This window comes from Brucella haematophila, assembly GCF_005938105.1.
GTDB lineage: Bacteria > Pseudomonadota > Alphaproteobacteria > Rhizobiales > Rhizobiaceae > Brucella > Brucella haematophila.
In genome coordinates this window covers 114893-170691 of the sequence record NZ_VCPE01000014.1, presented here as the reverse complement: position 1 = coordinate 170691, position 55799 = coordinate 114893, and the positions used below count along the sequence as shown (strand labels likewise).

Below are 55799 nucleotides of genomic sequence, written 5' to 3'. Positions count from 1 at the left end.
AGAGGAATGGTGGCGGGAGCAGGACCCTATCCGCCTGAGCGGAACAGGCGGAAGCCGATCTGGACGTCGGTTGCGTCTCGATCCAACAGGGTCTGATCGGTGCTCTAAGTCCTTTTTACAGAGAGCATAATTTTACCGATCTCCGTGTTTTACTCTGGTTCAATTGCGCTTTAGCCCGCATGTCGCGTGGTTTCAAAACAGCGACAGTTGCTTGCCACCTTTCTGGACGGGTTCGAACAGATCGGTGCGCAGGTGTTTGCGCTGCGTATTGAAACCGAGCTTGCGGGCGGCGATCTCGAACCGGCGGCCGATCTGCCAGGCATAAGGGCCGGTGCCGCGCATCCGCTTGCTCCATTCCGCATCGTAATCCTTGCCGTCACGCATGGAGCGCACCAGCGACATCACATGCCGGTAGCGGTCAGGATAATTGCGCAGCAGCCAGTCCTTGAACAAGGGCGCTACTTCCAGCGGCAGGCGCAGCAGTACATAGCCAGCCTCGCGCGCGCCTTGCGCATAAGCCGCATCGAGAATGCGTTCGATCTCGTGGTCGTTGATACCCGGAATAACCGGACCCATCATCACAGAAGCCGGAATGCCTGCATCGGTCAGATTGCGGATAGCCTGAAGGCGCAGGCTTGGCGTCGAAGCGCGCGGCTCCATCGTGCGCGCCAGATGCGCGTCCAGCGTCGTCACTGAAAGCGCGACTTTGGCGAGGCCCTTTTCAGCCATGCGGCTCAATATGTCGATATCGCGAACCACAAGGGCTGACTTGGTCACGATGCCGACTGGGTGATTGGCCGCTTCCAGCACTTCGAGAATTTCGCGCATGATGCGCCATTTCTTCTCAATCGGTTGGTAGGGATCAGTGTTCGTGCCAATGGCGATGGTTTTCGGCTGATAGCCAGCCTTGGCCAGTTCGCGCTCAAGAAGGCGCGGTGCATCCGGCTTGGCGAACAGGCGAGATTCAAAATCGAGACCGGCAGACAGGCCCATATAGCTGTGGGTCGGGCGGGCAAAACAATAGATGCAGCCATGCTCGCAACCGCGATAGGGATTGATCGAGCGGTCGAAGCTGATGTCGGGTGAATCGTTGCGGGTAATGATCGTGCGCGGCTTTTCCACCTGAACATCAGTGTTGAAAGCAGGCAATTCCTCCAGCGTTGTCCAGCCGTCGTCGAAATCCTGACGCGTGGTCGGCTCGAAGCGGCCTGTCGGATTGATGCCCGCACCACGCCCGCGCCGCCGGCTGTGATCGATGCGCATTCCCGTTTCGCCGACCAGCGCATTGGCGTGCTCCGCACGGCCATTGCCAAATGCGGCTATATCGGCCTGCTTGATGATATCTGCGTGCTGGATTGCTGCCATCTTCATCTCCCTGCGGAGCTTCAAAGCATATCCACCCAAGCGTCTGACGGCTTGCATGCGGCGGTGCTTCTGGTAATTGTCCGACTCTGTCTGATGAATCTATTCCTATCCGAAGAATAAGAACAAAGCAAGAACATACTGCGTTCCGCTTTCCGTTCACGCCATGTTGATATATGAAGCGCGCATGTTGTCCGTGATCATTGAAACACTGAATTCCGAAAAGCCTCTGGCTTACACATTGTCGGCGCTCGTGCCTGCCGTGGTGGAGGGGCTGGTGCGGCGTGTTCTGGTGATCGATGAAGGATCTTCGGACGAAACCGCGCTGGTTGCGATTGGCGCGGGATGCTCGTTCAGCGATGGCACCGATATGGAAGCGGCGCTCAGCGAAATCCGTACGCCATGGGTTCTGGTTCTCGCTCCGGGCGCCATACCGCAGGAAGGCTGGGAAGAAGTTGCCCGTCGCCATATCGAAGGCGAAGGCGGCCCAGCACGGTTTACGCCTGCCGGAGAGGGCGGGTTGAGTGGACTGAGGACGGCATTGTTCGGCGGTGGGGCGAAGCTTGATGCAGGGCTTCTGGTTCGGCTGGAGACGATCAAGCCGCTGCTTCTCGACGGCATGGCTTTTGCGCAGTTGCCGCGCCAGTTGAAGCTGGCGCGCCTCAGGCATGGCATCTATCCGCCGGAACGGGATTGAAGCCTGAAATGAAAAAGGCGAAGCCGAAGCTTCGCCTTTTCGTAAGATAGCAGCTTTCGCCGATATTCTGATTAGTTCTGGTAGCTCGAAGGCGAAGCATCGCCAAAGCGATGTGCAGAGCCGTCCTGATACGTCGAACCCGTGTTGATTGTGGCGGTTGCGGTGCGATCAACGGTCTGCGAAGCAACCGGCGTGCGGTCGTTTGCATAGAGATCAGCAGGCTCGCCCACATGCGGGTTTTCAGCGAAAGCAGCACCGGCGCTAAGAGCAACGGCAACGGCAGCAAGAGCAAACTTCTTCATTTTCAAATTCCTTTAAAGATCGCCCTTCGGATGGCGCCCGAACTAATCGGGAGCAGGTGAGGGCACCCGGGTGGCTAAGGCACCATCCTTCGGGGAGATAACTGTTGGGAGCCGGGTTTGTGATTGAAGCCCGGCGCGGGCGTCAGCAGCGTTTCTGCGCGACGCCCGTTATGCGATCAGGCTGGATTAGTTCTGGTAGCTCGAAGGCGAAGCATCGCCGAAACGGTTTGCAGAACCGTCCTGATAAGTCGAACCCGTGTTGATCGTGGCGGTTGCGGTGCGATCAACGGTCTGCGAAGCAACCGGCGTGCGGTCGTTTGCATAGAGATCAGCAGGCTCGCCCACATGTGGGTTTTCAGCAAAAGCAGCGCCAGCAGAAAGAGCAAGGGCAGCAGCAGCAAGAACGAGCTTGTTCATTTTGGTATTCCTTTTGAATTGCCGCGCGAACGACACCCAGTCGATGGGGCCTGTTCGGGGCGTCCCTGGTGGCCAGGTTGCCATCCATAGGGGGAGGGGGAAATTGACAGAAGGCCGGGATTGCTTGGGAGGGTTCCGGCCATATGGGCGTCAGCGGCATTACTGCGCGACGCCCGTTATGCGGTCAGGCTAACTTAGTTCTCAAAGCTCGAAGGCGAAGCATCGCCAAAGCGGTTTGCAGAACCATCCTGAGAAACCATGCCCTTATGGGCAGTGCTGATCGCAGCGGTTGCGGTGCGGTCAACGGTCTGTGCAGCAACCGGGGTGCGGTCGTTTGCATAGAGGTTTTCAGGTTCGCCAACATATGGGTTTTCAGCGAAAGCAGCGCCGGCACTTAGAGCGAGGGCAGCAGCAGCAAGAACAATCTTTTTCATTTTCCTATCTCCTTGGAAACTGGAGCGGCGTTTCTTTTCGTCGTTCCGATGCGTTTGAAATGGGTGACAGTGAGGAAAAGTTCCAGTCACGAAAATGTTTTATTAATCACACATTCGTGCTCGTTAATATTTGGAAGCAATCGGAGATAGGAAAAATAAAGAATTAAAATCAGTATGTTGATTGATATACCAGCATTCACATGTCCGTTATACGACGTTTTTTGTTCATAAATCGCGAACAGAGTGTACGTGTTTATTGTCCAATCAGAGTGAACAGTAGCTAGCTTCTGAATAGGGTGTTATCGACTATTGAGGGGGAATGGATTTCTGCAAGCGGTTCGCATGAGTCCCGCTGCCCAGAATCACAGTGAATCACAACAGACGTGATAAGGTTGTCAGGTTCTACGAAGCGGTTGTGCTGGTCGCGATGACAAACCAGTCCGGCTTTTCGGCGCGCATGCGGGCAGCGGCTGTCTGCAAGGCGGCATCGTCGGCGAAGATCGCAAAGCAGGTCGCGCCGGAGCCAGACATCTGTGCATAAAGCGCATCGCTGGCACGGAGCAAAGCAAGCTTGTCGCCGATCTGCGGGGCGAGACCAAGTGCTGGTGACAGAAGATCGTTGCGGGTGGTGCCAAGATAATGGCAGAGCGCGGCAAGTTCGCTTTGGTCGGGTGGCAACAAGGCGGGATTGTCCCGCTTGTCGAGCGCGCGGAACACGTCGGGCGTGGCAAGGGCCGTACCGTCATTGACGAGCAGCAGCGGCAGGGCAGGAAGGCCGCTGACGGGGGCGAGGTCTTCACCGATGCCGCGCGCGGTCAGCGGCGTGCCATGCGCCGCACCATGCAGGCACATGGGCAAATCAGCGCCAAGCGCCAGACCGAGTGCTGCCAGCGTGTCGAAGTCGCAATTCAGCCCCCACAGCGTATCGAGGGCAAGCAAGGTCGCCGCCGCATCGCTGGAGCCGCCGCCAATACCCGACGCAATGGGCAGGTTTTTTTCAAGGTGAATGGCAACGGGCGGCAGATTGCCTCCGGCATGCACTCGCAATGCATCGCGCGCCTTGAGCACCAGATTGCCGCCATCCAGCGGGACAGAAGCTGCGAAAGGTCCACTGACCGTGAACTGGTCTTCCGGGGCGTCAGCAACCGTAATCGTGTCGCCAAAGCCTGCAAAGGCCACCAGCATGTCGAGCAGGTGATAGCCGTCATCGCGCCGCCCGGTGACGTGCAGTGCGAGATTGATTTTCGCCGGGGCAAGACGGGTAACAGACCGGCTGGCAACAGGCCGGGCGCGCAACAAAGTGTCGGTCATCGAGGTTAAGCGGATCAGTCTTTCTTGACGTAATATTCGCCGGTCTTCGGGTCCTGTACCAGCGTGCCGTTTGCACGGTTCTGCGCTTCCTTTTCAGCCTGTCTGACGCGCTGCGAAACACGTGCGGCCTCGCGCTTGAACGAGCGGTAGCCATACCACGCGGCGATGATGATCAGCAGCAGAAAAATGAGCTGTGGCATGGCCAAGTCCCTTCGGCTCGCGCATTGGCCCGCGAGGTTTGCCCCGGCATATGCGCATGATGTGTTTGGGAGGGCGTGCCCTGATTGCGCCCTGTCATTTCTGACATCTTATCACGGGAAAGCCTGATAATTCAAAGGCCATAGCGGCCCCAAAGCGCTTTTTCTTCGGCAACAGAAAGTAAGCCGTCTCCAAGATGGGCGGCAATTTCCGCCGGTTCGATGCCGAATAGCGCAGATGAAAGCGCCATGCCGACGCCTGGAACCTTGCGGCCAAGCAGGCCGCGCTGCGGCTGGATCAGCTTCAGTTCTATCTTGTCGCCATAGGTCTTGCGCAGGAAACTGCGCATGTCGCCCAGACCGTCGATGAGGCCGAGCTGCAATGCCTTGGTGCCGGTCCAGAACAGGCCGGTGAAAAGATCGGATTCTTCGGCAAGCTTGCCGCCGCGCCGCTCTTTGACCATGTCGATGAAGGTTTCATGGATTTCGAGTTGCAGCGATTTCAGCCGCTCGATGTCGGCCTTCTTTTCCGGCTGGAACGGATCAAGCGTGACCTTGTTGCTGCCAGCCGTATAGACGCGCCGCTCAACGCCGATTTTCTTCAGCAATTCCGGAAAGCCGAACGAAGCCGACACCACGCCAATGGAGCCGACGATCGACGATGGATCGGCGATGATTTCGTCGCCTGCAAGCGCAATCATATAGCCGCCGGATGCAGCCACATCCTCAACGAAGATGAAAACCTTCTTCTGGTGCTCGGATGCGAGGTCGCGGATACGGCGATAGATGAGACGCGACTGCACCGGCGAGCCGCCGGGTGAGTTGAGCGAAATCGCCACCGCAGGCGCATGTTTGTTGCTGAAAGCCTTTTCCAGAACGGCGGCGGTCGATGCCAGCGACAGGGATGGGCGCAGCGCGGACCCGCCGGTCATGATGGCGCCATGCAGGCGCACAACGGGAATTTCGATTGCGGCATTGCGAAAGCGGCGCGGAACAAGGCGCGTCAATAAACCGGGCAAGGTAAACTCCGAACTGGATCAACTATTGGAAGCTAGAGCGCGTTTCGATCTGATTGGATCAGATCGGCGCTCTAGTTCTTTGTTTTAACGCGCATCTTTCCGAAAACCGTTTCACACTTTTCGGGATGCGCCCTAATGTAGGAAGCAATCTGGGAAACACAAAGAAAACTGTCCAAAAATTTACATCTTCGGACAGTTTGAAATTGAGTTTGATCAGCTTTTCGCGGGTCTGGCCACAATCCGCAACAGCCCGTAGCCGAATATGGCGGAGAGGGCGGAACCGGCCAGAACGCCGATTTTCGTTTCGGTCTGCATGAGATCGGACGGGAAGGACAAAAGCCCGATGAAAATGCTCATGGTGAAACCGATGCCGCACAGAATGGCGACGCCGTAAAGCTGTGCCCAGCTCGCGCCCATCGGCTTTTGTGCAAGGCCGCTCTTGATGGCGAGCCATGCCGCGCCGAACACGCCAAGCTGCTTGCCGACAAAAAGACCGAGCAAAATGCCGAGCGTCAGCGTGTCGCCGAACACGGAACCATCAAGGCCGCTAAAGGAAATGCCCGCATTGGCGAAGCCGAAAATCGGCACGACGATGAAGGCAACCGGCTTTGCCAGCGCATGTTCGAGAATATGCAGGGGCGAACTCATGTCGTCCGGCTTGCCGGGCGCGGCCTTCAGCGGGATCATCAGCGCGGTCACGACACCGGCCACAGTGGCATGAACGCCGGAATTGAGCACGAAGAACCAGAGAATCGCGCCGCCGATCAGATAGGGCAGAAGCTTCATCACGCCCATGCGGTTCATCGCGAACAAGGCAATGGCGGTTACAATAGCCCCGCCCAGATAGGGCATGGAGATTTCCGCCGTGTAGAAGATGGCGATGATGACGACGGCGGCAAGATCATCGAGAATGGCAAGCGTCGCCAGAAACACCTTGAGGCTTGACGGCACGCGCGAGCCGAGCAGCGACAGGACGCCGAGCGCAAAGGCAATATCGGTTGCGGAAGGCACCGCCCAGCCGCGCAGCTTGTCAGGATCGTTGAAATTGAGCGCCGCGAATATGAGCGCAGGCAGGATCACGCCGCCTGCCGCAGCAATGCCCGGCAGCATCCGGTTTGGCCAGCTTGCAAGCTGACCGTCGATGAATTCGCGTTTGATTTCCAGCCCGACGAGCAGGAAAAACACCGCCATCAGACCATCATTGATCCAGTGCTCAATGCTCAGCGGGCCGATATAAACACGAAGAGCGTCGAAATAGGTTTGAGAGAGAGGTGAATTGGCTACGATGAGCGCAAGCGCTGCCGCTGCCATCAGCACAAGGCCTCCGGCAACCTCGCTATCCAGAAAGCGTCGCATGATTGATACGGGGCGAGCGGAATTTGGACTGTGGTTCATCGGTCTCCTTAAAGAAACGTTCAGGTGATTTGTGGCGCATCCACTTCGTAGAGCACAAGGTTACGGTCCGCGATGCCGAGGGTCGGCCATGTCGAACGCCAGGCGGCAATGTGCCCGGAGGCAAAATGTTTGTCCAGCGAAGCCCGATCCAACCACAACTCTTTTACATGAATAAGGCCCGGCTCGAGAATGTCGGCGGCATAGGAATATTCGATACAGCCCGGCTCGGCTCGGCTTGCCTCGATCATGCGCTGCATGGCAGGGCGCGCTTCACTCAAATTCGCAGCAGGCAGCCGAACGGTTCCGACGATAAGCAGCACGGGTTATTCTCCGGTGATCAAAAAAGCGCGGTCTGGCCATTATTGATGGCATCGGCGCGGGGCGTAAAACCGTTTCCGCTGTCGCCATGCAGGATAAGCGGCGGCATGAAAGACAGGCCGGCGCGGCTGCCACGGGTTCCTGTGACGACGATACGGATTGCCGCCGCATCGCCGCGCGGATGCACCGGCACGATGTGCAAACCACCAAAACGTCTGGCAAGCGATTCCAGAATTGGCGCGATGGAGCCGGGCCGCGCGATGATGGCAATGCCGCCGCCCGGCCTGACGATGGCCGCCGCCGTGCGCACCCATTGCTCGAACATGCCGTCCGGCATCACATGCGCTTCCGCCTTGAGTGGATCGGGTGTGCGCCGGTCTGCCGCTTCGTTGAAGGGCGGGTTCATGATGACGAAATCGAAGCTGTTATCGGCAAGGCCTGCCGCGATGCGGGCTTTTCCGGCCAGCGCCACGTCGGCTTCCACAATCGATACGCGGTCGGTGAGCGCCTTGTTGAGCGGATGAGCGATGGTTTTTCTGGCAAAGCCGACCATCAGGCCGGAACGCTCGACAAGGGTGATCCGGCTTGCCGGGCACCGGGCCGCAACCGCAAGACCGGCGGCACCCGCACCACTGCCGAGATCGGCAAGCCGCCCGGCAAAACCACCGGGCACAGCGCTTGCAAGGATCATCGCATCGACGCCGGAGCGATGACCTTTCATTGCCGGTTGCACGAGATGAAACGCGCCGCGATGAAAGACATCGAGCGTTTCTTCAATCTCGTTTTCGGCAGTCAGGCTCATTTATCGCGCAGTTCGTGTTCAATCTCGGCATCGATCAGGATTTGCCGTGCTTCGTCCAGCTGATCTTCGCTGACCAGAAGGCGGCGCGGCAGAACGCCCAGCGATCCCTCGATAATGCTCATATTGGTGTCGGCGATGAAATAAGCTATTCCCGCCTCCTTCATCAAGGCTTCGGCGAAAGACAGCAGGACGGAATCGTTAGTGCGGATAAGTTCGATCATTTGCCCACTGTGTAGCCAATGCACCGCATTGACAACTGCTTCCGTCAATGTTGAACAGGCTGTGAAGGCACGGAATGCGTCTTGAGCATTCCGCCGCGCTTAAATATGGTGGCGGCCCCATCAAGGAGTAATGGCATTGGGTGTGGTTCTGAATCTCGACGACAAGAAAAAGCAGACAGGATCGGTGCAGCCGCTTGTCGACCTGACGAAGGCCGATATGGCGCGCGTGAACGAAATGATCCTGTCACGTGCCGGATCCGACGTCGAAATGATTCCCGAAGTCGCCAATCATCTGATCTCGTCGGGCGGCAAACGCCTGCGTCCGATGATGACGCTCGCTGCCGCACGCATGTTCGGTTACGACGGCGACGGTCATGTGCGTCTCGCAACCGCTGTCGAATTCATGCACACGGCAACGCTGTTGCATGACGATGTGGTGGATGAAAGCGATCTGCGTCGCGGCAAAAGCACTGCCCGCATGATCTGGGGCAACCAGGCCAGCGTTCTCGTCGGCGACTTCCTGCTCGGTCAGGCTTTCAAGATGATGGTCGATGTCGGTTCGCTCGATGCGCTCGACGTGCTGGCGACCTCCGCTTCGGTGATCGCCGAAGGCGAGGTCATGCAGCTTGCCGCCGCCAAGAACATGGAAACCACCGAAAACGAATATCTGGCGGTCATCAAGGCCAAGACGGCGGCACTCTTCTCGGCTGCTGCGGAAGTCGGCCCGATCGTCGCCGGTGTGCAGCGCTCGGATCGCGCAGCTTTGCGCGATTACGGCCTCAATCTCGGTCTTGCTTTCCAGCTGGTTGACGATGCGCTGGATTATGGTGGTTCGGCTGCCGATCTTGGCAAGAACACGGGCGACGATTTCCGCGAAGGCAAGATCACGCTTCCCGTCATTTTGAGCTACCGCCGTGGCACCGATGAGGAACGCGCTTTCTGGAAGCACGCCATCGAAGACGGCGCGAGCGACGACGCATCGCTGCAAAAGGCTATCGGCCTGATGACCAAGCACGGCGCGATTGCCGACACGGTGCAGCGCGCACGTCACTTCGGCGAAATTGCCCGCGATGCTCTGGCACCGCTCAAGGCAACGCCGGAAAAAGATGCGCTGATCGATGTCATCGATTTCTGCATCAGCCGCGTGAACTGAGTTTCCTGACGTCTTTCGCGTTTTCGGATATTTTCGAACAGGGATCGATCAAGAAAAGCTTTCCATCACAGATGCTTTTCTTGCCCCCTCATCCCAAAAAGGCCATGCTTGGCGTGCCTGTTCCGTTAAGGTCAGAGCGCGGTGCGTTGGAGGCAATCGGCGATTCGTTGCCGATTCCGCATATGGGAATTTGAGAAGAGGATAGGGCTTCATGCGGCATGGAATGAAACACGGCCCGCTTTATGGTTTGCTTCTTTCGCTTCTGGCGGGAATTGCAATGCCTGCCAGCGGAGCGTTGGCCAAGACGGCTGCCGATCCCGCTCCCGTCGCTACGCCTGCTGTTCGGGCCGGTTCCTTTGCAGGCGCCTATCTTGCGGGCCGCACCGCCGAAGCCGACAATAATCTCTCCACAGCCGCCGATTTCTATCGTCAGGCCATGGCCTTCGATCCGGGTAACAGTCAGGTCAAGCAGGACCTGCTTCTGGTTCTGTTGACGGAAGGTCGTTTCAAGGACGCGTTGCCGCTTGCGTCCGAATTGCAGAATGTGCCGGATATCGAGCGCTTCTCCCGTGTCGCCCTTGCCATCGACGCCATTTCCAAAAAGCAGTATCGCAAGGTCGGTCCGCTTCTGATGTTGTCCATGCAGTCCGATATGGACCGGCTTGCGACCGGCTTCATGAATGCGTGGGTCAAGGTCGGGCAGGGCAATCCCAAGCAGGCGCTGGCCGATATCAAGAAGATGGAAGGCCCCGAATGGTATGGCCTGTTCCGCACCTATAATTCCGCTTTGATCGCCGATCAGGCCGGGATGAAGAAGGAAGCGGGCGATTTCTACCAGCAGGCGCTTGATGATCGTCCCGGCGGCAGTGCTGCACCCGACACCTATGAACGCATCATCATGGCTTACGCCTCGTTCAAGCTGCGTCAGGGCGACAAGGACGGCGCAATCCAGCTTCTGAAGGATGGCGAAGAGCTTTTGAACGGTCGCATGACCCTGACCGAACTGCGCGAGCAGATCGAGGCAGGGCGGAAAATCGACCGTCTGATCGAGACGCCGCAGCAGGGCGCGGGTGAAGTGCTCTATACACTCGGCACGGCAATCAATCGCAGCGGCGCGGAGGCTTTTGCCAAGCTTTATCTGCAACTCTCGCTGCCGTTGCGTCCGGGCAATGACGCTACCTTGTTCCAGCTGGGCGATATTTCGGCAAAGCTGCGCCGTCCGGAAGCGGCGGTTGAATATTATGCGGAAGTGCCGGAAACCTCGCCCTATCGCCGCGATGCCGAAATGCAGCGTGCGCTGAACCTTGCCGATAACGACAAATCTGCCGAGGCCATCGAGCAGTTGAAGATATTGCTGGGCCGCGACAAGACCGACATCCGCACCTATCTGGCGCTGGGCGGTGTTTACGCGCAGGACAAGAATTTCGCGGAAGCCGCCAAGATTTATGATGGCGCCGTCGAGCAGATCAAGACGCCGGAACGCAAGGACTGGCCGGTCTTCTACCAGCGCGGTATCGCTTATGAACGCCTGAAGCAGTGGGACAAGGCGGAGCCGAGCTTCAACAAGGCGCTGGAGCTTTATCCTGATCAGCCGCAGGTGTTGAACTATCTCGGTTATTCCTGGGTCGACATGGGCATCCATCTCGATCGTGCGCTGGACATGATCAAGAAGGCTGTCGAGCTGCGTCCGCAGGACGGTTACATCGTCGATTCGCTGGGCTGGGCCTATTACAAGCTCGGCCGTTACGATGAAGCGGTGGTGGAGCTGGAAAAGGCCGTGAAGCTGCGTCCGGAAGATCCGACCATCAACGATCATATGGGCGATGCCTATTGGCGTGTTGGCCGTCAGCTAGAGGCGACGTTCCAGTGGCACCATGCGATTGCGGGCAAGCCAGAGCCGGAAGACCTCGTCAAGATCGAGGAAAAGCTGAAGAAGGGTCTGCCCGATGTTCCGGGACAGTCTTCCGCCGATGCGACAAAGCCCGGTGAGAAGAAGCCGGATCAGCCGAAGCCGGACACGCCTGCCGTCGCGCCTGCGCCAGCTGCGCCCGCACCGGAAAAGCCGACGACGGATTGATTGTTCGCGGTCACGCGAAAACGTCGTTCGCTACAGTTTATAATTCCTTGCTGCTGGAATGCCGTCAGGGTTCGGTGACTTTTGATCATTACAAGTCCAACCCTGCAAACAGATCAAAAAACTCGTGCCTTTGAATCAGCTTTGGGGGGTATTGACGCCAAACATCAGGCTCCCACGGATCTCGGTCCCTTTCCCATGGTGCGGAGGTGACTTGTCCTTTATACCACCATTTGACCATAGCTCGCACCTGAGGATGGTGCCAGTTGCGCCTGAGGTAGCGGATTTCTTGGCCAACATATCCTTTATACTTTGTGCCGTCTGCGAACTCGAAACGGTCCGTTTTACTGGCTACGGCCGCCAGATCGATGTCATCGAGAAAAAAATGTACCGTTTTTTTTGCTTCTCTTGCCCAATTTAATCCTGCTTTGCATTTTCTTCCGGTATGAATTCCTCCATCTTTACAACCAACAATATTTTTTTCTTTAATATATGAAAGATAATCATTGCTTATTTTTCTGTATTCGCTGTATTCGATGCTTTTGAAGAATTCTTCTTGATCGTGAGGTATATTTATTTTATGTGCCTTTTTAATCTCAAATTCTGCTCTTGTGCTGCAATAGTGATCGATCCTGCTGAGTGTTTTATTTTTATCCACACCTTTAAAGGGGGCATACATTTCCGGGTAACGGTTGCGTGTCTCTTCTAAGCCATAAATTAAGTCACCTGGACGAAAGCCTTCGTACGGAATATCGGGAAAAGGCATGAAATATACCTCGTTAAAAACAGAGAACGGTAGGGCGCGGTGTAACCTGGGTTGACTTTATCGCTTAGTAGGTTCGCGAGAAGCTGTTACTAATTCACTGGCTTTAGTTCTCTGAAACAAGCTATCAGCATCAATATTGAGGATTGATCCCATCGCTTGCCTATAGTCGGCTTGTTCAGCGATCAAATGTCATGCTTGACCCTGCGGTGCTGACAAATTAGACCGGGCCATCATTTCAATAACGAGGCCCAGCCCGGTGTCTAATTCGTCCAGCATGTTGCCAGCACATATGCATCCCACCCGTTCCTTTCAGGGCCTGATCCTGACGCTCCATCACTATTGGGCGGAACATGGTTGCGCTATTTTGCAGCCTTACGACATGGAAGTGGGTGCGGGTACGTTCCATCCGGCAACGACGCTGCGTTCGCTCGGGCCGAAGCCGTGGAAAGCTGCCTATGTGCAGCCGTCGCGCCGTCCCAAGGATGGCCGCTATGGCGAAAACCCCAACCGGCTACAGCATTATTACCAGTATCAGGTCATCATCAAGCCATCGCCGCCGAACCTTCAGGATCTCTATCTCGGTTCGCTGAAGGCCATCGGCCTTGATCCGACGCTGCATGATGTGCGTTTCGTGGAAGACGACTGGGAAAGCCCGACGCTCGGCGCCTGGGGTCTTGGCTGGGAATGCTGGTGCGATGGCATGGAAGTGTCTCAGTTCACCTATTTCCAGCAGGTCTGCGGCATTGAATGCTCGCCGGTTGCCGGTGAGCTGACCTATGGTCTCGAGCGCCTCGCCATGTATGTGCAGGGCGTGGACAATGTCTATGACCTCAATTTCAACGGTCTCGAAGGCGACGAAAAGCTCACCTATGGCGAAGTGTTCCTGCAGGCTGAGCAGGAATATTCCCGTTACAATTTCGAAATGGCCGATACGGAAATCCTGCATCGCCACTTCATTGATGCCGAGCGCGAATGCGAAGCCATTTTGAAGGCTGGCAGCACGGGCGAGGGTTCGCTGCACAAATGCGTGCTCCCGGCCTATGACCAGTGCATCAAGGCATCCCACGTCTTCAACCTGATGGATGCGCGCGGCGTGATCTCGGTTACCGAGCGCCAGAGCTACATCCTGCGCGTCCGCAATCTCGCGCGTCAGTGCGGCGAGGCATTCCTTCTGACGGATGCCGGTGGTTTCAATTTCAAGCGTGAGGGCGAGTAATGCCTGACTTACTTCTCGAACTCTTTTCCGAGGAAATCCCGGCCCGCATGCAGCGCAAGGCTGCCGGCGATCTGAAAAAGATGATCACTGATGGTCTGGTTGAAGCCGGTCTCACCTATGAAGCCGCGACCGCTTACTGGACGCCGCGTCGTCTGACGCTCGACATTCGCGGCCTGACCGTGCGTTCCAAGGACGTGCATGAAGACATCAAGGGTCCGTCGGTTACTGCACCGGAACAGGCCATTCAGGGCTTTCTGCGCAAGGCCGGTCTCACCGATGTCGCGCAGGCGCATGTGCATTCTGATCCGAAGAAGGGCGATTTCTATGTTGCCCATCTGACCAAGCCGGGCCGCCCGGCGGAAGAAATCGTCGCCGAACTCGTGCCGCAGACGATCCGCAATTTCCCGTGGCCAAAATCCATGCGCTGGGGCGCGGCTTCGGCGAAGCCCGGTGCATTGCGCTGGGTGCGTCCGCTGCAATCGATCCTGTGCACCTTCGGCCCTGAAACCGAAGAAACCGTGGTTATCGATTTCGACGTTGACGGCATCAAGTCCGGCAATCTCACCTATGGGCATCGTTTCCTGAGCAACGGTCAGGCGATCAAAGTGCGTCGCTTCGACGATTATGTCGAAAAGCTGGAAAAGGCTTTTGTGGTACTCGACGCCGAACGCCGCAAGGAAATGATTTCGCAGGACGCGCATAATCTAGCCTTCGCGTCGGGTCTCGAACTGGTCGAGGACGAGGGCCTTCTGGAAGAAGTGTCTGGTCTGGTCGAATGGCCGGTCGTGCTGATGGGCGAGTTCGAGGAAGAGTTTCTGGCGATCCCGCCGGAAGTCATCCGCCTCACCATCCGCGCCAACCAAAAATGCTTCGTCACCCGCAAGCAGGGCGAAACCGAAGCGCTGTCCAACCGGTTCATTCTGGTGTCGAACATTGCTGCGCGCGATGGCGGCACGGAAATCGCTTACGGTAACGGCAAGGTCGTGCGTGCACGTCTGTCGGATGCGCTCTATTTCTGGCACACCGATCAGCACGATCTGCCGGACCTCGACAAGCTGGCCGCTTCGGCGGAAAAATTCGGCCTCGATCTGAAGAAGCCGCTTGATCAGCGCATGGCGCGTCTGGACGGCCTGAATGTGACCTTCCATGCGAAACTGGGTACGCAAGGCGCCCGCGTTGAGCGTATCCGCGAACTGGCTGCACAGATCGCCCCGCTGGTCGGCGCCGATCCGAAGCTTGCCGCACGTGCTGCCGTTCTCGCCAAGGCCGATCTCCAGACCGAAGTTGTGGGTGAATTCCCCGAGCTTCAGGGCGCGATGGGCCGCAAATATGCGGTGCTTCAGGGCGAAGATGCAGCTGTCGCCGCAGCGCTTGAAGAACATTACAAGCCGCAAGGTCCATCTGATGTAGTGCCGAAGGAACCGGTTTCGGTTGCTGTCGCACTGGCCGACAAGCTGGATACTCTGGTCGGTTTCTGGGCCATTGATGAAAAGCCGACGGGTTCGAAGGACCCATACGCGCTGCGTCGCGCAGCCCTTGGCGTGATCCGTCTTCTGCTGTCGCAGGACTGGAAATTCCCGCTGCTGCCGCTGTTCCGTTCGGCCTTTGCCGCGCTGAAAGAAGGCGTGGTCCAACGCAAGCTGCGTGAATTCGAAGCCAGGCTTGCTGGCGAAAAATCCGGCGATGTCGATGGCGAACAGGATATCGACAATGCGTTGCGCAACTATGAGGTGGAGGTTCGTGCCGAAGCCGACCGCAGTGCAGAGCCGGTGCTGGCCGATCTTTTGTCCTTCCTTCACGACCGTTTCAAGGTGCATCTGAAGGAAGAGGGCGCACGTTACGACGCCATTGACGCCGTGCTGACGCCGGAAGCCGACAATCTGCTTCTGGTCGCACGCCGTCTGGAAGCGCTGATCGTCTTCATCAATGAGGAAGACGGCAAGAACCTGCTGGCAGGCACCAAACGCGCCGCCAATATTCTGGCAGCCGAAGAGAAGAAGGGCACCAAGGTCGCCACTAGCGTCGATGCCGCGCTTCTCAAGGTGGACGAGGAAAAGGCGCTGTTTGAAGCGGTTACGCTTGCGTCGAGCGAGACCGAAGCGGCAATCGCCCGCGAAGATTTTTCGGGTGCGATGCTGGCGCTCGCCAAGCTGCGCGGCCCGGTCGATACGTTCTTCGAAAAAGTGCTGGTCAATGATGAGGACGAGAATGTCCGCGCCAATCGTCTGGCTCTGCTCGACCTGATCCGCACGGCCACCGGCAAGGTTGCGGATTTCTCCAAGATCGCAGGCTGATAGCCAGCGCATAGGAATAGAAATGGCGCCATTACGGCGCCATTTTCGTTTGTGGGTTACTGAAGGCTTGGCCGAAGTGCCAGCGAACTCAGGTCGACTTCCCCGGATGCGCCAGCCCATGGTTCGCCGACGACACGCACCGGCTTGGCGGGATCGAAGTCCGGCATCTTCTGTTCGGTCGGGCTTGCAGCGGGCGTTACGGCAGGCTGTTCCTGCGCGTCTTCCGGCAGAGGCTTGCCCTGCATGCGCGCCATATAGGCACGGGCCCGCTTGCGCCGCGCTTCAATTTCCTTCAGCGCTTCGGCTTCAGCCTCTTGCCGCTGATTGCACGTGCCGCAGACAGGCAGCCCGTTGGCCCCCATCCGGTCATAGCCGATATAGTCGATGGAACCGACCTCATAGGTCGTTCGCGCAGGTTCCGCCCCGTTGGCAGAGGCCACAACAGGCAGTCCGGCGATAGTCAGCGAAATGGCGATAAATCGCGATAACATTATTCACCTCAAGCATGAATAATATCATCCTGCCCTAAAAAAGCTAACAAAACGCAATTTTCCGGGCCGCGTTGCCATAAATGTGCACGCGGCGGCTCGCCTGTTTGCTTGCGCGCGGCTTCGCGCTTGTGTAGGCAGAAGGCGCTCATATCTATGCGTGCATCTTGTCCGAAAACCGCTTTGCACCTTTCGGGATGCACTCAACTTGGACGCCCGAGAGGCGGAAAACCAGTGTCAGATGTAATGAAATTCGATGATGAGGCAGTTCAGCGCGCGGTGGAAATCCTGCGGCGCGGCGGTCTTGTCGCCATTCCCACCGAAACCGTCTACGGCCTTGCTGCTGATGCCTCCCATGGTGAAGGCGTTGCGGGAATTTTCGCCGCCAAGGGTCGTCCGCAGTTCAATCCGTTGATTGCGCATGTCAGCGGTATCGCCATGGCAGAGCGCTACGTCACCTTCGATCCGCTGTCGCGCAGGCTGGCGGAACTGTTCTGGCCGGGCCCGCTGACCATCGTGCTGCCGCTCAAAGACCATCAGGAAACAGATCGTCCGATCCATCCACTTGTGACGGCGGGATTGTCGACGCTTGCCATCCGCATGCCGCATGGCCGCGTGCAGGAGGTTATCACAGCGCTGGACAGCCCGGTGGCGGCACCGAGCGCCAACACGTCCGGGCGTATCAGCCCCACCAGTGCTGAAGCCGTCGCGGGCGATCTTGGCGACAAGATTGACCTGATCCTCGATGCGGGTCCATGCGGGGTTGGTGTGGAATCGACCATCGTGAAGGTCGAGGGTGACACTGTGCGTCTGTTGCGCCCCGGCGGGCTTGCAGCAGACGACATCGAAGCCGCGATTGGCAAAACCCTGCTGCGCACCGAACAGACCGAGGCCATTCAGGCGCATATCATCGCGCCGGGCATGATGGCCTCGCATTATGCGCCGGATGCGTCGATGCGGCTTGCGGTCGGCAATGTGCAGCCGGGCGAAGCGCTGCTGGCTTTCGGGCCGTCGCGTGTAGCCGGAGCCGAGACGGCAAAGGCCGTGTTGAACCTCAGCGCGGATGGCAATCTGCGCGAGGCGGCCAGCAATCTTTTCGATTTCATGCGCAAGCTCGACGCCACCGGCGCCAGCACCATTGCCGTTGAACCCATTCCTTTTGATGGTCTCGGCGAGGCCATCAATGATCGTCTGAAACGCGCCGCCGCGCCGCGCTAAAGCATTTCCAGCAAAAGTGCGAAGCGGTTTTGCGTGGGATAATGCGTGAAAACAAAGCTCAAGGGACCAATATGGACACCGGATTGATCGAACGTTTTGCCGCTATCGTGGGTGAAAAGAACGCGTTCACCGCGCCGGAAGACATTGCGCCTTATCTGATCGAGCAACGCGATCTTTATAAAGGCAATTCACCGCTGGTGCTGCGCCCGGGTTCGACGCAGGAAGTCGCGGCGATCATGAAGCTTGCCAGCGAAACGAAAACGCCGGTTGTGCCGCAGGGCGGCAATACGGGCCTTGTCGGCGCGCAGACGCCGGATGAGAGCGGCACGACAATTGTGCTGGCCCTTGGCCGTATGAACAAGATCCGCGCGCTCGACACGGTCGGCAATCTAGTGACCGTCGAGGCAGGCGTCATCCTGAAAAACCTTCAGGACGCGACCGAGAAGGCGGGGCGTCTGTTCCCGCTGTCACTGGGTGCGGAAGGTTCTTGCCAGATTGGCGGTAATCTTGGCTCCAATGCAGGCGGCACCGCAGTGCTCGCCTATGGCAATATGCGCGAGCTTTGCCTCGGTCTCGAAGTGGTTTTGCCAACCGGCGAAATTCTGGATGACCTCCGCTATGTGAAGAAAGACAATACCGGCTACGACCTGAAAGACCTGTTCGTGGGTTCCGAAGGCACGCTTGGCGTCATCACGGCGGCTGTGCTGAAAATCTTCCCGCAGCCGAAGGGCAAGGGCGTGGCCTATGCCGGAATGCGCAGCCCGGAAGATGCGCTGCGCCTGTTCCAGCTTGCGACCGAACATGCAGGCCCGTCACTTACCGGGTTTGAGCTGATGCCGCGTGTCGGGGTCGAGTTCACCGTGCGCCATGTCGATGGAGCGCGCGATCCGCTGGAAAGCCCGCATGACTGGTATGTGCTGATCGATATCTCCTCCACGCGCTCGGAAGAAGATGCGCGCACCACGCTGGAAACCATTCTGCACGAAGCCTTTGAAGCGGATATTCTTCAGGATGCGGCGATTGCAGAAAGTGTCGCGCAGGCGCAGTCCTTCTGGAAAATGCGCGAGGAAATGTCCTGGGCGCAAAAGCCGGAGGGCGGCTCGATCAAGCACGATATTTCCGTGCCTGTTTCATCCATTCCCGCCTTTATCCGCGAAGCCAATGCCGCGACGCTGGAAATGATCCCCGGCGCACGTATTGTCTGCTTCGGCCATATTGGCGATGGCAACCTGCATTATAACGTGTCGCAGCCGGTTGGCGCCGACAAACAGGAATTCCTCTCCCATTGGGGCGCGCTCAATCATCGTATCCACACAATTGTTGCAAGTTACAGGGGATCGATTTCAGCCGAGCATGGCATCGGCCGTCTGAAACGCGATGAGCTTGCGCATTTCAAACAGCCATTTGCGCTCGATCTGATGCGCCGCATCAAGACGGCCTTTGATCCGGCGGGGATTATGAACCCCGGCAAGACGCTGTAAAACAAACAGAATTGCAATTTGCATGACGGGCGGTTTCTCCGCCCGTTTTGCTATCGGTAAACGCATATTAGGAAGAATTTCTGAATTCTTACACCTGGTTGCATTCTGATAACCAAAGGAAAAAGCAGGGAAAAGTTAACCCAACTCCTTAAGGCCGCCGGTAACAAACGCGGTCTATTCTCCATCTCAACGAGGGCAGAAAGCCCAATCAAAGAGAAGCTGGAATAACCGGCTCTCGAAAGAGACAGAGAGACAGAGGCGTTGACAATGATGAGCAAGGGACTGAAGCCAGACTGGGCAGGCCGTGAACTGCGGCTCGATCCGTTTCACTTTCCGCAGGTGGTGAGCTACGCATCGCATGACGGCAATACTGACGTCACCTTCACCATCAACGAGCGTGGCGCGGTCATCCGGCAGGTTCTGCCGTCGAGCGGCCTGCCCATGTCGATTGCACTGCCGATCCATGCGTTTGTCGGTGTCGTGGCCCGTGCTGTCGAAGACGAGTATGGCGAAATCACCGTCACGCTGGAACTGATGCATCAGGACCCGCAGCTTTCCGTGCCGCTTCTGGTAGCGCATGATCTGACCGATGTCGCCGCCGACTGGCGCGCCTGGGCGGCTGCGTTCAACCTGCCGATGATGCTGGTGGAAGAAGACGGCGTTGCCCGTCCGCTTTACGAAAGCACTGGCCCGGTTCGCACCGGCCAGCCGCAGGCTCGCCGTCAGGGACACGAGACACGCCGTCGCCGCCCGCGCTTCCTCGCACGCCGCAAGGCTGGCACGCTGGGCGTCCGTCTGGTGATCGAAGGCAAGGAAATCATCGCTCGCAATTGAGCTGACTAGAGGCGGTGCATTACCCGGACGGTTCACATTCTCGTGTGATCACGATCTTGACCCATTCTGCCGCTAGCTTTGAGAAACTGCTTCTTACGAAGCTAAATTAATTGGCTGACCTCCAGACAAAGCCACCCGGATGGGTTTCCCCATCCGGGTTCTTTTTTATCGATCAGAACCGGGATCTAGAGCATTTCCAGCAAAAGTGCGTAGCGGTTTTGCGTAGGATAATGCGTAAAAACAAATAGATAGAGCGGTTCCACGATTCCGTTTTAACCGGAACCGCTCTACTTCTTGCGGCTGAGAAAGGCCATGATGGCCTCACGCGCTTCGCTGGAGGTCAGGCGTTCGCCGAAAAGTTTCGCTTCCCGCGCAATACGGTCCGCAATGTTTTCAGCTGGCAAGCGCATCAGTGAGCGGGCGATCTGCATGGCTTCCGGTGGCTTGGCGGCGATTTCTTCCGCTGCCTTCAGCACTTCCGATTCCAGCTCTCCGCTTTCCACGATTTTATAGACGATACCCGCTTCAAGGGCGGCTTCCGAACTGAAACCATGGCCGAGCGCCAGAAGGGCAAAGGCCTTCTGATGCCCCATCAGCGGCGGCGCGAGCAGGCTGGAACCGGCTTCCGGCACCAGACCGAGATCGACGAATGGCGTGCGGAACAAAGCGTGCGACGCTGCAAATGTCAGGTCGCAATGAAGATGGATCGTTGTACCGACGCCAATCGCGAGGCCATCAACGCCTGAGACGACCGGCTTTTTGGTGCTCGACAGGGCATAGAGAAAATCCAGAATATCCTTGCCCAGATCGCCGCCGCCTGCGGCCGCAGCCATGAAGTCCTGCATGTCGTTGCCGGATGAAAACGCGCCCGGCACGCCAAGGAAAACATGGACGCGCACTGCATCATCGGCATCGCCATCCTTCAGTGCTTTGGCCATGGTGGCATACATGGCGCGGGTGATGGCGTTTTTCTTGTCGGCCCGGTTCAGCCGGATAATCTGCACCGCATCGCGACGTTCAACGAGAATATGTTCGCTCACGCTCAAGCCTCCAGCGCGGATTTGGCGGCAGCAAGGCTGGCTGCGCCGGTGATGACGGTGTCTTTCAGCGACGATACTTCGGCCAGCATGTTCTCGGCGAAGAAACGGCAGAGAACAGCGCGTCCATTATCGTCGCCCGCAAGCGCCGCGCGCGCCAGATAAGCGCCGCCGGAAACGAGCGACAGAAGGCGCTGATAAGGCGTTGCACCGGCAAGCGCTGCCTCTGCGCCACCTTCGGCAACGGTCTTTTGCAGCCAGTCGGTCGCTTCGCGTGCTTCGGTCAATGCCTTTGCAAGACGTGCGCCGGTTTCGCCCAGTTCCGGGCGATTGGATGCGGCGGCCTTATCGGCATCCTGCTGCAATTCGTTTAGGAAGCCCTTGATATGCTCGCCATTGTCGAGCGGCAGCTTGCGCATCACCAGATCGATGGCCTGAATGCCGTTGGTGCCTTCGTAAATCGGCGTGATGCGGGCATCGCGCAACAACTGTGCCGCGCCGGTTTCCTCGATGAAGCCCATCCCGCCATGAATCTGCACGCCGAGCGACGCGACATCGACACCGACATCCGTCGAGAAACTTTTGGCCAGCGGCGTGAGGAGACCGGCGCGGTCGCCCCAATGCTGCTTGTCTGCGCCTTCGGTCACATGGCTCATGTCGATGGCATGGGCGCAAGCATAGGTGATGGAGCGGGCGGCCTGCGTCAGCGCTTTCATGGTCAAAAGCATGCGCTGCACATCAGGATGCTCGATGATCGGGCTCATGCCCTCCTTGGGGTTCGCACCGATAGCGCGGCCCTGCTTGCGTTCCTTCGCGTAATTAAGCGCCTGTTGATAGGCGGCTTCCGCAACGCCGACGCCCTGAATGCCGACCAGCAGGCGGGCATTGTTCATCATGGTGAACATGCAGGCGAGGCCGCGATTTTCTTCGCCGATCAGATAGCCGACCGCGCCCTGTTCCTCGCCCTTCACGAAGCCGTCGCCATAGATCATGGTGCAGGTCGGTGAGGCGTGAATGCCCAGCTTGTGTTCAAGGCCAGAGCAGAACAAATCATTGCGGCGGCCGAGCGAACCATCCGCATTGACGAGGAATTTCGGCACGAGAAACAGCGAAATGCCTTTGGTGCCCGCAGGCGCATCGGGCAGGCGGGCCAGCACCAGATGCACGATATTGTCGGTCAGGTCATGCTCGCCATAGGTGATGAAAATCTTCTGGCCGAAAATGCGATAGGTGCCATCATTGCTGCGTTCGGCGCGGCTGCGCAAGGCGCCAAGGTCGGAGCCGGCCTGCGGTTCGGTCAGGTTCATCGTGCCCATCCACTCGCCGGAAATGAGCTTTTCGAGATAGATATCCTTCAATTCCTTGGAGGCATGCTTTTCCAGCGCTTCGACAGCACCCATGGTCAGCGTCGGCGCAATGGCAAATGCAAGCGTGCCGGAATTCCACATTTCGCTGACGGCGACCGACATCATGGTCGGCAGGCCCTGACCGCCATAATCCGGCGTGCCGGTTAGCGAGTTCCAGCCGCCTGCGATCCAGTCGCGGTAAAGGTCTTTCCAGCCCGGGGCGGTGGTGACGACACCGTCCTTGACGGTAGCGCCGTTGCGGTCGCCGGAAATGCGCAGCGGCTCGACGCGCTCGGCTGCAAATCTTCCGGCTTCTTCGAGAATGGCTTCGGCCAGATCGGCGGAAAATTCGGGAAAGCGGTTGTCTTCCAGCGCTTTCTCAAGCCCCGCAACTTTCATCAGCGTATGGGAAATTTCAGAAACCGGCGCGCGATACATCTTTCCTCCACATCGTGCTCATCGAGGCTCCTCCTCGGAAACCCCGGTCTCCGATCTACCAGCGGGCAGAGGGAGTATCAGTCTTCTTCATGACAAGAGCTACCGGCTTATTACGTAAACGTCAATATTTTCCGGCGCTTTTATATTGCTTTGGCGCGAGCGAGAAGCAGGGTGCGTTCGCGCGCATTGTCCGTCAGTTCGGCTGCCCGGCGAAATTCTGCGCTGGCTTCCGCACTTCGCCCAAGTTTTTCCAGAAGATCGCCGCGCACGGTCGGCAGCAGATGCGAGTCTTTCAGGCGCGGTTCGTCGGCAAGCGCATCGACAATGGCCAATCCCTGCATGGGGCCAAAAACCATACCGACAGCCACAGCGCGGTTCACTTCGACAATGGGCGAGGGCGCAACGAGCGCCAGCGCCTGATAATAGGCGGCAATGACGATCCAGTCGGTCTCGGCGGCAGTGGCGACGCGCGCATGACAGGATGCGATCATCGCCTGAAGTTGATAGGCACCGGGCGTTGGGGTGAGGGCCATGGCGCGGTTCAGGCCGTCGAGGCCGCGCCTAATCTGCGACCAGTCCCAGCGGCTGCGATCCTGATCCAGCAGCAGGATCGGGTTTCCGGCCTTGTCGGTGCGGGCGGCAAAGCGCGATGCCTGCAATTCCATAAGGGCGGCAAGGCCGTGGATTTCAGGCTCGTTTGGCATCAATGCGGCAAGCGAGCGCCCGAGGCGCAGGGCTTCATGGCAAAGATCGGCACGCAGCCAGTGCGCGCCTTCACTTGCCACATAGCCCTCGTTGAAAATGAGATAGACCACCTCCAGCACGGCGGCGAGACGCTGCTGCCGCTCGTCGCCCTGCGGCGTTTCGAAGGCGGCTGCCGTTTCGCGCAAGGTCCGTTTGGCGCGCACGATGCGTTGCGCCACGGTAGCTTCCGGCACGAGAAAGGCACGCGCCACTTCCGGCGTCGACAGGCCGCCCAAGAGCCGCAAGGCCAGCGCCACACGCTGCTCGGCGGGCAGCGCGGGATGGCAGGCTGTAAAGATCAGCCGCAACAGGTCATCGTCAATGTCTTCATCAAGCTTGGCTTCGATGTCGGGGTCGGCCTGTTCCAGTTCCGTGAGGTCGATCGCCAGTTCGCGGTGCTTGCTGTCGATCAGCGTGGTGCGGCGCAATCGATCGAGTGCGCGGTTCTTCGCCACCTGCATCAGCCAGGCGGCGGGGTTGCGCGGTATGCCGTCCTGTCGCCAGCGTTCCAGAGCCAGCACAAAGGCATCCTGCGCGATCTCTTCGGCAAGGCCGATATCGCGCAGCATACGCGCCAGTCTGGCGGTGAGCCTTGTCTGCTCGATCCGCCAGACCGCCTCTATGGTGGCGTCTGTCGTCACCCCTTGAGATCGCCGAAGCCTTCGGCGGCCTTTTGCACATCTTCGGGAAAGTCGCTCATCTCCTGAACACGACGGACTTCAATAATGTCATTTTCCGAGGCCGGGCAGCGGCGCGCCCATTCGATGGCTTCATCGCGGGAACGCACGTCGATCATCCAGTAGCCGCCGAGCACTTCCTTGACTTCGGCAAAGGGGCCGTCAACGACGCTGGGCTTGCCGCCCTTGAAGCTGACACGCGCGCCAGTCGCGGGCGGGTGCAGACCATCCAGCGTCAGCAGAACGCCAGCCTTTTTCAGCTCCTCATTATACTTCATCATGGCTTCCACCGCTTCCGCGCTGGGCATGGCGTCGGGTGCTGCCGTCGCATAGCCACCGGGTATCATCAACATCATGAAACGCATTGGTCTTCCTCCTGAAGCGCAGCCCGAAAAATGTGAAGCGGTTTTCGGACAGGATGCGCGTAAAACAAAGTTCTGAAGCGGTTCCGGCGATGTCGTCAAAATGCGAGCCGCTTCGACCGTTTCGGCTATACGACGAACGGCGAATGGCTAAATCGACAGGCTTGTAGAAAAAATTTCAAGTTATTTTGCGACAGAAAGAGGTGTCCGTATCAAAAGGCAATGCGGGCCGCACCAAGAGGTGCAGAACAAGGCCTGCCGATTGCCGCGCTTAACTGAATCTTTGCTGCATTGTATTAGAAGTTTGGAATGTTTGAGGGTGTTTTGCATATGACGCTTGTTCCGTTTTTTCTGACAGCCAATCTGACGGCGGCTTGCGTCTTCGTTCTGATATTCGCCTTTGTTTCCATTCAGGAAAAGAACTATGCCGCGCCGCGCTGGTTCACCATCGCCTCCATTTGTGCAGCACTTGGCGCGATTGTCAGCTACTGGATCCCCATTGCTGCCAATCCACGCCTGCCGAGCTTCATTTCCTTTGCATTGGTGATGTCGGTGTTTTTCGCGACCATTGTCGGCTTGCAGAATACCTATCGGCAGAAGACAGACTGGCGGCTGCTCGGCATATTTTTTCTCGCAGCCATTGTCTGCAATCTGCTGATCTTTGACCTGCCGAAGACGTCGCTGCCCTATCGCATGCTCTATCAGCTGCCGCTTTTCCTCGCGCAGTTGATGATGATCCGCGTCATTCACCAATCCGGCATGCCGCGTGTGGTGGACAAGCTGCTGATGGCGCTGGCGGTTTTGAGCTGCATTCATTATTTCGCCCGCGTCTTCCTTGTCGGCTGGCCCGGCACTGACACGCGGACGCAGGACCAGTCGGACAGTTTGCATGTGATCGTGTCGTTGTCGGTGGGTGTTTTCGTGCAGGTGGCGCGGGGCCTGCTGCTGCTCTTGAGCACGGTTTCGCACATGGTGGGCGAGGCGAGCGAGCAGTCGGAAGTCGATCCGCTGTCAGAGATTTATAACCGGCGCGGCTTTGACCGCCATGTCTCGCGTGTGCTGGCGCGCAAGGGCGACCGCATTCGTTATTCGGTGATCATGAGCGATCTGGATTTCTTCAAGCGCGTCAATGACACCTATGGTCATGACGGCGGAGATCGGGTGATCGCAGCCTTTGGCAAACTTCTGAAAAACCATCTGCCCAAGACGGCGGTCGCGGCACGCATGGGCGGCGAGGAGTTTGTCGTCTTCATCCCCGATGCGGAACTGGCGTCGGCGCAGGCGCTGGCGCAAAATCTACGTGAAACGCTGAGTGGTCTGCGCTTTGAGGGCAAGGCAGAGGACTGGGGCCCGACGGCCAGTTTCGGCGTGGCGGAACAGATAGAACAAGAGAGCCTCTACGAGACCATGCGCCGTGCTGACGGCGCGCTCTATCAGGCGAAGAAAGCCGGACGCAACCGCGTCCATACAGCATAAGAATCCGCAACCGCGCCCTGTGCGGTTTAGGCCGCGATTGCGTTGTATTGGCTATTTGCCGGAACGTTCACGTTCCACAGCGCGCCAGCCGATATCGGAGCGATAGAAACCTTCCGGCCAGTCGATCTTCTTGATGGCGTCATAAGCCTTGGCCTGCGCTTCGGCGACGGTTTTGCCCACGGCAGTCACGTTCAGCACGCGACCGCCGTTGGCGACCAGCTGCCCGTCTTTCTCTGCCGTGCCCGCATGGAAAACCTTGACGCCGTCGATGCCGTCAAGCGCGTCGAGACCGCGAATGACGCTGCCCTTCTTCACATTGGTCGGATAGCCTTCCGCAGCCATGACGATGGTCAGCGCCGGATCGTTTTTCCAGTCCAGCGAAATCTGATCCAGCTTGCCGTCGACGGCGGCGTTGATCAGCGCCAGCAGGTCGCTGTTGAGGCGCATCATCAGCACCTGGCATTCCGGGTCGCCGAAACGGGTGTTGTATTCGATCAGCTTCGGGCCGTCCTTGCCGATCATCAGGCCGAGGAACAGAATGCCGGAGAAGGGCGCGCCGATTTCCGCCATGCCCCGCATGGTGGGTTCGATCAGTTCGCGCATGGTGCGCTCGACGATTTCCGGCGTCATGACCGGCGCTGGTGCATAGGCGCCCATGCCGCCCGTATTGGGGCCGGTGTCGCCGTCGCCGACGCGCTTGTGGTCCTGCGCCGAGCCGAGCTGCACAGCGGTCTTGCCGTCGCAGATGCAGAAGAAGCTTGCTTCTTCGCCGTCCAGAAATTCTTCCACCACCACCTCGGCACCGGCAGAACCGAATGCGCCTTCGAAGCATGCATCGACGGCATCGAGTGCTTCATCGAGCGTCATGGCGACGACCACGCCTTTGCCTGCGGCGAGACCATCGGCCTTGACCACGATGGGCGCGCCCTGCTGGCGGATATAGGCCTTGGCCTTTGGCGCATTGTTGAAGCGGCCATAGGATCCGGTCGGAATATCGAAGCGGGCGCAGAGATCCTTGGTGAAACCTTTGGAGCCTTCAAGCTGGGCTGCGGCCTTGGATGGGCCGAAAACGCGAATGTTCTCGGCGCGCAGATCGTCGGCAAGGCCTGCGACCAGCGGCGCTTCCGGTCCGACGATGACCAGATCGATGGCGTTTTCCTTGGCAAAGGCAATGACGGCCTTGTGGTCGCTGACATCGATATCGACCAGTTCGGCAGCTTCCGCGATGCCGGGATTGCCCGGCGCGCAATAGAGTTTTGTCAGTGACGGAGAAGCGGCCAGTTTCCAGGCCAGAGCATGTTCACGACCGCCAGAACCGATTAAAAGAACTCTCATTGCTTGCTCCGTCTTCGTCGGGGTTATAGTGATGGCTGCATATATCAAGGATTTCGCCATGTCACAGCCCGAACTACACGGATCGATTCAGTCACGCAATGCGCAAGGACGTGTAAAGGACGCTCCGTCGGGCCATTGGGTCTATAAGTTGTTGCCGCAGGGATTGTGGCCCTATGCGCAGCTTGCGCGCTGGGACCGTCCGATTGGCTGGCAGCTTCTGTTGTGGCCGTGCTGGTGGTCGGCGGCACTGGTGGCGGGCGCAGGTGCGCATCCGGGCGACGGTGCGTGGTCGGTCATGCCTTCGATCTGGCACCTGCTCCTGTTTCTCGTCGGTGCTATCGCCATGCGCGGCGCGGGCTGTACCTATAACGACCTTGTCGATCAGGATATTGACGATCAGGTGGATCGCACCCGGTCGCGTCCGCTGCCTGCCGGGCAGGTGACGCGTGGTCAGGCCAAGGCCTTTCTCGTGCTGCAAGCGCTGGTCGGGCTTGTGGTGGTGCTGCAATTCAACTGGTTTTCGATTGCGCTCGGTATTTTCTCGCTGCTGATTGTCGCGGCCTATCCGTTCATGAAGCGCATTACCGACTGGCCGCAATTCGTGCTGGGTCTTGCCTTTTCATGGGGCGCGCTGATGGGCTGGGCTGCGGTCGAGGGATCGCTCTCCTTGCCGCCGGTGCTGCTCTATATCGGCGCGATCCTGTGGACCATCGGCTACGATACGATCTATGCGCATCAGGACAAGGAAGATGATGCGTTGGTCGGCGTTCGCTCGACGGCGCGCCTGTTCGGCAAACACACCAAGACTGCGCTGATGGTCCTTTATGGTGGCGCTATCGGCTTCTTTGCCGCCGCCTTTGCCATGGCGCAGGTGCCGATGCCCGCACTGGCCGGATTGTTGGCCGCTGGCGTGCATCTCTATCGCCAGATCATCGTGCTCGATATCGACAATCCCGACCAGTGCCTGAAACTGTTCAAGTCGAACAATATCGTCGGCTGGCTGATCTTCCTTGGCCTCGTTTTCGGCAGCCTCTGGGTGGCGATCAAGCCGATTGTGTAACTCATAAAAAAGGCCGCTCTCGTAAGCGGCCTTTTTCTTTTCCCTTACGGATAAAGCCGGTCCTTGTTCCAGTCACCTTCCGGGTCGGGCCGGGTGAACAAGACGCGGTCGTGCAGACGGAACGGGCGGTCGTGCCAGAACTCGATCGAAACCGGACGAATGCGGAAACCCGACCAGTAGGGCGGGCGTGGAATGTCGCCGATGGCATATTTCGCGGTATATTCCGCAACGGATTTTTCCAGCGCGAACCGGCTTTCCAGCGGGCGCGACTGTTTCGACGCCCATGCACCGATGCGGCTGCCGCGCGGGCGCGACGCGTAATAGGCGTCGGCTTCGACGTCGCTGACCTTTTCGACGGGGCCGCGCACGCGCACCTGGCGGCGCAGCGTTTTCCAGTGAAAGCACATTGCAGCCTTTTCAGCGGACAGGATTTCCTGCCCCTTCTTGCTTTCATAATTGGTGTAGAAGACAAAGCCCTGCTCGTCGAAATCCTTCAGCAGCACCATGCGCACATTCGGCAGTCCGTCGGGATCGACGGTCGCAAGCGCCACGGCGTTGGGATCGTTCGGTTCGGTCTTGCCTGCATCGGCCAGCCATTCTGCAAAGAGCTTGAAAGGATGGGAGGACAGGGTGAAATCGTCGCTTGAGCTGGTCATTTCCACTATTCTCGAATGAGGTTTGGCCGGAAAGGGAATCCCGACCTGAAAGCTGGCGCGAGCTTCGTCCATAAAACGCGTCTTGTCCACCTCCAGACAGGATGGAGGTCGCGATGATTGCTTATGCCGCACCGTAAAAATGGAGGACCATTTTTCTGGCAGTCGGCTGTCGAAACCCACAGAGTTACTGTTGTGCATTGGTATGGATTTGTTTACCTTGCCACCTCATCGCTTGTTAACCCACTGCCGCCATAATCGCTGCATCCATAGCGTGTAAATTTGAGGAAGTAGCGTTTGGCCGCTGGAACTGCCTGCCATCAGAAACATATTGGCTTTGCCGTTGATTATGCTGCGGCCTTGCGCAATGTCGTGCTCGGCATGACCATGTTTTCTCTCGCCGGTTGTGCGATGGGCGGCGTCAGCATCGACAAGGCCGTGCCTGATTCGACGACCATTACCGGTTCGGTCAAGCAGCCGGCCGAGACGGATTCCGGCAAGCTCTCCGATCAATCTGCGGTTCAGAGTGTGGTTTCGGCACTGAATTTCACGCAATGGGGCAAGAAGCCGGTTCCATGGGCCAATCCGAATACCGGCAGCCAGGGCACGATCACGGCGATTGCCGAAAGCAACAAGAACGACCAGCTCTGCCGCGAATTCGAAACCTCGCGTGAGGCTTTTGACGGTGTTTCCATCTATCGCGGCGAAACCTGCATGCAGCGTGGCGGCCAATGGACCGTCACGGCATTTGCACCGATCTGAGAGATCTGACAATAAGCGCAGCCTATAGTCTGTACAGACTGGAACTTTTCTTCCCTCATGCGCATATTAGGCTCAATGAGTCTTACCACTGACTTCACAGTCATTTTCCTGAATGAGGAACTATATGCGCGATCCCTATAGCGTGCTGGGCGTCGCCAAAACGGCGAAGCCCGAAGAAATAAAATCGGCCTTTCGCAAGCTGGCCAAAAAGCACCATCCGGATCAGAACCAGGATGATCCGAAGGCGCAGGAGCGCTTTGCGGAAATTAATCAGGCCTATGAAATTGTCGGCGACAAGGACAAACGGGGCCAGTTCGACCGCGGCGAGATCGACGCGAAAGGCAAGCCCCTGTTTCAGGGTTTCCAGGGCGGGCAGGGCTTCGGCGGCGCGCATGGCGACCCGTTTGCCGGTTTTCGTCAGGGCGGCGGCAACAGCCATTTCGAATTCCGTTCCGGCCCCGGTGGCCATCAGGGCGCAGGCTTTGGCGGCGCGGAAGATATTCTGAATGATCTGTTCGGCAGCGCCTTCGGCGGTGGCGGGCGTCCGCGTGGCCGCGCCGCTGGCAATGCCAAGGGTGAGGATCTGACCGCATCCATCGACGTGACCCTGTCGCAGGCGGCAGGCGCGGAAAAGGTCGAGGCCATTTTCCCGAATGGCAAGCACCTCAAGATCAAGCTGCCGAAATATGTCGAGGATGGCCAGACCATCCGCCTGAAAGGGCAGGGCGAACCGCTGATGGGTGGAACGCCGGGCGACGCGCTGGTGACGATCCGCTTCAAGCCGCATCCGCGCTTCCGCCTTGAAGGGCGTGATGTGCATGTGGACCTGCCGGTCAATCTCAGCGATGCAGCACTGGGCGGCAAGGAAGAAGTCGAGACGCTGGACGGGCGTATCGCGGTGAAAATTCCGGCCTGGTCGAGTTCGGACCGGGTGTTGCGCCTGAAGGAAAAGGGCCTGCCGCTGAAAGCTGGCGGGCGCGGCGACCTTTATGTGCATATCCGCATCATGCTGCCGGATGGCGGCGACGCGGAACTGGAAGAGTTCCTGAAGAAGCGCCGGGAAGGCTGATTCATGTCTTCCCGGAGCGGGAAGCTGCTGGGAGCGAATAGACCTGAACAACCAGGGTTGTTGCGATTCTGATCGATTGAATTGCTTTTTAATCGATCAGAACTGTTTTTCTGTGGTCACGCAGGCCAAAATGCAGGCCGGGTGTTGTAGCTTTGCGGCAGTAAGGTGACAATGCCCGGCTTTTTCGCTGCAATTGCTTGAAGGTGATGCAAGCCTGTGCGATAGGGCAACAAGTTTATTATTTTTCAATGAGGACCCTTAATGACCGCACAGTCAGGTTTGTTGCAGGGCAAGCGTGGATTGATTCTGGGCGTGGCCAACAACCGCTCCATCGCCTGGGGCATTGCCAAGGCCGCCCGCGATGCCGGCGCAGAGCTCGCATTCACCTATCAGGGCGATGCATTGAAGAAGCGCGTCGAGCCGCTGGCTGAAGAGCTTGGCGCTTTCGTTGCCGGTCATTGCGACGTGGCAGATGCCGCAAGCATCGACGCTGTTTTTGATGCGCTTGAGAAGAAGTGGGGCAAGATCGACTTTCTGGTGCACGCCATCGGTTTCTCCGACAAGGATGAACTGACCGGCCGTTACCTTGATACGTCGGAAGCCAACTTCACCAACACGATGCTGATTTCGGTTTATTCGCTGACGGCGGTTGCCCGCCGCGCGGAAAAGCTGATGGCCGATGGCGGCTCGATCCTGACGCTGACCTATTATGGCGCGGAAAAGGTCATGCCGAATTACAACGTCATGGGCGTTGCCAAGGCCGCACTCGAAGCAAGCGTGAAGTATCTCGCCGTCGATCTCGGCCCGCAGAACATCCGCGTCAACGCGATTTCGGCTGGCCCGATCAAGACGCTGGCCGCTTCGGGCATTGGCGACTTCCGCTATATTCTGAAGTGGAACGAATATAACGCGCCGCTGCGCCGCACCGTGACGATTGAAGAAGTGGGCGATGTCGGCCTTTACTTCCTCTCCGACCTGTCGCGTTCGGTGACGGGTGAAGTGCACCATGCCGATAGCGGTTACCACGTCATCGGCATGAAAGCCGTCGACGCGCCGGACATTTCAGTCGTCAAGGACTGATACGACCCTTCTGAAATCCCGAAAAGTTGACACGCTTTTCGGGATTTTTCTTTGTCTTTCCCACGCTGGGAAAGTTATCCCTGTTTTAGAGAAGAACAGTCGGCACGGTTTCGACAATCGTTTTCGACTGGCAACGCTTTAGAGGTAAGGCTTTGGCCCGGGAGATCATCTACTTTTCGCGTCATGGCGAAACGGACTGGAATGTTTCGCAGCGCATTCAGGGGCAGCTCGATATCGACATTAATGCCCATGGACGCACGCAGGCTGACCGCAACGGCGATATGCTGAAAGCGCTGATCGGCGACGGTGCGGGCTTCGATTTCGTGGCAAGTCCGCTGCGCCGCACGCGTGAGACGATGGAGCGCATCCGCTTGCGCATGGGCCTTGATCCGTATGATTTCCGCACCGACCCGCAGCTGATGGAAGTGAATTTCGGCGACTGGCAGGGCTTCATGATGGAAGACATTGCCAAGGACCGGAACGATCTCATCGAAGCGCGCGCCCGCGATAAGTGGAATTTCGTGCCGCCGGGCACCACTGCCGAAAGCTATATGGGCCTTTCGCAGCGCATTGGCCGCTGGGTGGAAGCCGTGGAATGGCCGACCGTCTGCGTGACCCATGGTGGCTGCATCCGCACGCTGTTCTATCTCTACGGCGATGTGGACGGCCATGAAGCGGCCAATCTCTCGATCCCGCAGGACAAAATTCTGAAGTTCGAAAACGGCAAGCTCGAATGGGTGTGACAAGCCGCTGATGGCGGCTATGATCGGCGGCAGAATTGCGCTCATATAGCGAAGGGTTGCTTTATGCCGTTCAAACACTTTGCCGTCATTGCGGATATTCATGGCAACAGCGATGCGCTGGCGGCGGTGCTTACCGATATTGACGCACAGCGCATCGAGACCATCATCAATCTCGGCGACCATCTGAGCGGCCCGCTCGCTGCACGCGAAACAGCCGACATGCTGATCGCCCGCGATATGATTTCCCTTCGCGGCAACCATGATCGCTGGCTGGTCGAACAGTCCATTGACGAGATGGGGCGTTCAGACCGTGCGGCGCGGGAGCAGATCGACGAAACGCATCTGGAATGGTTGCGCGCCTTGCCCGCAACGCGAACTCTGGCCGATGGTCGCATTTTCGCCTGCCACGCCACGCCGACGAGTGACACGCGCTACTGGATCGAGACTGTGACCGAAAATGGCGACGTCGTCTTGCAATCACGGGCGGCGATTGAAGCAGAAGCAGAGGACATTTCCGCGTCGCTGCTGCTGTGCGGGCACACGCATATGCCGCGCATTTTGCGCCTGAGCGATGGCAGCCTGCTGGTCAATCCCGGGAGTGTCGGTTGCCCCGGTTATGACGATGATCAACCGCGCCCGCATGTCGTGCAAACCGGCAATCCCAATGCGTCCTATGCCGTGATAGAGGAAGGTCCGTCCGGCTGGCTGGTGACGATGCGCAGCGTTCCTTACGACACATCGCGCATGGTGGCACTTGCCGAGAAGGCAGGGCGTCCGGATTGGGCGCGTGTGGTGCGCAGCGGCTGGTTTAACCCATGAAAAGAGCGGCTTTTCAGCCGCTCGTTAAACCTGCGAACTGCCGATAGTCAACGCTTACGGCGCTTCCTGAATGTCGGTGATGAAGCGGGTATTGTCCACCATATCGTAGATGATGAGGACCTTCATGCCCTTGTTGATGGCGCTGTAATCGAACTCGCCGGGCAATTTGTAGGTCTTGCCATCATCGAGCGAAAGCGTTTCGCTGTCCTTGTTGATGGACGTGATCTTGCCCTCGGCATCATCCGCCATTGCGACTGTTGAAAACAGCGAGGCGAGAATGAGGATCAATCCGACCAGATACTGCATGGTTTTCCGCTCCTTTTGCCCGCTTTCTCGCCCATTTGCATTGCCGTGTCCCGGTGAAGGCATCGCCTGGGCGAATCGACACGACGTCGTCATTTGTTCATTAGCGGCTTGCGCTTTGTTGCCCTCAATGTAGCGTACCGAATGTGTCAAAAAAAATACCGGATCGGGATGAACCGAAGGAAATTTCAGGTCGATGATGGCCATGATTTGACCGATCCGGAAAAGCTCAATAAAACGCCCGATAAAGTAGCTGGTATCCTGCCCGTCAGGGTTTGCCTCCGGGGCATCCCAGGGTCATTTTAGTCAGGCGTCGCGCATGTCTCATAATAGTTTCGGTCATTTGTTCCGCGTAACCACCTGGGGCGAAAGCCACGGTCTCGCGCTGGGTTGCGTCGTGGATGGTTGCCCACCCGGCATCACCTTCACCGAAGCCGAAATTCAGTCCTATCTCGACAAGCGCAAACCGGGTCAATCCAAATACACCACCCAGCGCCGCGAGCCGGATCAGGTGCGCGTGCTGTCGGGCGTTCTTCTGGGCGAAGATGGCGTGACCATGACTTCCACCGGCACGCCGATTTCGATGATGATCGAAAACACGGATCAGCGTTCCAAGGATTATGGCGAGATTGCCCGCCAGTACCGTCCGGGCCATGCCGATTACACCTATGACGTCAAATACGGCATTCGCGATTATCGTGGCGGCGGCCGCTCGTCAGCGCGCGAAACAGCGGCCCGCGTGGCGGCTGGCGCTATTGCGCGCAAGATCGTGCCGGGGCTGGAAGTCAAAGGTGCGCTGGTGGCCATGGGTATTCACGGCATCGACCGTCGCCGCTGGAACTGGTCGGAAGTCGACAACAATCCTTTCTTCTCGCCGGATGCAGGTTCGGTCGAACTGTTTGCGGATTATCTCGATGGCATCCGCAAGAGCGGATCGTCGGTCGGCGCGGTCATCGAGATCGTGGCTGAGGGTGTGCCTGCCGGTATTGGCGCGCCGATCTATGGCAAGCTTGATCAGGATATCGCCAGCCTGCTGATGTCGATCAACGCCGTGAAGGGCGTGGAAATCGGCAATGGCTTTGAAGCTGCGCGCCTGACCGGCGAGGAAAATGCCGACGAAATGCGGATGGGCAATGACGGCACGCCGCTATTCCTGTCCAACCATGCCGGCGGTATTCTGGGCGGCATCGCCACCGGTGCGCCGGTGGTGGCGCGTTTTGCGGTCAAGCCGACCTCTTCTATTTTGACGCCGCGCCGCTCTATCGACAAGGATGGCAAGGAAGTGGACGTGATGACCAAGGGACGCCACGACCCATGCGTTGGCATCCGCGCCGTGCCGATTGGCGAAGCCATGGTCGCTTGCGCCATCGCGGATCATTATCTGCGCCACCGCGGCCAAACGGGACGGATTTAACAGGGGTGTATGTCGATGAGCTATAATCAGAAGCAGGTTGTGGATGCATTGCGCGCATTTGAGCGCGGCGAGATTGTCGTCGTCATGGACGATGACGGCCGCGAGAACGAAGGCGATCTGATCGTTGCTGCCGTGCATTGCACGCCGGAAAAGATGGCCTTCATCGTGCGTCACACATCGGGCATCGTCTGCACGCCCATGCCCCGCGACGAAGCCAGGCGTCTCAATCTCGCGCCGATGGTGGCGGAGAATGAATCCGCCCACACCACCGCTTTTACGGTCACGGTCGATTATCGCCATGGCACGACCACCGGCATTTCTGCGGAAGACCGCACGCTGACGGCGCGCAATCTGGCCAATCCGAATGCTGGTCCGGACGATTTCGTGCGCCCCGGCCATATTTTCCCGCTGATCGCGCGCGAAGGCGGCGTGCTGATGCGTTCGGGCCATACGGAAGCCGCCGTCGATCTCTGCAAGCTTGCCAACTTGCCGCCGATTGGCGTGATCTGCGAACTGGTCAATGATGACGGCTCGGTCATGCGCGGCCCCGATGTGAAGGCCTTTGCCGAAAAGCACACGCTGCACCGCGTGACGGTGGCCGATCTCATCGCCTATCGCCAGCGCAAGGAAACGCTGGTCAAGCGTGTCGGCGATGCGGCAATCAAGACCTGCGCAGGCAATGCCCATGCCTATACTTACGAACTGCCGTGGGAGCCGATGCAGCACGTGGCTGTGGTCTTCGGCGATATTCGCGACGGCGAGGAAGTGCCTGTGCGCCTGCATCGCGAAGACGTGCTGAACGATGTTTTCGGCAAGGGCGGCAGCAATCTGGACGCAATCATGGAGCGCATGGGCAAGGAAGGCCGCGGCGTTCTGGTCTATCTGCGTGAAGGCTCGGTCGGTGTTCGCGCCGATCATCACGACGCACGCGCCCGCGATAATCTGCAGGCCGAGCATGAAAGCCATGCGGAAGCCCGCGCCCGCGAGGAAGAATGGCGTCAGATCGGTCTTGGCGCGCAGATCCTCAAGGATCTGGGCATCACCTCCATCGTGCTGCTGGCATCGCGCGAGCGTCACTATGTCGGTCTCGAAGGTTTCGGCATCGGTATTGCCCGCACCGAAATCATCTGAATCGGGAACAGCTGAAAATGGCATACGGGATATGCACAGGACCGTCATGGTCATGTGCCCCGCTGCTGCTATAATGCGCGCATGACAACACGGCTTTACTGGCATCCGATTTATCTGGAACATCTGACGCCATCCGGGCACCCTGAGCGCCCGGATCGCATTCGCGCGCTGATGAGTGAGCTGGAAGGGCCGGATTTTTACCGGCTTGATCGTGTCGAGGCATCGAAGGCCAGCGAAGATACGATCCTCCTTGCCCATCCAGAAGAACATCTCGATGCTGTGCGCGCCAAGATCCCGGAGCCGGTCGAGGATGAGGAAGCGCCGCAGCCCGTCGTGAAACTCGACGGTGACACCTATGTCAGCCCAAAGAGCATGGAAGCAGTGCTCACCGCCATCGGCGCGACGATGGGCGCGGTGGACGATGTGTTTTCGGGCGCTGCCAGCAATGGTTTTGTCGCTGCGCGCCCGCCGGGTCATCATGCCGAGCGCGAGCGCGCCATGGGCTTCTGCCTGTTCAATTCCATTGCCATTGCGGCGCGTCATGCCCAGCGTCATCACGGTGCCGAACGCGTCGCCATCATCGACTGGGACGTGCATCACGGCAACGGAACACAGGATATTTTTCAGGACGATCCGAGCGTTCTGTTCTGCTCCACGCATCAGTTTCCGCTCTATCCGGGCACGGGCGCGAAGGATGAAACCGGCGTTGGCAACATCGTCAACGCGCCGCTTTCGGCCAATAGCGGCAGCCGCGAATTTCGCGAAGCATTTAATAGTCGTGTATTGCCTGCTTTGGACAACTTCCGGCCAGATTTGATCCTTATTTCGGCTGGCTTCGATGCCCATTTTCGCGATCCGCTGGCCGAGATCAATCTCGACGAAGCGGACTTCGACTGGGCAACCGGCAAACTCATGGAACGGGCGGAACGCTATTGCGATCACCGGCTCGTGAGTGTGCTGGAAGGTGGATATGATCTAGAGGGCTTGTCGCAGTCCGCATCTACGCATATTACGCGGCTGTTGAAAGGATGAATCATGGTAACCGAACCGTCCAACGCCGATATTGCGGTCATGAGCTTCGAGGATGCGCTCAAGCAGCTTGAAAAGATCGTAGACGATCTGGAGCGGGGCGACGTGCCGCTGGAAGAATCCATTCGCATCTATGAGCGCGGCGAAGCGCTGAAGAAGCATTGCGACACGTTGCTGAAATCGGCTGAAGACAAGGTCGAGAAGATTCGCATCGGTCGCGACGGTCAGCCTGTCGGCACCGAACCGCTCGACGCGGAATAATCAGAACCAGGCGCGCAGCTGGGTGACATAGGGCGCAAGCACGCCGCTCAGCAAATAGGGGCCAAGGCCCCAGCAGAGCGTCCATCCGGCAGCACCAATCATATTTGCAGCGAGAAAATGCAGCGGGTTCATCTTCATGGAACCCGCAATAATGCCGTTGAGCTGCCGCAGCAGCACGACGAAGCGCGCCGTTGCAACCACATAAAATCCCTTGCTGTCGAACATTTTTTCGAACTGGTCGAGCCTTTCCGGCGTCAGCTTCACCAGATGGCCATAGCGCAGGATCACCTTGCGTCCGCCGAAGCGCCCAATCAGATAGCCGGTACAATCGCCCAGCACTGCGCCGATAAACACCGCGAGCAGCACGGCTTCAATGTTCAATGTGCCATGCAGTGCCAGAAGCGAGCTTGCAATCAGCGCACTCTCGCCGGGCAGGGGCGCGCCGAACGACTCGAAATAGACGATGACAAAGAGCGCCAATGCGCCATAGGCCGTGATGTAGGGTTCGAGAAAGCTCATAAGCTCAACAATATATGTATCGGGTCGCCCGCTCTAAAACAAAAATGGCTCCGGCGTAAACCGGAGCCGGCAATTTACTAAACAATATAAATTAGCCGATGCTTCGTTTGCCGGTGATGGCGTGATAGGCCCAAAGCACGATGACTGCGCCAACAATGGCGATGATGAGGCTGATCGGATCGAATGCGCCGGTGACGCCTCGACCGAAAAGTGAAGATGAAAGCACGCCGCCGACGATTGCGCCGACAATGCCCAATGCGATGTCAAAGAAGACGCCCTGACCGCTTTTATTGACGATTTTGCTGCCGATAAAGCCAGCAATCAGGCCGAGAATGATCCAGCTTATTATAGACATCTTATATCTCCTGAAGCGCAGATAAACATTTGTTTCGCGCTCACGGAAAATTTTCATATTTAGTGCGCAGAGGCAAGTTAATATGCTTGTCAAAACGAGAAATCGTTTTAACTTTAACTTACCGCGTGCACGTCAGCTGCATGGGATAACAGGGAGTATTGCGCCATGGGTAGTTACGACGATAACTCAAACGGTTCGCCGATCCCCGGCGGCAGTCTTGCCAAGCCAATCATGATTGCACTTGGCGCGTTGCTGGTCGGCAAGATGCTCGGCGGCAGCAAGGAAGAACCCGCACCGACGCAGGCGCAGCCGGTGCCTGACCAGTCGCAGGCTGGTGGCGGTTTGGGTGGTCTTCTCGGCGGCCTGCTTGGCGGCGGTGCTGCTGGCAACGCTTCGCCTTCAGCGGCCAATGAGGCCGGCGGTGGATTGCTTGGCGGCATTCTCGGCGGTCTTGGTGGCCTGCTTGGTGGCGCCGCTGCGGGCAACGCTTCGGCTGCACCTTCCGCACCGGGCCCGCTCAGTGGTGGTCTCGGCGGCCTTCTGGAACAGCTCAATCAGGCAGGTCTGGGTGACAAGGTGGAATCCTGGGTCGGCCAGGGCCAGAACCATTCCATCGAGCCCGGCCAGCTTGGCGATGCCATCGGTCAGAAGACGCTCAGCGAAATTGCACAGCATGCAGGCATCGACCAGCAGGAACTGCTGAACCAGCTTTCGCAAGTCTTGCCGGGTCTGGTGGACAAGCTGACCGCGAACGGTCAGGTGCCGGACACGAACGCGCTTTCCAAGCTGTTGCAGGGTCGCTAAAGCATTTCCAGCAAAAGTGCGTAGCGGTTTTGCGTGGGATAATGCGGCTCTGAGAAAGCGGTTCGCTTTTTGCTAGAAAAGCGTGGAGCTAGCGCCATATTGATGAGTGCGGACCGCACCGGCCTGCCGGTGCGGTTTTGTTTTGTGCTATCCGGCACCTCCCGAAGCACTGCGACGGTTTAATAAGGAGTATGTCTCATGAGCTTTTTCCCCTGTCCCGATCCGGTGCTTGGCGACAAGACGACAGTGGATGCGATTGAGACGCTGGTGATCCCGCGCACGAGCGATATTGGCGGTCTGGAAGTGCGCCGTGCGCTGCCGACTGTTCGCCGCAGACTGGTGGGGCCGTTCATTTTCTTTGACCGCATGGGTCCGGCAGTCTTGCGCGACGGCGATGCGCTGGATGTGCGCCCGCATCCGCATATCGGTCTTTCGACGGTCACCTATCTGTTTGACGGTCACATCCGTCACCGTGACAGCCTTGGCACGGAAATGGTGGTGCGCCCCGGCGATGTGAACCTCATGACGGCTGGGCGCGGCATCGTGCATTCGGAGCGTTCGCCGGAAGAAGAGCGCGATGGGCCGCTGTCGATTTCCGGTGTGCAGACCTGGCTGGCTCTGCCTGATGCGCTGGAAGAAATCGATCCGCATTTCTATCACACCAACGCGCCCGATCTGCCGTTGATGAGTGATCCCGAATTCGACGGGCGCCTGATTATCGGGGCGATGCATGGGTTGAAATCACCGGTCATCAAGCATGCCGATACGCTTTATGCCGATATCCGCATCAAGCCGCATGGCCGTTTTCCGATTCCGCCAACAGCGGAAGAACGCGCGATCTATACTTTGAGCGGCAATGTCGGCATTGGCGGCGAAGTGTTTCCGCTGGACAGGCTTTTGGCCTTCCGCCCCGGTGACGATATTGTCGTGCAGGCGGGGCCTGAAGGCGCGCATATCATGCTTTTCGGCGGCGCGGCGCTCGGGTCGAAACGTTATATCTGGTGGAACTTCGTCTCGTCCTCCAAGGAACGCATCGAGCAGGCCAAGGAAGAATGGCGCACGGGCCGGTTCGATATCGTGCCGGGCGACGAACAGGATTTCATACCTTTGCCTGAATAACGGCATGCGTAGAGACAAATAGCGAAAGCGCGACGCGCTTTTGCTTTGCACAATTTGGCTTCATATCGTGTTAGATTGGCGCAGTTCAGCCGGCTCTGCTTGATCTGGCCACGATGCTGCTATACCGACGACCAATCCAGATAATCCCAAAGACAGGTTGTTTCGATGTCCCGACCCACGACCCCATTGCTCGACAAGGTGCCGACCCCGGATCGCCTGCGCGCTTTGCCGGAGCAGGACCTGCCGCAACTGGCGGAAGAACTGCGCGCCGAGCTGATCGACGCTGTGTCCACCACGGGCGGGCATCTGGGCGCGGGGCTGGGCGTGGTCGAACTGACAGTTGCGCTGCATCATGTCTTCGATACGCCGCATGACCGCATCATCTGGGATGTTGGCCATCAGGCCTATCCACACAAGATTCTGACCGGTCGTCGCGACCGCATTCGCACGCTGCGGCAGGAAGGCGGCCTGTCCGGTTTCACCAAGCGTTCCGAAAGCGAATATGATCCGTTTGGCGCGGCGCATTCATCCACGTCGATTTCCGCCGGTCTTGGTATGGCCGTTGCAAGTGATCTTTCCGGCGAAAAGCGCAATGTCATTGCCGTCATCGGCGATGGCTCCATGTCGGCTGGCATGGCATATGAAGCGATGAACAATGCCGGTGCGCTGGATGCGCGGCTGATTGTGATCCTCAACGATAACGACATGTCGATTGCGCCGCCAACCGGGGCGATGAGCGCCTATCTGGCGCGCCTCGTTTCGGGCCGCACCTATCGCAGCGTTCGCGAAGCCGCCAAGCAGGTGGCGCAGAAGCTGCCGAAATTCCTTCAGGACAAGGCGCGCAAGTCGGAAGAATATGCGCGTGCCTTCTTCACCGGCGGTACGCTGTTCGAGGAGCTGGGCTTCTATTATGTCGGTCCTATCGACGGGCATAATCTCGACCATCTTCTGCCTGTGCTGAAAAATGTGCGCGATACGCAAAAAGGCCCCGTGCTGATCCATGTGGTGACGCAGAAGGGCAAGGGCTATGCGCCTGCGGAAGCTGCCGCCGACAAATATCATGGCGTCAACAAGTTCGATGTGATCACCGGCAAGCAGGCGAAGCCGCCTGCAAATGCGCCGAGCTATACCAAGATTTTCGGCACAAGCCTGATCGAGGAGGCGCGTCACGACGACAAGATCGTGGCGATCACTGCCGCCATGCCGACCGGCACCGGGCTTGATCTTTTCGGCGAAGTGTTCCCGCAGCGCACCTTCGATGTGGGCATTGCCGAACAGCACGCGGTTACTTTTGCCGCGGGTCTCGCCAGCGAGGGTTTCAAGCCGTTCTGCGCCATTTATTCGACCTTCCTGCAACGCGGCTACGATCAGGTCGTGCATGATGTGTCGATCCAGAACCTGCCGGTGCGTTTCCCCATCGACCGCGCCGGTCTGGTGGGTGCCGACGGCGCCACCCATGCAGGCTCCTTCGATACGGGTTTCCTTGCCGCGCTGCCGGGCTTTGTCGTCATGGCCGCGTCCGACGAGGCTGAATTGCGCCATATGGTCCGCACCGCCGCCGAATATGACGAAAGCCCGATTTCCTTCCGCTATCCGCGTGGCGATGGCGTTGGCGTTGAATTGCCGGAACGCGGCTCGGTGCTTGAAATCGGCAAGGGCCGTATCGTGCGCGAGGGCACCAAGGTGGCGCTGCTGTCGTTTGGAACGCGCTTGGCTGAATGTCTTGCCGCTGCCGATGAGCTGGGCGCTGCTGGTCTTTCGACGACGGTTGCCGATGCGCGCTTTGCCAAGCCGCTCGATCACGATCTGATCCGCCGCCTTGCCCGTGAGCATGAAGTGCTGGTGACGGTCGAGGAGGGCGCGGTGGGCGGCTTTGCCTCGCATGTGCTGCAATTCCTCGCCACTGACGGTCTGCTGGATCGCGGCCTGAAGGTTCGTGCGCTGACGCTGCCCGATCTCTATCAGGATCACGGCAAGCCGGATGCAATGTATGCGAGCGCCGGTCTCGACCGGGCCGGTATTGTGCACACGGTCTTTTCCGCGCTTGGTCGGGAAGCCATCGCGACGCCGTTCCGTGCCTGATTTCAGGGCGTGATCTCATGAGCGTACCATCTGCCGATAGTCGTCCGCGTCTTGACCAACTGCTGGTCGAACGCGGATTGTTCGCCACGCGCTCGCGCGCCCGCGATGCGATCCAGCGCGGCACGGTGAAGGTGGATGGCAAAGCCGTTACCAAGCCCGGCCAGACGGTGGCGCAGAATGCTGCAATCGCGGTGGACGATCCGGCCAGCGCCTATGTTTCGCGCGCAGCGCTGAAGCTGATCGCGGCGCTCGATCATTTCGACCTCGATGTGAAAGGGCGCACGGCAATCGATATTGGCGCATCCACCGGCGGCTTTACACAGGTGTTGCTGGAACGCGGCGCAAGCCATGTCATCGCCATCGATGTCGGGCACGACCAGTTGCATGAAAGCCTGCGCGCCGACGCCCGCGTCGCCAACAAGGAAGGTGTCAACGCCCGCGCGCTGGAATTGGCACAGCTCGACGGGCGCGACATTGATTGCGTCGTCTCGGATGTCAGTTTCATCTCGCTGAAGCTCGCTTTGCCCCCGGCATTGGCCTTTGCGCAAAAAGATGCTATCTGCGCGCTTCTCGTGAAGCCGCAATTCGAGGCAGGACGTGAAGCCATCGGCAAGGGCGGCATTTTGCGTGATCCTGCGGACGGCGAACGCATAGCAGAAGAACTCAAACTCTGGCTTGAGACGCAGCCTGGCTGGCGCGCGCTCGGCCTTTGCCCGTCACCCATCGAAGGTGGTGACGGCAATCGTGAATATCTCTTGGCAGGAAAGAAAGACCAATGACGATGCCAGCAATGGGGCAAATAACAATCCGCTCGATTGGTGCGGGCGGCGATGGCGTCGCCAATCTTCCCGATGGTCAGATCTATGTGCCTTTCACGCTGCCGGGCGAAGTGGCCAATGTGGCGCGCGACAAGAACCGCGCGACGCTGATCGCATTGCTGGAAGCATCGCCGGAACGGCAGGACCCGGCCTGCGAGCATTTCGAGGCCTGCGGCGGTTGTGCGCTGCAACACTGGCAGGATGAACCCTACCGTCTGTGGAAGCGCGAACTGGTTGTCTCGGCCCTGAAGGGCAGGGGCATTGATGTTGAAGTTGAACCGCTGGTGGCCTGTGCACCGCATACGCGCCGCCGCGCCGTCTTTGCCGCGCGCAAGACGGAGAAGGGCGTTCTGCTCGGCTTCAATCGCCATCTCAGCCACGAAATCATCGATATTGTCGAATGCCCGGTCACCGTGCCGGAAATCATCGCGCGCCTCGACGACCTGCGCGATGTCGGCGCATTGCTGGCGCCGGGTTCCAAGCCGTTCAAACTGGCGGCGACACTGACGGAATCCGGCCTTGATCTCGCGGCAAGCGGTTGCGGTGTGCTGGATGACGACCAGCGCCGCGCCTTGACCGCGCTGGTCATCAAGAAGGGCTTTGCACGCCTTTCGCATGAAGGCGAAATCATCGTCGAGCCAAAAAAGCCGCTGATCCATTTCGGCAAGGTTCCGGTTCCGGTGCCGCCCGGCTGCTTCCTGCAAGCAACCGCCGAGGCTGAAGAGGCGATGACGGCGCTGGTGCTGAACCATGTCGGCAAGGCAAAGCGCGTCGCCGATCTTTTCTGCGGTGTCGGCACTTTCGCGCTGAGAATGGCAGAGAAAAGCGCGGTCCATGCGGTGGAAAATGATGCGGCGGCTCTGGCGGCGCTCGACCGTGGCGTGCGCCATGTACAGGGGTTGAAGCCGGTGAGCGTTGAACGGCGCGACCTGTTTCGCCGCCCGCTAATGCCGAAGGAATTGCTGCCTTACAACGCCGTTGTCTTCGATCCGCCGCGTGCGGGTGCCGAAGAACAGGCGCAGGAACTGGCGAAGTCCAAGGTGGAAAAGGTGGTTGCCGTGTCGTGCAACCCGGTCACGCTTGCCCGCGATCTCGCCATTCTGGTGAAGGGCGGCTACCGCATCCAGCGTGTCACGCCTATCGACCAGTTTTTGTGGTCTCCGCATGTGGAAGCAGTTGTGACGCTGGTGAAGAAATAGGTGGCAATCCTATCTGCTGGTATTTGATCAGTAACGGATTGACCGCCGATCGATTTCCTCAAGAATGTAATCAGTAATTTTTAGGAGCTGCTTTATGCGACCTCTATTCTGCGATTTTCACAATACACCGAATTTGCATTAGTTCTACAGTCTTCCCGTGGAATGCGAATCTATGCGTATTCCTTTCCTACGACTTTTTGAGAACTGAATATTGCGATGATGAGTGTGTCCTTTTTTCTCTTCTTTGTTGGCCTGGTTGCGACCTGGTTTAGAAGGCGGACCATCGCGCTCGTATTCTGGGGCAGTGGTGTCGTCTGCATTTTGGCTTTGTTCAGCCTGCATGCCACGGATTCAATCAATATTGCATTGTGATACGGAAAAAATGACCAGAAAATATTCGATCTGGCTCAATATTATTGGGTTGTCAGCCGTTTGTTTCACGCTCTTGTTCGCGTTTGCTGATCAGATCGTCCAAGGGAATATTCCATGCCCGCTTTGCATCTTGCAGCGCGCCGGTATCATCGCGGCCGGGTTTGGTCTCGCTCTCAATCTCAGGACCGGCATGCGCCCCAGCCATTACGGATTGATTATCCTGGGCGCTGCAATCAGTGGATCGGTCGCAGCCCGGCATATTCTTTTGCATATCGTTCCCGGTACGGGAGCCTATGGCAACGCTTTCCTCGATCTGCATTTTTATACTTGGGGCTTCATCATATCCGCGCTCATGATCACCGGCGCGGCGATCATGCTGCTGTTTGATCGTCAGTTTGGTGAGGTGCAGCCAGCTCTCACAATGAAAACTGCAGTCTATCTGCCGATCGCATTGTTCATGGTTCTCACGGTCGCGAATGGCGTTTCCACGTTGCTGCAATGTGGTGGTGGTATCTGCCCAGCAGATCCGACAGGGTATCTGCTATTGTCGTGATGCTATCCGCACGAACAAAATGCCGGGCAAAGCGCCCGGCATTTTTATTTCTATCGGCAGGGTCAGTTGGCCAGTCCGTCGAAATTCGTCAGAATGACGCTCCAGCCCTTGATGTGTCCGTCGCGTGCTTCGGGGCTGCGGAATTTGACCTGTTTCAGCGTGATGTCCGTGGTGTTCGGGTCCACTTCCTTCAGGTCGATCGTTACCACGCTGTCATCCAGCGAATGCGGCGAATTCCACGTGAACGCCAAACGCGAATGCGGATCGATTTCCAGATAGGTGCCCGAATGCGGCACGTCGCGATCGACCATATGCATCAAAATGGAAAAGCGGCCGCCTTTCACCGCATCCGTGCTGACATCGGACGGACCGGTGCTGTCGCTTGATGCGCGCATGAATTTCGCCAGCGTCACCGGCGAGAGCCATGCGTTGAAAACCTTCTCCCGTGGAGCGGCGATCCTGCGATTGACTGTCAGTTCAAGCTCACTCATTTTCCTGTTCCTTTGAAACGAGTACATCCTCCAGCGCCGTCAGGCGCAGTTCCCAGACAGACTTCAGTTCCGCGAACCAGTTCTCCACTTCCCGTACCGGTTCCAGTTCGGCGGCAATGAAATGCTCGCGGCCCAAAGTCTTGCGGGTGACCAACCCTGCCTCCTCAAGCACCTTGATGTGCTTGGAGACAGAGTTGAGCGACATGTCGAAATGAGCGGCGAGCGCAGTCACTCTTGAAGCGCCCTCCTGTACGAGGAGCGTCAAGATATGCCGTCGCGTAACGTCTCCGACGGCTTTGAGAATATGTGACAGAGCATCATCGTTCATTATTCACCCGTAAGGTTGAATATACGTCATTCAGGATAATAGTCAACCATATGGTTGAACGTTTTTCAATGTGGCATGGCCAGCCGCTTATCGCAAGGGCAGCGGTGGAGAGACAACGGCGCGCAAACAACAAAAAACCACCTGTACGGCGGTACAGATGGTTCAATGCGTAACGAACAAGAAAGCTGCTCTCGCGAGGGCAGGGCTTACATCTTCTCGATGATTTCCGGATCACCTTCGCGCGGCTTACCATTGGCGGCGAGGATGGCGGGCACAATGTCTTCCGCTTTGTCGATCACCAGCGGCTGCACCTGATGGGCGGTATGAAGAAAACCTTCCGCGCGCATATGGTCGAGCAGCGACAGCATGGGCTGCCAGAAATTGTTGATATTGGCGAAAACCATTGGCTTGCGATGCTTGCCGAGCTGCGCCCAGGTCATCATCTCCACGATTTCCTCGACGGTGCCGATGCCGCCTGGCAGGGTGACGAACGCATCCGACTTCTGGAACATCAGGTGCTTGCGCTCGTGCATATCGCCGACGACGACCAACTCTGTCAGCTGTTCCGCCTTTTCGAGGCTCGCTTCCTTGTCGAGCAGGAAGGTCGGGATGATGCCGGTGACTTCGCCACCAGCTTCCATCACGCCCTGCGACACCGCACCCATGATGCCTCTTGTGCCGCCGCCATAGACAAGGCGCAGGCCATGCTCGGCGATGGAGCGGCCAAGGGCAAGGCCAGCTTCGCGATAGATGGGGTTCTGGCCCATGGAAGAGCCGCAATAAACGCAAATGGATCGAATCTCAGACATAGTGCTTTTTTGGGCTTTTGATGCGTGAGCGTCAAGTCGGGCGTCACGCCGCAGTGCCGTAAAATCCGTTCATGTCCTGTACATTCAGGGCCTGTAATCTAAGTCTTATTTTGCAAATCAAATTGGAGTGAATTTGAAAATGTTGTCTTCAGTAAAACTGTCCGTTGCGCTTTTTGCGCTGTCCCTGACCGCATCGGCGGCGTCGGCCGCTGAAATCACCATCAAATTGCCGGACGATACGGCGGTGACGACCAATTCCGTCCTCTATAAATGCGGCGAAAAGGACGTGTCCGTAACCTATTACAATGCCGGTGACATTTCGCTTGCAGAGCTTGAGCTGGACGATGAAACCGTCATCGCTTCCAATGTGTTGTCCGGTTCCGGCGCGAAATATGCGGGCGGCGTTTATATCTGGTGGACAAAGGGCCAGGAGGCCAGTCTTTACAACCTCATGGACGACCCGGAACAGGAAAAGCCCACAAGCTGTGCAGAACAATAAGCAAGCTAAGAAAAAACCTCGTACCTTTTGCTAATTCAGTGCAGATTTGTTGTGGGGGGAAGCCAAAAGCTATAAACCCATTCTAATGAGCATTTCCAGCAAAAGTGCGAAGCGGTTTTGCGTTGGGTAATGCGACAGAGGAAGAGTTTGCATTTCCAGCAAAAGTGCGAAGCGGTTTTGCGTTCGGAAATGCGCAGAAAAATAGATAGCGCGGTTTCAACGTCTTCGTTTTAACTGGAAACGCGCTAATCTCTGGCGTGGGTCTCGGAACGAAATGCAGAAGAATAGCTTTGGATTGCTCGGCGCTGGCCTGCTGGCCGTGATTGTCGGGCTTGGCCTTTACTGGAATGCAAAGAAGACAGAGCCGGAAACACCCAAGGCTGGTGTTTCCGCGCCCGCCGCTTCCGGCGGCGCACAGCAGGCTGCTCAGCCGCAAGCGCCTCAGACAGAGACACCATCAGCATCGACGCCAGAGGCACCAAAGCCCGCGCAATCTGCCGAGGCTGCGCCAAAGGCTGACAAGCCGACGGCCCCCGCCGATCAGGCCGCCGCTGAGCCGGAACAGCAGCACCAGACGCCGATCTTCGACCTCTTGCGCGTAGAGCCGGATGGTTCCGTGGTGATTGCCGGCAAGGCCATGCCGAATTCGGATGTGGAAGTCGTGGCTGGTGCGAGTGTCGTGGGCAAAGCCAAGGCAGGCGTCAATGGCGATTTCGTCGTGGTGCTGGACCAGCCGCTGAAGCCGGGCGATCATCAGCTCGTGCTGCGCGCCTCGGGGCAGGACAAGGTTGCCACGTCTGCCCAGACGGCCATCGTCTCCGTGCCGGATTCAAAAGGCGGACAGGTTCTGGCGCTGGTTGAAGAACCGGGCGAAGCAAGTCGTCTGATCACCAAGCCCGAAACTGCACCGGCGCAACCGACAGACAATGCGACGGGTGCTGCAACAGCGCCGAGCGACGGCGGGGCCTCGCAGGCCAAGCCTGCCGAAGAACTGCCGATTGCGATCGAGGCTGTGGAAATCGAAGGCGACGCCATCTTCGTGGCGGGCAATGCCAAGGGCGGAAACCGCGTGATCGTCCATGCCAATGATATTTTGATCGGCTCCAGCACTGTTACGCCGGAAGGCCGTTTCCTCGTGCAGAGCAAACAGCCGCTTGCCGTGGCCGATTACATCATTCGCGCCGATCTTCTCGACAATGCAAACCGTGTCATCGCAACGGCGCGCGTGCCGTTCCGTCGCGAGGCTGGCGCCAATATTTCGGCAGTCGCTCCCGCAAGCGGCGGTACGGCAGAGGCAGGCGCAGAGGACAAGGCCGCGCTGCAGAAGGTTGATGGTTCGGTGATCATCCGCCGTGGCGACAATCTGTGGACGATTTCCAAGCGCGCCTATGGCAAGGGCACCCGCTACACGACCATCTATCTTGCCAATCGTGAGCAGATCAAAAACCCTGACCTTATCTGGCCGGGGCAGGTGTTCCACATGCCGAAGGAGCCTCTGGGCGACGAGGAAGTGCAGCGCCAGACACAGTAACCGCAGAACTGATCAGGTTCCGCTCTACCACTACAGTTGCGTTCTTTGTGATGCCGGTCTGCAACGAGCAATTTCCTATGCTCCTGCGCTCGAAAATCACTCGTTTCGCCACGGCCTGACGAATTTGCAATTGTAGTGCTACTCAATAATCACGATAGCTTGTTTTTACTTTCGCGGCGTTTTTTGGAAAAGACGCCGCGAAATCTTGTGCTTTAAGGCATAATCGTATATCGTCGATATACGATGAAGATTTCCCTGAATGATCAGGCCGCAGCCGATCTTGGCTCGATGGCGAAAGGCGACGAGGATGCCGCGCGGATTTATGCCGCGCTGGGTCACCCGGTGCGTATCGCCATTTTACGGCAACTGATCCTTGAGGACGCCTGCTGCTGCAAGGATATTGTCGGCAGGCTTGATCTCGCCCAATCCACCGTTTCCCAGCATTTGAAGGTTCTCGTGACCGCAAGGCTGATCGACTATCGACCCGAACGCCAGTCCTCGCGCTACAGCGTCAACTGGCAGCAAATCAATGCCATTCGCACCCACCTTGCCGCATTCGCCGGTGGTTGTTGCACGTTATGATCTGACCCGAAAGAACGCCTGATGAGCTCCTCTAAAACGGTTTCTGCCGAATCCGGCGAAACATTCAAGACACTGCGCAATCTCTGGCCCTATATGTGGCCCGAGGACAGGCCGGACCTGCGCATGCGTGTGGTATGGGCAACGTTCTATCTGGTCATTTCGAAGATCGTTCTCATTCTCGTGCCCTATTTCTTCAAATGGGCGACGAATGCGCTGAACGGACAGTTGCATGCGCCGGGCTATGTGCCGCTTTTCCTGACCGGTGCGGTCATGCTCGTGGTGGCCTATAACGGATCGAGGATCGTGCAGGCCGGTCTCAACCAGCTGCGCGACGCCTTGTTCGCCAGTGTCGGCCAATATGCGGTGCGCCAGCTTGCCTATCGCACATTCGTGCATATGCACCAGCTTTCGCTGCGCTTTCATCTTGAGCGGCGCACGGGCGGTCTGTCACGCGTGATCGAGCGCGGCACGAAGGGCATCGAAACCATCGTCCGCTTCACCATTCTCAACACGCTGCCGACCATTCTGGAATTTGCAATGACGGCGGTGATTTTCGCGGTCTCCTACGGCATTTCCTATCTGGTGGTCGTGGCGGCGACGGTGTGGTTCTATACGTGGTTCACGATCAAGGCGAGCGACTGGCGCATCAACATCCGCCGCGAGATGAACGATTCCGATACGGACGCCAATACCAAGGCTATCGACTCCCTGCTGAACTTCGAAACGGTGAAGTATTTCGGCAATGAGACGATGGAAGCCAAGCGCTTCGATGCTTCGATGGCGCGTTATGAAAAGGCTGCGACCCAGACCTGGACCTCGCTCGGCTGGCTGAACTTCGGTCAGGCGGTGATCTTCGGCGTGGGCATGGCGATTGTCATGGTCATGTCGGCACTGGAAGTGCGCGCCGGAACGCAATCCATCGGCGACTTCGTGTTCATCAATGCGCTGTTGATGCAGCTTTCCATTCCGCTCAACTTCATCGGTTTCATCTATCGCGAAATCCGTCAGGGGCTGACTGATATCGAACAGATGTTCGACCTGCTCGACGTGAAGCAGGAAGTGAGCGACAAGCCGGGCGCCAAGCCGCTGCAGGTCGACAAGGGCGCAATCCGCTTTGACGACGTGCACTTTGCCTATGATTCCAACCGTCCGATCCTCAAGGGCATCAGCTTCGAGGTTCCGGCAGGCAAGACGGTGGCGATTGTCGGGCCTTCGGGCGCGGGCAAGTCCACGATTTCGCGGCTGCTGTTCCGCTTCTACGATATCCAGTCGGGCTCGGTGACCATTGACGGGCAGGACGTGCGTGACGTGACGCAGGAAAGCCTGCGCAAGGTCATCGGCATGGTTCCGCAGGATACGGTGCTGTTCAACGACACCATCGCCTATAATATTCGCTATGGCCGCACCGATGCGACCGAGGAAGAGGTGGAGAAGGCGGCTGAAATGGCGCAGATTTCCCGTTTCATCCAGCATCTGCCGGATGGCTACAAGGCTATGGTCGGTGAGCGCGGGCTGAAGCTTTCAGGCGGTGAAAAGCAGCGCGTCGCGATCGCACGCACGATCCTGAAAGCACCGCCGATCCTGATCCTCGATGAAGCGACCTCGGCGCTGGACACGGCGACTGAGCAGGAAATCCAGTCGGCGCTGGATATTGTCAGCCGCGGCCGCACGACACTGGTTATAGCGCACCGTCTTTCGACAGTCATCGGTGCGGATGAAATCATCGTGCTCAAGGACGGTTTGATCGCCGAGCGCGGCACGCATCGTCAGCTTCTGAAGCACAAGGGGCTTTATGCCTCGATGTGGGATCGCCAGCGTGAGGCCGACGAAGCCGAAGAGCGCCTGCGTCAGGTTCGCGAGAGCGACGATATGGGCGTGGTTGTGCGCGGAACCCCTGCGGCGGAGTGATCACGGCACCTGACAGTCGTGCATAAATTGCGAAATGCATTTTGAGATTCCGGGAGTCATGCGCTACATACGGCTAAAGCGTTGTGCAGCCAAATGGGAACATTTGGCGTCGCATAAATGCGGCCCGAGCAACGATTTAGAGTGCCGGTCTGGTGAAGCCAGATCGGATGCGCTCTAAATACGAGGAACAAGCGATGAGCCTGACTGACACTATCCGCAACACTTTCGTGCCGATTCACCGGGAAGGCTATCCGTTCATAGCGGGCTTCTTCGTGGTTTCGCTGATCCTTGGCTGGTTGTGGAACCCGCTGTTCTGGATCGGCATGGTGCTCACAGTCTGGTGCATCTATTTCTACCGCGATCCCGAACGCGTGACGCCGATGGACGACGATCTCGTCATCAGCCCGGCTGACGGCAAGGTTTCTTTCGTCGGTCCGGCCATTCCGCCTGCGGAGCTTGATCTGGGCTTTGAGCCGCTGATGCGCGTTTCCGTGTTCATGAATGTCTTTTCCGTGCACATCAACCGCTCGCCGGTTCGTGGTCAGATCGTCAAGGTCCAGCATCGTCCGGGCAAGTTCCTCAATGCGGAACTGGACAAGGCGAGCACCGAAAATGAACGCAACAGTGTTCTGATCGAAAGCCCGCATGGCAAAGTCGGCGTGGTGCAGATCGCCGGTCTGGTAGCGCGCCGCATCGTGTGCTGGTCGAGCCAGGATGACGATCTGTCGGTTGGCGAGCGTTTCGGCCTTATCCGCTTCGGTTCCCGCGTTGACGTTTATCTGCCTGCCGATGCGACGGTTCGCGTTGCCGTGGGTCAGACGGCTGTTGCCGGTGAAACGGTGCTTGCCGATTACGGCAGCAACCGCAGCGAACCCGTTGTCCGGATTGCATAGAACATGGGAACACCCTTTCCGCCTTTTGAGCCCAATGGCCGCGTGGATTCATCCCGCGGCCCAAAGCTGTCGCAGATACCGCTGCGGATCGTTGTTCCGAACCTCATCACGGTTCTGGCCATCTGTGCCGGTCTGACCGGCATTCGTCTTGCCTTCGAAAACCGGTTTGAGCTGGCCGTCGCCATGGTGCTCGTCGCAGCATTCCTCGACGGTATCGACGGTCGTGTCGCGCGCATGATGAAAGGCTCGTCGAAATTCGGCGAGCAGATGGATTCACTTGCCGACATCGTCAATTTCGGCGTTGCACCCGCATTGGTGCTTTATGCATTCATGCTGGATCAGGCGCGTTCCTTCGGCTGGATTGCCGGTCTTCTCTATGCGATTGCCTGTTGCCTTCGTCTGGCGCGTTTCAATGTGATGCTGGAAGACCCGAACCGGCCTGCCTGGCAGAGCAACTATTTCATCGGCGTGCCTGCGCCCGCTGGCGCCATGCTGGTGCTGTTGCCGGTTTATCTCGGTTTCCTCGGCCTGACGCCTTCGCGCGGGCTGGCCTTCGGCGTTGCCATTTATACCGTGGCCATCGCGTTCCTGCTGGTCAGCCGCCTGCCGGTCTATAACGGCAAATCGGCGGGCAGTCTTGTGCGCCGCGATATCGTCATGCCGCTGATCCTTTGCGTGGTCGTCTATGTGGCGTTCCTGATGAGCTTCACATGGCAGACGCTGAGCCTGACGGCTCTGGCCTATCTGGCTTTCCTGCCGTTCAGTCTTGCCGCATGGAACCGCCGCGAGGCTGCGGATCGTAAAGCCGCGGAAGAACCGACGACCGATAGCGAAGAAGAAAAGCCGTCTGCGTCAGAAGACAACTGACGGCATTTTTGTCAGAATGAACTCAACGCGCTCCTCGACCGAAACTTTCGGCAGGAGCGCGATTTCATATCCGAACCGGCGATAGGTTGTTTCCATCGCTGTGAATGTTCGCACGGCCTCTTCGAAATCCTGCTTGCGCTCGGCATCCTGCCCGAAAATCTCCGGCCATGGCGGGGCGAGAAACACCGTTTTGTTATAACGAATCTGCTGCGCAGCCGCTTCCATATGCGAAGGCACGGGCAAGCCGCAGAGCGAAAGATAGCCGATCACATCCGGCACACCGCGATCAAAGAAGACCGGCCCAGAGTGGCGCTGTGCCGAGCGATGTGACCGCATTTCCCACGACAACATCAGTTCGGCAAACAGCGCGCGGTCGTCCCAGGGTAAGGCCGTGCCGCCTATGGCAACCTGATCCTGAATGATGGCGCGCCCGGCTTCCATGGTACGCGCAAAACCTCGTTGTTCGAGCGCATCGATCAGCGTGCTTTTGCCCGATCCGGGGCCACCGCTGATGACGATGAAGCGCGTGGTGGCGTCAGTCATTTGGTAATCCTCAAGTAAAAAAGCTATTCACCAACTGAAAATTGGTTCATCAATTCGGGATGGGGGCAAAAGCAGCAAGCGCCAAGCCAGCGGGCGCGTCGGGGAGGATGAGCCACCCCGACCCAGGCAAGGGCTTTGCTCTCCTTTTGGAGGTGAACTATGTGGCTAATACCCATCAGGTTCACGCTTAGGATAAAGAAAACCCGCACAGGCTGGCAAGCATATGTGCGGGTAAATATCTTCTAAGTACACGGCGGCTGGAGTTACAGCTTCAGCCGCCAATCCAAACATAACTATTCTGGATCAGATTTTCAATCCGGCATATGATAGTCGAGGAAACGGTCCTGACGCACGTCAAACAGCTTGCCCGTGACGTCGAGCGCCGGATCGGCAAGCTTGACGATCTTTTCGGCCACTTCCTGCGGTGTCGGCAGGGTGTCCGGGTCTTCGCCGGGCATGGCCTGCGCGCGCATGGCGGTGCGGGTTGCGCCGGGATTGACCGAGTTGATATTCAGGGCCATCTGCTTGGTTTCTTCAGCCCAGCTGCGGGCCATGACCTCGACTGCCGCCTTGGAGGCGGCGTAAGGCCCCCAGAAGGCGCGGCAGCTATGCGCAACGCCGGACGAGAGCAGAATGGCGCGTCCGGCATCGGAAAGGCGCAGCAGCGGGTCTGTCGAGCGGATCAGACGCCAAACGCTTGTCACGTTGACATTCATGACCTTTTCGAAGGTCTTTGCTTCTACATGGCCGATCGGCGAGATGGTGCCCAGCACGCCCGCATTGGCGACCATGATATCAAGCTTACCCCAGCGCTCGTGGATCGAGCCGCCAAGGCGGTCGATGGCTTCCATATCGGTGATGTCGAGCGGCACCAATGTCGCGTTGCCGCCGAGCTTGCGAATATCGTCGTCCAGCTCTTCAAGACCGCCGACAGTACGCGCCACAGCGATCACATGCGCGCCGCGTTTTGCCAGTTCCAGTGAAAGAAAATACCCGATGCCGCGCGATGCGCCCGTTACCAAGGCCAGCCGGCCCGTAAGGTCGATTGTCATTCCGTCCCCAATGACTTTTTATGTGAAGGATTGGAGCGGCCCGCAGGCCGCCCAGTTCGCGAATGTGCGTTAGCCGTTGCTGGCCAGCAGCGACAGCGTGTGGATGTTGCTTTCGCCTTCCTGATCGAGAAGGCGGGTCGGGTAATCACCCGTGAAATAGTGATCCGTGAAGGCAGGCGCGTTCGGATCACGCGGCTTGCCGCCGACAGCCTTGTAGAGACCGTCGATAGACAGGAAGGCCAGCGAATCCGCGCCGATGTAACGGCACATGGATTCCAGATCTTCATGCTGGTTGGCGAGAAGCTTGTCGGCGTGCGGCGTGTCGATGCCGTAGAAATCCGGATGATAGATCATCGGGCTTGCCACCCGTATATGCACTTCCTTCGCGCCCGCATCGCGCATCATCTGCACGATCTTGACCGAGGTGGTGCCGCGCACGATGGAATCATCCACCAGCACAACACGTTTGCCTTCGATCATGGCACGATTGGCCGAATGCTTCAGCTTCACGCCCAAGGCGCGAATCTGCTGGGTCGGCTCGATGAAGGTGCGCCCGACATAATGGTTGCGGATGATGCCATATTCGAAAGGAATGCCGCTTGCCTGCGCAAAGCCGAGCGCCGCAGGCGTGCCGCCATCGGGCACCGGCACAATGACATCGGCTTCGACACCGGCCTCACCAGCCAGTTCGATACCCATATTCTTGCGCGCGACATAGACGCTGCGTCCGCCGACGA

At 58.2% G+C, this 55799-nt stretch carries 60 protein-coding genes (1 of these 60 cut by a window edge); 32 read left to right on the top strand and 28 right to left on the bottom strand.

The features are described from left to right. Positions 1-192 precede the first annotated feature (192 nt). The gene (locus tag FGI60_RS19785) at positions 193-1365 is read right to left on the bottom strand and encodes a PA0069 family radical SAM protein (RefSeq protein WP_138786628.1); all 1173 of its coding nucleotides are present in this window, start codon (positions 1363-1365) and stop codon (positions 193-195) included. Positions 1366-1549: 184 nt separating this feature from the next. On the opposite strand from FGI60_RS19785, the gene FGI60_RS19780 reads away from it, so the two are divergent. Continuing rightward, complete coding sequence (locus FGI60_RS19780) at positions 1550-2059, top strand: glycosyl transferase (protein WP_138786627.1); 510 nt, start codon at positions 1550-1552, stop codon at positions 2057-2059. 71 nt (positions 2060-2130) lie between these two features. Here the strand turns inward: FGI60_RS19780 and FGI60_RS19775 are convergent, their stop codons facing one another. From FGI60_RS19775 to FGI60_RS19730, 10 genes are all read right to left on the bottom strand, one after another. Beyond that, on the bottom strand, positions 2131-2361 hold the full coding sequence (locus FGI60_RS19775; RefSeq protein WP_138786626.1) for a hypothetical protein: 231 nt from the start codon (positions 2359-2361) through the stop codon (positions 2131-2133). A gap of 186 nt (positions 2362-2547) precedes the next feature. Next, a complete protein-coding gene (locus FGI60_RS19770; RefSeq protein ID WP_138786625.1) occupies positions 2548-2778 on the bottom strand; it encodes a hypothetical protein in 231 nt (76 codons plus the stop codon). Positions 2779-2972: 194 nt separating this feature from the next. After that, positions 2973-3212, bottom strand: a complete 240-nt coding sequence (locus FGI60_RS19765) for a hypothetical protein (protein ID WP_138786624.1) — start codon at positions 3210-3212, stop codon at positions 2973-2975. Positions 3213-3614: 402 nt separating this feature from the next. Continuing rightward, the gene (locus FGI60_RS19760; protein ID WP_374843677.1) at positions 3615-4508 is read right to left on the bottom strand and encodes a 4-(cytidine 5'-diphospho)-2-C-methyl-D-erythritol kinase; all 894 of its coding nucleotides are present in this window, start codon (positions 4506-4508) and stop codon (positions 3615-3617) included. Between the two features lie 29 nt (positions 4509-4537). Further along, positions 4538-4723 carry a hypothetical protein gene (locus tag FGI60_RS19755; protein WP_138786622.1) on the bottom strand — a complete coding sequence of 62 codons (186 nt, stop codon included), beginning with the start codon at positions 4721-4723 and terminating at the stop codon, positions 4538-4540. Positions 4724-4854: 131 nt separating this feature from the next. Further along, positions 4855-5739: a S49 family peptidase gene (locus FGI60_RS19750; protein ID WP_138786621.1), complete on the bottom strand. Its 885-nt coding sequence runs from the start codon at positions 5737-5739 to the stop codon at positions 4855-4857. Positions 5740-5952: 213 nt separating this feature from the next. After that, entirely contained in the window at positions 5953-7134 is a 1182-nt protein-coding gene (gene nhaA, locus FGI60_RS19745) for a Na+/H+ antiporter NhaA (protein ID WP_138786620.1), read from the bottom strand. Between the two features lie 20 nt (positions 7135-7154). Beyond that, on the bottom strand, positions 7155-7454 hold the full coding sequence (locus FGI60_RS19740) for a putative quinol monooxygenase (RefSeq protein ID WP_138786619.1): 300 nt from the start codon (positions 7452-7454) through the stop codon (positions 7155-7157). Between the two features lie 17 nt (positions 7455-7471). Next, entirely contained in the window at positions 7472-8254 is a 783-nt protein-coding gene (locus FGI60_RS19735; protein WP_138786618.1) for a tRNA1(Val) (adenine(37)-N6)-methyltransferase, read from the bottom strand. Then, positions 8251-8475, bottom strand: a complete 225-nt coding sequence (locus FGI60_RS19730; RefSeq protein ID WP_078338010.1) for a putative signal transducing protein — start codon at positions 8473-8475, stop codon at positions 8251-8253. Before FGI60_RS19730 ends, FGI60_RS19735 begins: the two co-directional genes overlap by 4 nt. Before the next feature lie 136 nt (positions 8476-8611). Between FGI60_RS19730 and FGI60_RS19725 the strand changes: the two genes are divergently transcribed. Further along, on the top strand, positions 8612-9628 hold the full coding sequence (locus FGI60_RS19725) for a polyprenyl synthetase family protein (RefSeq protein WP_138786617.1): 1017 nt from the start codon (positions 8612-8614) through the stop codon (positions 9626-9628). A gap of 211 nt (positions 9629-9839) precedes the next feature. After that, positions 9840-11705, top strand: a complete 1866-nt coding sequence (locus FGI60_RS19720; RefSeq protein ID WP_138786616.1) for a tetratricopeptide repeat protein — start codon at positions 9840-9842, stop codon at positions 11703-11705. Positions 11706-11793: 88 nt separating this feature from the next. On the opposite strand, the gene FGI60_RS19715 is transcribed toward FGI60_RS19720, so the two are convergent. Beyond that, on the bottom strand, positions 11794-12468 hold the full coding sequence (locus FGI60_RS19715) for a hypothetical protein (RefSeq protein ID WP_138786615.1): 675 nt from the start codon (positions 12466-12468) through the stop codon (positions 11794-11796). Between the two features lie 289 nt (positions 12469-12757). Between FGI60_RS19715 and FGI60_RS19710 the strand changes: the two genes are divergently transcribed. Both FGI60_RS19710 and glyS read left to right on the top strand, forming a co-directional pair. Beyond that, positions 12758-13684, top strand: a complete 927-nt coding sequence (locus FGI60_RS19710) for a glycine--tRNA ligase subunit alpha (RefSeq protein ID WP_078338013.1) — start codon at positions 12758-12760, stop codon at positions 13682-13684. Continuing rightward, positions 13684-15978: a glycine--tRNA ligase subunit beta gene (gene glyS, locus FGI60_RS19705; protein ID WP_138786614.1), complete on the top strand. Its 2295-nt coding sequence runs from the start codon at positions 13684-13686 to the stop codon at positions 15976-15978. Before FGI60_RS19710 ends, glyS begins: the two co-directional genes overlap by 1 nt. A gap of 56 nt (positions 15979-16034) precedes the next feature. On the opposite strand, the gene FGI60_RS19700 is transcribed toward glyS, so the two are convergent. Further along, on the bottom strand, positions 16035-16469 hold the full coding sequence (locus FGI60_RS19700) for a hypothetical protein (protein ID WP_138786613.1): 435 nt from the start codon (positions 16467-16469) through the stop codon (positions 16035-16037). Between the two features lie 243 nt (positions 16470-16712). On the opposite strand from FGI60_RS19700, the gene FGI60_RS19695 reads away from it, so the two are divergent. The 3 genes from FGI60_RS19695 to FGI60_RS19680 all read left to right on the top strand — a co-directional run bounded on the left by FGI60_RS19695 (position 16713) and on the right by FGI60_RS19680 (position 19999). Continuing rightward, complete coding sequence (locus FGI60_RS19695) at positions 16713-17684, top strand: L-threonylcarbamoyladenylate synthase (RefSeq protein ID WP_374843675.1); 972 nt, start codon at positions 16713-16715, stop codon at positions 17682-17684. Positions 17685-17755: 71 nt separating this feature from the next. Beyond that, positions 17756-19165: an FAD-binding oxidoreductase gene (locus FGI60_RS19690; RefSeq protein WP_138786611.1), complete on the top strand. Its 1410-nt coding sequence runs from the start codon at positions 17756-17758 to the stop codon at positions 19163-19165. 267 nt (positions 19166-19432) lie between these two features. After that, positions 19433-19999, top strand: coding sequence for a DUF6101 family protein (locus FGI60_RS19680; RefSeq protein WP_078338019.1), 567 nt, complete (start codon positions 19433-19435; stop codon positions 19997-19999). A 287-nt stretch (positions 20000-20286) separates the two neighbouring features. On the opposite strand, the gene FGI60_RS19675 is transcribed toward FGI60_RS19680, so the two are convergent. The 4 genes from FGI60_RS19675 to FGI60_RS19660 form a co-directional block, all read right to left on the bottom strand. Continuing rightward, positions 20287-21039: a crotonase/enoyl-CoA hydratase family protein gene (locus FGI60_RS19675; RefSeq protein WP_138786609.1), complete on the bottom strand. Its 753-nt coding sequence runs from the start codon at positions 21037-21039 to the stop codon at positions 20287-20289. Positions 21040-21041: 2 nt separating this feature from the next. Next, complete coding sequence (locus FGI60_RS19670; protein WP_138786608.1) at positions 21042-22820, bottom strand: acyl-CoA dehydrogenase; 1779 nt, start codon at positions 22818-22820, stop codon at positions 21042-21044. Between the two features lie 140 nt (positions 22821-22960). Then, the gene (locus FGI60_RS19665) at positions 22961-24205 is read right to left on the bottom strand and encodes an RNA polymerase sigma factor (protein WP_138786607.1); all 1245 of its coding nucleotides are present in this window, start codon (positions 24203-24205) and stop codon (positions 22961-22963) included. Next, positions 24202-24606: a YciI family protein gene (locus FGI60_RS19660; protein ID WP_078338022.1), complete on the bottom strand. Its 405-nt coding sequence runs from the start codon at positions 24604-24606 to the stop codon at positions 24202-24204. Before FGI60_RS19660 ends, FGI60_RS19665 begins: the two co-directional genes overlap by 4 nt. A gap of 327 nt (positions 24607-24933) precedes the next feature. Between FGI60_RS19660 and FGI60_RS19655 the strand changes: the two genes are divergently transcribed. Beyond that, positions 24934-26079 carry a GGDEF domain-containing protein gene (locus tag FGI60_RS19655; RefSeq protein ID WP_138786644.1) on the top strand — a complete coding sequence of 382 codons (1146 nt, stop codon included), beginning with the start codon at positions 24934-24936 and terminating at the stop codon, positions 26077-26079. Positions 26080-26130: 51 nt separating this feature from the next. On the opposite strand, the gene purD is transcribed toward FGI60_RS19655, so the two are convergent. Further along, positions 26131-27414 carry a phosphoribosylamine--glycine ligase gene (gene purD, locus FGI60_RS19650; RefSeq protein WP_138786606.1) on the bottom strand — a complete coding sequence of 428 codons (1284 nt, stop codon included), beginning with the start codon at positions 27412-27414 and terminating at the stop codon, positions 26131-26133. A gap of 58 nt (positions 27415-27472) precedes the next feature. Between purD and ubiA the strand changes: the two genes are divergently transcribed. Next, complete coding sequence (gene ubiA / locus FGI60_RS19645) at positions 27473-28474, top strand: 4-hydroxybenzoate octaprenyltransferase (RefSeq protein ID WP_138786643.1); 1002 nt, start codon at positions 27473-27475, stop codon at positions 28472-28474. Positions 28475-28518: 44 nt separating this feature from the next. On the opposite strand, the gene pdxH is transcribed toward ubiA, so the two are convergent. After that, the gene (gene pdxH / locus FGI60_RS19640) at positions 28519-29130 is read right to left on the bottom strand and encodes a pyridoxamine 5'-phosphate oxidase (RefSeq protein WP_138786605.1); all 612 of its coding nucleotides are present in this window, start codon (positions 29128-29130) and stop codon (positions 28519-28521) included. Between the two features lie 327 nt (positions 29131-29457). Between pdxH and FGI60_RS19635 the strand changes: the two genes are divergently transcribed. From FGI60_RS19635 to FGI60_RS19615, 5 genes are all read left to right on the top strand, one after another. Further along, entirely contained in the window at positions 29458-29889 is a 432-nt protein-coding gene (locus FGI60_RS19635; protein ID WP_318282836.1) for an RT0821/Lpp0805 family surface protein, read from the top strand. A gap of 124 nt (positions 29890-30013) precedes the next feature. Beyond that, positions 30014-30958, top strand: a complete 945-nt coding sequence (locus tag FGI60_RS19630) for a DnaJ C-terminal domain-containing protein (protein ID WP_138786604.1) — start codon at positions 30014-30016, stop codon at positions 30956-30958. A gap of 261 nt (positions 30959-31219) precedes the next feature. Then, on the top strand, positions 31220-32038 hold the full coding sequence (gene fabI, locus FGI60_RS19625; RefSeq protein ID WP_109368447.1) for an enoyl-ACP reductase FabI: 819 nt from the start codon (positions 31220-31222) through the stop codon (positions 32036-32038). 152 nt (positions 32039-32190) lie between these two features. Continuing rightward, positions 32191-32781 carry a histidine phosphatase family protein gene (locus FGI60_RS19620; RefSeq protein ID WP_078338027.1) on the top strand — a complete coding sequence of 197 codons (591 nt, stop codon included), beginning with the start codon at positions 32191-32193 and terminating at the stop codon, positions 32779-32781. Positions 32782-32844: 63 nt separating this feature from the next. Further along, positions 32845-33600: a metallophosphoesterase family protein gene (locus FGI60_RS19615; protein WP_138786603.1), complete on the top strand. Its 756-nt coding sequence runs from the start codon at positions 32845-32847 to the stop codon at positions 33598-33600. A gap of 54 nt (positions 33601-33654) precedes the next feature. Here FGI60_RS19615 and FGI60_RS19610 read toward each other — a convergent pair whose 3' ends face one another. Beyond that, the gene (locus tag FGI60_RS19610; protein WP_078338126.1) at positions 33655-33906 is read right to left on the bottom strand and encodes a DUF1344 domain-containing protein; all 252 of its coding nucleotides are present in this window, start codon (positions 33904-33906) and stop codon (positions 33655-33657) included. A 316-nt stretch (positions 33907-34222) separates the two neighbouring features. Here FGI60_RS19610 and aroC point away from each other — a divergent pair, with 316 nt between their 5' ends. The 4 genes from aroC to FGI60_RS19590 all read left to right on the top strand — a co-directional run bounded on the left by aroC (position 34223) and on the right by FGI60_RS19590 (position 37738). After that, positions 34223-35317, top strand: coding sequence for a chorismate synthase (gene aroC / locus FGI60_RS19605; protein WP_138786602.1), 1095 nt, complete (start codon positions 34223-34225; stop codon positions 35315-35317). 15 nt (positions 35318-35332) lie between these two features. Further along, a complete protein-coding gene (ribB, locus tag FGI60_RS19600; RefSeq protein WP_138786601.1) occupies positions 35333-36448 on the top strand; it encodes a 3,4-dihydroxy-2-butanone-4-phosphate synthase in 1116 nt (371 codons plus the stop codon). Between the two features lie 81 nt (positions 36449-36529). Beyond that, on the top strand, positions 36530-37480 hold the full coding sequence (locus tag FGI60_RS19595; protein WP_138786600.1) for a histone deacetylase family protein: 951 nt from the start codon (positions 36530-36532) through the stop codon (positions 37478-37480). A 3-nt stretch (positions 37481-37483) separates the two neighbouring features. After that, positions 37484-37738: an exodeoxyribonuclease VII small subunit gene (locus FGI60_RS19590; RefSeq protein WP_078338030.1), complete on the top strand. Its 255-nt coding sequence runs from the start codon at positions 37484-37486 to the stop codon at positions 37736-37738. On the opposite strand, the gene FGI60_RS19585 is transcribed toward FGI60_RS19590, so the two are convergent. Further along, the gene (locus tag FGI60_RS19585; protein ID WP_138786599.1) at positions 37739-38257 is read right to left on the bottom strand and encodes a DedA family protein; all 519 of its coding nucleotides are present in this window, start codon (positions 38255-38257) and stop codon (positions 37739-37741) included. Between the two features lie 91 nt (positions 38258-38348). Then, entirely contained in the window at positions 38349-38612 is a 264-nt protein-coding gene (locus tag FGI60_RS19580) for a GlsB/YeaQ/YmgE family stress response membrane protein (RefSeq protein ID WP_078338128.1), read from the bottom strand. Positions 38613-38777: 165 nt separating this feature from the next. Here FGI60_RS19580 and FGI60_RS19575 point away from each other — a divergent pair, with 165 nt between their 5' ends. The 7 genes from FGI60_RS19575 to FGI60_RS19550 all read left to right on the top strand — a co-directional run bounded on the left by FGI60_RS19575 (position 38778) and on the right by FGI60_RS19550 (position 45559). Further along, complete coding sequence (locus FGI60_RS19575; RefSeq protein WP_078338032.1) at positions 38778-39416, top strand: YidB family protein; 639 nt, start codon at positions 38778-38780, stop codon at positions 39414-39416. A gap of 198 nt (positions 39417-39614) precedes the next feature. Further along, positions 39615-40535 carry a pirin family protein gene (locus FGI60_RS19570; protein ID WP_138786598.1) on the top strand — a complete coding sequence of 307 codons (921 nt, stop codon included), beginning with the start codon at positions 39615-39617 and terminating at the stop codon, positions 40533-40535. 165 nt (positions 40536-40700) lie between these two features. Continuing rightward, complete coding sequence (dxs, locus tag FGI60_RS19565) at positions 40701-42617, top strand: 1-deoxy-D-xylulose-5-phosphate synthase (RefSeq protein ID WP_138786597.1); 1917 nt, start codon at positions 40701-40703, stop codon at positions 42615-42617. 17 nt (positions 42618-42634) lie between these two features. Continuing rightward, a complete protein-coding gene (locus FGI60_RS19560) occupies positions 42635-43396 on the top strand; it encodes a TlyA family RNA methyltransferase (RefSeq protein WP_138786596.1) in 762 nt (253 codons plus the stop codon). Then, positions 43393-44634, top strand: coding sequence for a class I SAM-dependent RNA methyltransferase (locus tag FGI60_RS19555; protein ID WP_138786595.1), 1242 nt, complete (start codon positions 43393-43395; stop codon positions 44632-44634). The genes FGI60_RS19560 and FGI60_RS19555 overlap by 4 nt, the downstream gene beginning before the upstream one ends. 216 nt (positions 44635-44850) lie before the next feature. Beyond that, positions 44851-45006, top strand: coding sequence for a DUF5993 family protein (locus FGI60_RS26825; RefSeq protein WP_374843644.1), 156 nt, complete (start codon positions 44851-44853; stop codon positions 45004-45006). Beyond that, on the top strand, positions 44942-45559 hold the full coding sequence (locus tag FGI60_RS19550; RefSeq protein ID WP_235889864.1) for a disulfide bond formation protein B: 618 nt from the start codon (positions 44942-44944) through the stop codon (positions 45557-45559). The genes FGI60_RS26825 and FGI60_RS19550 overlap by 65 nt, the downstream gene beginning before the upstream one ends. A 62-nt stretch (positions 45560-45621) precedes the next feature. Here FGI60_RS19550 and FGI60_RS19545 read toward each other — a convergent pair whose 3' ends face one another. The 3 genes from FGI60_RS19545 to FGI60_RS19535 form a co-directional block, all read right to left on the bottom strand. Further along, positions 45622-46050: an SRPBCC family protein gene (locus tag FGI60_RS19545; RefSeq protein ID WP_078338038.1), complete on the bottom strand. Its 429-nt coding sequence runs from the start codon at positions 46048-46050 to the stop codon at positions 45622-45624. Next, positions 46043-46378: an ArsR/SmtB family transcription factor gene (locus FGI60_RS19540; protein ID WP_138786594.1), complete on the bottom strand. Its 336-nt coding sequence runs from the start codon at positions 46376-46378 to the stop codon at positions 46043-46045. The genes FGI60_RS19545 and FGI60_RS19540 overlap by 8 nt, the downstream gene beginning before the upstream one ends. 206 nt (positions 46379-46584) lie before the next feature. Further along, positions 46585-47187 carry an LOG family protein gene (locus FGI60_RS19535; protein ID WP_138786593.1) on the bottom strand — a complete coding sequence of 201 codons (603 nt, stop codon included), beginning with the start codon at positions 47185-47187 and terminating at the stop codon, positions 46585-46587. Between the two features lie 139 nt (positions 47188-47326). On the opposite strand from FGI60_RS19535, the gene FGI60_RS19530 reads away from it, so the two are divergent. From FGI60_RS19530 to pssA, 6 genes are all read left to right on the top strand, one after another. Beyond that, on the top strand, positions 47327-47686 hold the full coding sequence (locus FGI60_RS19530; protein WP_374843641.1) for an MliC family protein: 360 nt from the start codon (positions 47327-47329) through the stop codon (positions 47684-47686). 274 nt (positions 47687-47960) lie between these two features. After that, positions 47961-49217, top strand: coding sequence for a LysM peptidoglycan-binding domain-containing protein (locus tag FGI60_RS19525; protein ID WP_138786591.1), 1257 nt, complete (start codon positions 47961-47963; stop codon positions 49215-49217). Between the two features lie 243 nt (positions 49218-49460). Continuing rightward, positions 49461-49799 carry an ArsR/SmtB family transcription factor gene (locus FGI60_RS19520; RefSeq protein ID WP_138786590.1) on the top strand — a complete coding sequence of 113 codons (339 nt, stop codon included), beginning with the start codon at positions 49461-49463 and terminating at the stop codon, positions 49797-49799. A gap of 21 nt (positions 49800-49820) precedes the next feature. Continuing rightward, positions 49821-51707, top strand: coding sequence for an ABCB family ABC transporter ATP-binding protein/permease (locus FGI60_RS19515; RefSeq protein ID WP_078338044.1), 1887 nt, complete (start codon positions 49821-49823; stop codon positions 51705-51707). 167 nt (positions 51708-51874) lie between these two features. Beyond that, the gene (locus FGI60_RS19510) at positions 51875-52600 is read left to right on the top strand and encodes a phosphatidylserine decarboxylase (RefSeq protein WP_138786589.1); all 726 of its coding nucleotides are present in this window, start codon (positions 51875-51877) and stop codon (positions 52598-52600) included. A gap of 3 nt (positions 52601-52603) precedes the next feature. Next, positions 52604-53467: a CDP-diacylglycerol--serine O-phosphatidyltransferase gene (gene pssA, locus FGI60_RS19505; protein ID WP_138786588.1), complete on the top strand. Its 864-nt coding sequence runs from the start codon at positions 52604-52606 to the stop codon at positions 53465-53467. On the opposite strand, the gene FGI60_RS19500 is transcribed toward pssA, so the two are convergent. The 3 genes from FGI60_RS19500 to purF all read right to left on the bottom strand — a co-directional run. Beyond that, complete coding sequence (locus tag FGI60_RS19500; protein WP_138786587.1) at positions 53453-54010, bottom strand: AAA family ATPase; 558 nt, start codon at positions 54008-54010, stop codon at positions 53453-53455. The genes pssA and FGI60_RS19500 overlap by 15 nt on opposite strands. A gap of 311 nt (positions 54011-54321) precedes the next feature. After that, positions 54322-55062, bottom strand: a complete 741-nt coding sequence (locus FGI60_RS19495) for an SDR family NAD(P)-dependent oxidoreductase (protein ID WP_138786586.1) — start codon at positions 55060-55062, stop codon at positions 54322-54324. Positions 55063-55131: 69 nt separating this feature from the next. Further along, positions 55132-55799, bottom strand: the final stretch of a protein-coding gene (purF, locus tag FGI60_RS19490) for an amidophosphoribosyltransferase (RefSeq protein ID WP_138786585.1). 823 nt of this gene lie beyond the right edge of the window; the window shows 668 of its 1491 coding nt (coding positions 824-1491); the start codon falls outside the window, past its right edge; the stop codon is at positions 55132-55134.

Bases quoted from the DNA above. Each gene is read 5' to 3' on its own strand.
- FGI60_RS19735 (WP_138786618.1), bottom strand. From the start codon at position 8,254: ATGAGCCTGACTGCCGAAAACGAGATTGAAGAAACGCTCGATGTCTTT.
- pdxH (WP_138786605.1), bottom strand. From the start codon at position 29,130: ATGACCAGCTCAAGCGACGATTTCACCCTGTCCTCCCATCCTTTCAAG.
- FGI60_RS19690 (WP_138786611.1), top strand. From the start codon at position 17,756: ATGGACACCGGATTGATCGAACGTTTTGCCGCTATCGTGGGTGAAAAG.
- dxs (WP_138786597.1), top strand. From the start codon at position 40,701: ATGTCCCGACCCACGACCCCATTGCTCGACAAGGTGCCGACCCCGGAT.
- nhaA (WP_138786620.1), bottom strand. From the start codon at position 7,134: ATGAACCACAGTCCAAATTCCGCTCGCCCCGTATCAATCATGCGACGC.
- FGI60_RS19525 (WP_138786591.1), top strand. From the start codon at position 47,961: ATGCAGAAGAATAGCTTTGGATTGCTCGGCGCTGGCCTGCTGGCCGTG.
- FGI60_RS19785 (WP_138786628.1), bottom strand. From the start codon at position 1,365: ATGGCAGCAATCCAGCACGCAGATATCATCAAGCAGGCCGATATAGCC.
- FGI60_RS19775 (WP_138786626.1), bottom strand. From the start codon at position 2,361: ATGAAGAAGTTTGCTCTTGCTGCCGTTGCCGTTGCTCTTAGCGCCGGT.
- FGI60_RS19530 (WP_374843641.1), top strand. From the start codon at position 47,327: ATGTTGTCTTCAGTAAAACTGTCCGTTGCGCTTTTTGCGCTGTCCCTG.
- FGI60_RS19495 (WP_138786586.1), bottom strand. From the start codon at position 55,062: ATGACAATCGACCTTACGGGCCGGCTGGCCTTGGTAACGGGCGCATCG.
- FGI60_RS19765 (WP_138786624.1), bottom strand. From the start codon at position 3,212: ATGAAAAAGATTGTTCTTGCTGCTGCTGCCCTCGCTCTAAGTGCCGGC.
- FGI60_RS19570 (WP_138786598.1), top strand. From the start codon at position 39,615: ATGAGCTTTTTCCCCTGTCCCGATCCGGTGCTTGGCGACAAGACGACA.
- FGI60_RS19535 (WP_138786593.1), bottom strand. From the start codon at position 47,187: ATGTCTGAGATTCGATCCATTTGCGTTTATTGCGGCTCTTCCATGGGC.
- FGI60_RS19585 (WP_138786599.1), bottom strand. From the start codon at position 38,257: ATGAGCTTTCTCGAACCCTACATCACGGCCTATGGCGCATTGGCGCTC.
- glyS (WP_138786614.1), top strand. From the start codon at position 13,684: ATGCCTGACTTACTTCTCGAACTCTTTTCCGAGGAAATCCCGGCCCGC.
- aroC (WP_138786602.1), top strand. From the start codon at position 34,223: ATGTCTCATAATAGTTTCGGTCATTTGTTCCGCGTAACCACCTGGGGC.
- ubiA (WP_138786643.1), top strand. From the start codon at position 27,473: ATGTCACAGCCCGAACTACACGGATCGATTCAGTCACGCAATGCGCAA.
- ribB (WP_138786601.1), top strand. From the start codon at position 35,333: ATGAGCTATAATCAGAAGCAGGTTGTGGATGCATTGCGCGCATTTGAG.
- FGI60_RS19510 (WP_138786589.1), top strand. From the start codon at position 51,875: ATGCGCTCTAAATACGAGGAACAAGCGATGAGCCTGACTGACACTATC.
- FGI60_RS19715 (WP_138786615.1), bottom strand. From the start codon at position 12,468: ATGCCTTTTCCCGATATTCCGTACGAAGGCTTTCGTCCAGGTGACTTA.
- purD (WP_138786606.1), bottom strand. From the start codon at position 27,414: ATGAGAGTTCTTTTAATCGGTTCTGGCGGTCGTGAACATGCTCTGGCC.
- FGI60_RS19695 (WP_374843675.1), top strand. From the start codon at position 16,713: ATGAAATTCGATGATGAGGCAGTTCAGCGCGCGGTGGAAATCCTGCGG.
- FGI60_RS19680 (WP_078338019.1), top strand. From the start codon at position 19,433: ATGATGAGCAAGGGACTGAAGCCAGACTGGGCAGGCCGTGAACTGCGG.
- FGI60_RS19655 (WP_138786644.1), top strand. From the start codon at position 24,934: ATGACGCTTGTTCCGTTTTTTCTGACAGCCAATCTGACGGCGGCTTGC.
- FGI60_RS19780 (WP_138786627.1), top strand. From the start codon at position 1,550: ATGTTGTCCGTGATCATTGAAACACTGAATTCCGAAAAGCCTCTGGCT.
- FGI60_RS19545 (WP_078338038.1), bottom strand. From the start codon at position 46,050: ATGAGTGAGCTTGAACTGACAGTCAATCGCAGGATCGCCGCTCCACGG.
- pssA (WP_138786588.1), top strand. From the start codon at position 52,604: ATGGGAACACCCTTTCCGCCTTTTGAGCCCAATGGCCGCGTGGATTCA.
- FGI60_RS19560 (WP_138786596.1), top strand. From the start codon at position 42,635: ATGAGCGTACCATCTGCCGATAGTCGTCCGCGTCTTGACCAACTGCTG.
- FGI60_RS19540 (WP_138786594.1), bottom strand. From the start codon at position 46,378: ATGAACGATGATGCTCTGTCACATATTCTCAAAGCCGTCGGAGACGTT.
- FGI60_RS19710 (WP_078338013.1), top strand. From the start codon at position 12,758: ATGCATCCCACCCGTTCCTTTCAGGGCCTGATCCTGACGCTCCATCAC.
- FGI60_RS19615 (WP_138786603.1), top strand. From the start codon at position 32,845: ATGCCGTTCAAACACTTTGCCGTCATTGCGGATATTCATGGCAACAGC.
- FGI60_RS19670 (WP_138786608.1), bottom strand. From the start codon at position 22,820: ATGTATCGCGCGCCGGTTTCTGAAATTTCCCATACGCTGATGAAAGTT.
- FGI60_RS19610 (WP_078338126.1), bottom strand. From the start codon at position 33,906: ATGCAGTATCTGGTCGGATTGATCCTCATTCTCGCCTCGCTGTTTTCA.
- FGI60_RS19755 (WP_138786622.1), bottom strand. From the start codon at position 4,723: ATGCCACAGCTCATTTTTCTGCTGCTGATCATCATCGCCGCGTGGTAT.
- fabI (WP_109368447.1), top strand. From the start codon at position 31,220: ATGACCGCACAGTCAGGTTTGTTGCAGGGCAAGCGTGGATTGATTCTG.
- FGI60_RS19595 (WP_138786600.1), top strand. From the start codon at position 36,530: ATGACAACACGGCTTTACTGGCATCCGATTTATCTGGAACATCTGACG.
- FGI60_RS19575 (WP_078338032.1), top strand. From the start codon at position 38,778: ATGGGTAGTTACGACGATAACTCAAACGGTTCGCCGATCCCCGGCGGC.
- FGI60_RS19770 (WP_138786625.1), bottom strand. From the start codon at position 2,778: ATGAACAAGCTCGTTCTTGCTGCTGCTGCCCTTGCTCTTTCTGCTGGC.
- FGI60_RS19730 (WP_078338010.1), bottom strand. From the start codon at position 8,475: ATGATCGAACTTATCCGCACTAACGATTCCGTCCTGCTGTCTTTCGCC.
- FGI60_RS19720 (WP_138786616.1), top strand. From the start codon at position 9,840: ATGCGGCATGGAATGAAACACGGCCCGCTTTATGGTTTGCTTCTTTCG.
- FGI60_RS19580 (WP_078338128.1), bottom strand. From the start codon at position 38,612: ATGTCTATAATAAGCTGGATCATTCTCGGCCTGATTGCTGGCTTTATC.
- FGI60_RS26825 (WP_374843644.1), top strand. From the start codon at position 44,851: ATGATGAGTGTGTCCTTTTTTCTCTTCTTTGTTGGCCTGGTTGCGACC.
- FGI60_RS19630 (WP_138786604.1), top strand. From the start codon at position 30,014: ATGCGCGATCCCTATAGCGTGCTGGGCGTCGCCAAAACGGCGAAGCCC.
- FGI60_RS19700 (WP_138786613.1), bottom strand. From the start codon at position 16,469: ATGTTATCGCGATTTATCGCCATTTCGCTGACTATCGCCGGACTGCCT.
- FGI60_RS19500 (WP_138786587.1), bottom strand. From the start codon at position 54,010: ATGACTGACGCCACCACGCGCTTCATCGTCATCAGCGGTGGCCCCGGA.
- FGI60_RS19515 (WP_078338044.1), top strand. From the start codon at position 49,821: ATGAGCTCCTCTAAAACGGTTTCTGCCGAATCCGGCGAAACATTCAAG.
- FGI60_RS19555 (WP_138786595.1), top strand. From the start codon at position 43,393: ATGACGATGCCAGCAATGGGGCAAATAACAATCCGCTCGATTGGTGCG.
- FGI60_RS19590 (WP_078338030.1), top strand. From the start codon at position 37,484: ATGGTAACCGAACCGTCCAACGCCGATATTGCGGTCATGAGCTTCGAG.
- FGI60_RS19660 (WP_078338022.1), bottom strand. From the start codon at position 24,606: ATGCGTTTCATGATGTTGATGATACCCGGTGGCTATGCGACGGCAGCA.
- FGI60_RS19520 (WP_138786590.1), top strand. From the start codon at position 49,461: ATGAAGATTTCCCTGAATGATCAGGCCGCAGCCGATCTTGGCTCGATG.